Consider the following 53,950-nt stretch of genomic DNA (forward strand, 5'->3'; position numbering starts at 1 on the left):
TCACCCGAGTGCACGAGACGGTAGACGGTCATCTTGGAGACCCGCATCAGCGTGGCCACTTCGGCGACCGTCAGGAACTGGACCTGCCCGACTGCCGGCAGATCCTCCTTCTTGTTCGGCGACATGTTTACCGCGTCCTTCGACACGTGTCGCGCCACGAGGCTTCCCCACCTGTGGTATCGACACGCACGTGCTCTATCGAGAGTAGCGGGACTGGTGGGACTAATGCGACGCCTGTCACCGAGATGGGCCCCTACCAGCGCTAACGCACAGGCACCCACGCGTGCAATACCCGGGGAATCGCCCATTAAGGCGAATTCGGACCCGTCGTACCCGGTTCCAGGGGCAGCCGGAGCGCCCGGACGGTGAACGAAATCGCGTGGTACCAGCCGCAGACGAGCAGCAGGTCGAGCGCACCCTCGTCGCCGATCGCCCCGACGAGGTCCGCCCAGGTCCCGTCGGCCAGGTCGGCGGTCGCGTGCAGTTCGTCGACGGCTTTCAGCACCGCGCGGTCGCCCGCGTCCCAGCACGCGTCGGCCGGGCCACCGGTGGCGAGCGAGCGGACCTGCGTGTCGTCGAGCCCTGCCTTGGCCGCGTAGACGTCGATGTGGACGCCCCACTCGTAGCCGGCGCCGCACAACGCCGTCGTGCGGTCGATAACCAGCTCGCGCTGCCGGACGGTCAGCGCCGAGTCCCGGGAGAAGTAGTAGCGCCCCCAGCCCGCGACACCCTTGGCCAGCGCCGGACGGCGGGCCCACACGCGGAAGAGCCCGATCGGCGGCCCGAGCCGGTCGAGCGCTTCGGCCGTCTCGGCGTCGAACGGCGGCTCGAGCGGCGCGATCCGCGGCTGCTTCGATTTCAGAGGCATGCCCGGCACGCTAACATCGGTGCTTCGGAAAGGAAAGCACGATGACCCCACTCCCGGGCCGCCCCGTCCGCGGCTCGACGACCGGCCGCCCGATCATGGCGCTGCTCGACCTGCTCGGCAGGCGGTGGACGCTGCGGATCCTCTGGGAGCTGCGCGGCGACTCGCCCCTCACGTTCCGCGCGCTCCAGCAGCGCTGCGACGGGGTGTCGTCGAGCGTGCTGGCCACGCGGCTGCGCGAACTGGGCGAAGCGGACCTGGCCGACCACGCCGGCGACGGCTACACCCTCACCGACCAGGGCCGTTCCCTGTTCGGCACGCTCGTCCAGCTGGACGCCTGGGCCACCGGCTGGCGGCCCCGTCAGCCTTCGTGAGCCTTGCCCAGCTCGACCGAGCGGTCCTTCGCGGCTTCGATCGCCGCCAGCATGGCGGCGCGCACGCCGTGCTTCTCCAGCTCGCGGATGGCGTTGATGGTCGTGCCCGCGGGCGACGTCACGGCCTCGCGCAGCAGCACCGGGTGCTCCTCGGACTCGGCGAGCATCTTCGCCGCCCCGACGGCCGACTGGATGATCAGCTGCCCGGCGAGCGCCCGCGGCAGGCCGAGCAGAATCCCGGCGTCGATCATGGCCTCGACCAGGTAGAAGAAGTACGCCGGCCCGGACCCCGACAACGCCGTGACGGCGTCCTGCTGCGCCTCCGGCACCTCGACGACCTGCCCGACGTGGGACAGCAGGTCCCGCACCACGGCGAGGTGCTCGGCGGTGGCGTGCCGGCCGGCGGAGATGGCGCTCATGGCCTCGTTGACCAGCATCGGCGTGTTGGGCATGACCCGCACGACCGGCACGCCCTCGGCCAGCCGCCGCTCGTAGAGCGAGGTCGGCAGCCCGGCGCACAGCGAGACGACGAGCGAGGACGGCCCGAGCAGCGGCGCGAGCTCGTCGAGCACGGGATCGATGTCCTGCGGCTTCACGGCGACGACGAGCACGTCGGCCTGCTTCGCGGCATCCTCGACCTCGACGCCGCGAACGCCGTAGCGGGCGGTGAGCTCTTCGACCCGCGCCGGGTACCGCTCGGTGAAGAGCAGGTCGCCCGGCTCGTGGCCGCCGTGCAGCAGCCCCGAGAGCAACGCCTCGCCGATCTTTCCCGCACCCAGCACCGCGATGACCGTCATGCGCTCAAGCGTGCCAAACGCGGCTCAGGCATCCGGTGCCGGGCTCGCCCTCGGCCGCCCGCCTCCGTCCGCGCCGCGCGGTTCCGAACGTCTTGAATGACTCATTCAGGTCTCCGGAGGTCCTGAATGACTCATTCAAGACACCGGCCGCGGCCGAGCCGGCCGCATCGAACCGCGGTCAGCCGCCCGGGGCCGGAGCCAAGCCGAGCTGGCGGGCCTGGCACACCAGGCGGCCCTGGGAGTCCACCACCGTCGCGTCCGAGTCGAACCACGACTCGTGCACCGACCGCGACTCCACCACCACCCGCAACCACCCCGGCGCCGGCCGCGTGCGCAGCAACGCCGTCAGCTGGACCGTCGGGGCCCAGCCGATGCGGCCCAGGTTCATCACCACCGGCGGGTTCACGTCGGACGCCAGCAGCGTGAAGTACGGGTCGACCAGGCTGTGCCGCGGCCGGACCCACAGCCGCATCCGGGGCGGCTCGCCCGTGCGGCCGGCCAGGTAGCCCGCCGTCGCCGGGTCCAGGCGGACCTCGCAGCCCTTGGCCAGGTTGAACGGGCCCTCCGTGCTCTCCGCCATCGCGAGCGCGCCGGGTGGGGGCTCGGCGGGCATCGCCGGGACGTCGGTCCACTCCGGGCGGCGCATCGGGAGCCGGCCGGTCGTCACGCGCGCCTCGACGCAGCTGCGGCCACGCTGCTCCAGCCGGACCTCGACGACCGTCGCGCGGCGGCCGACCTTGCGGACGTCCGTGCGCAGCAGCACCGGGCCCAGCGCCGGCGCGTGCAGGAACTCCGCGCTGACGACGAGGGGCTCCGCGTGCGGCTCCCCGCGTTCGTGCAACGCGGCGATCGCCGCCTTGGCCAGCAGGGCCAGCAGGAAACCCCCGTGCGGGTGGGAGCCGATGGCCCATTCCGCACGCAGCACCGCGGTGAAGGTGCCGTCCCCCAGCGACCGCGCCGCACTCGCCGTGTCGAAGGACGCGGCGGTGCCGTCCGTTCCGCTCACGAACGCTCCGCGCCGATCGGGGAATCCGGGAAGGGGACGATCAACGCGGGCGACGGGTTCACGGTCCGAACTTTACGGGTTGCACCGGTGGAAATGGAGACGGGCGTAGTCGTGTCCTGTCGGAAAGTGCTCGTTCATTGGCCGAGGTGGAAACGCGCGAACAAAAGCGCCTCCGCGAGATCGCGCACCCGCTGGGCCGCGGTGACGGCGTGCCGGGTGTTGATCTCCAGCACGATCTGACCGGCGAAACCGCTGCTGACCAGCTTCTCCAGGAGTTCGGTGCACGGCTGGCCACCCCGTCCGGGTACCAGGTGTTCGTCCTTCGGGACGCCGGTGCCGTCCGCCAAGTGGACGTGCGTGAGGCCTTCACCCATCCGCTGCGCGAGCGCCAGCGCGTCCATTCCGGCTGCCGCTGTGTGGGACAGGTCGAGCGTGTAGTGCCGGAACCCGACGTCCGTGGGGTCGATCGACGGCCGGAATGCCGACACCCGGGAAGTGCGCGAACCGCCGGGCGGGCGCACCTTGAACATGTTTTCCACGGCGATTTCGACGCCGCTCGACTCTTCCAGCTCGTCGACGAGATCACCGAACGCGTCGCCGTAGCGGCGTTGCCAGCGGAACGGCGGGTGCACGACGACCGTGCGGGCTCCGAGTTCGAGCGCGGCCTCGACCGACATCCGCAGCCGGACGACCGGGTCCGGCGACCAGATCCGCTGCGTGATCAGCAGCGACGGCGAATGGATCGACAGCACGGGCACCCCGGTGCGGCGGGACCAGCGCCGCAGCGCCGAGACGTCCTGGCTGACCGCGTCGGCCCAGACCATCACTTCGACGCCGTCGTAGCCGAGCTCGGCGGCGAGCTCGAAGGCCGCGCCGGCTTTGAGGGGCCACACCGACGCCGTGCTCAGGCCGACCGGCACCGGCTTCTCGTCTGTCACGCGCGCCATCCTGCCTCGTGAGGCGAGGGTGCGCGGAGCCGCCGGGCCGGTAGGGGGACGCGGATCACCGCGTCCCCCGCGGACGTCAGCGGCCGACGAGGAGCAGCGCGGCGGGCGACACCGTCACCACCAGGCCGACCAGCACGGCCAGCACGGTGGTCTGCAGGTCTTCGGCTCGGCGGATCTTCCGCACGATCCAGACCAGCGCGACGACCACCAGCAGCGCCGCGACCAGCGCGGCGGCCGGGATGTTCACCCACAGCCAGTTGAAGCCGAGCCAGACGGCGGCCCCGCCGACCACGCCCATCGCCAGCTGGCCGGCGAGCGCGAGCCACGCCTTCCCGGGCGACGCCGCGGCCGCGGGTTCCGCGGCCGGCTCGGGCACGTCGTCGTACTCGTCGTCTTCGTAGCCTTCGCCCTGCTCGTAGCCGTAGTCGTCCTGCTCGAAGTCCGGGCCGTCGGCCGGGTAGCCGTCGGCGAACTCGCGCTCGTACGGTTCGAGGTCGTCCGGGATCGGCGCGCGCGACGCGCGGTCGCCGGGTGCGAACGGCATCGGCGGCGGGTACGCGCCGGTCGGCGGCCCCGCGTCGTAGGCGGCCTGGTAGCCGCTGCCTTCCGGGGCGAACCCTTCGGGCTCGAAGTCGTCCTCGGGGTAGCCGTCGCCGGGCAGGTCGGTGGGCACCGCCGGCATCACGCCGATCTCGGTGTCCTCCAGCTGCTCCTTCTGCCGGCGCTTGCGCCAGTTCGCGAGGCCGGCCGGCGAGGAGGGCTCGTCACCCTTCTTCGACGGCGCGGGCGGCTCGTCGTCGGGCACCGCCGAGAACTGCTCGGTGTAGGCCTCCGGCGGGGGCTGCGGACGGCGGCTGGGAGCCCGGCGCGGCCGGCCCGGCGCGGCGGGGGGCGTGCTGAACGTGCCGCTGGCCATCGGGCCGGGCGGGACGTCGACGTCGGCGTCCGGGGTGCCGTTGAGCCCGTCCAGCCGCGCCGACAGCGGGCCGCTGGGCGGCGGGGGCGTCGGGAGCTGCTGCGAGGGCTGGGGCGGGGTCGGCAGCTGCTGCGACGGCTGCGGCGGCCCGGGGCGGCGCCGCACCGGCGGGACGGCCCCGCGGGTCTCCTCGGCGGCGGGCGGCGGGACCGGCAGCTGCTGCGACGGCTGCGGCGGCGGGGGAGGCGGCTGGCGCCGGGGCGCGCGCGGCGGCACGGGCAGCTGCGCGGACTCCTGCGGCCGCGGCGGCGCGGGCGGCTCTTGCGGAGCCGGCCGCGTGAACTGCCCGGACTCCTGCGGCGGCCGGGCGAACTGGCCCGGCTCCGGCGGTGCCGGGCGCTGGTACTGGCCGGACTCGGCGCCACCGGGCGCGGGGCGCGCCGGCGGCGGCTGCGGCGGCTGGACGGGCCGGGGCAGCGGCTGGGAGTCCTGCGGGACCGCGCGGGGCGCGGGCGGCGGCGGGGGCGGCGGTTCGGCGCGACGCCGGCCACCGGGGCGGCCGGGCGGCGGCGGTGGGGGCGGGGTGCCCTCCGAGGCGACCCGGTCGATGATCGCCTGCGGGCCGGTGTCGCTCACGCCCGGGCGCCGGTGCGAGCCGGTCGCGCCCGGCGCGGCTTCGGGGGTGCCGGGTTCGTCGTCGTCATCGGCCGCGCGCCGCCGTCGGCGGCGTCCGCCGTCGACCTGGGCGCCGTGCTGGGCGAGCAGCTCAGCCACCGTCTTCTGCGGCTGGTCGCCTCCGGTCTGGTCCGTCATACCTGGTATTCCCCTGCGCGCTCCGGGTCCTCGGCACCTCGCGGGGAGGTACCCGACGGCATCCCGGCGGCGCAGCGCGCGCTGTACGCCGACCTCTGCATGTCCGTCACCTCTCCACCGTGCCCGTTCTCCGTCCGGGAAGTCCAGCCGGGTGCTTTCACCGGTCCTCCTGTGCGGTCAAGCGCCCCGCGAGGGCGGCTCCAGTCTCATCCGCGCCGTTGGAATGGTCCAGCCGCCGCAGGATCACACCCTCTCGCAGAGCCCACGGGCAAATCTCGAGTTCGGGCACACCGAGCGCCCGCATCGTCGCCTGCGCGACGAGCGCGCCCGCCACCAGCTGGTGCGAGCGGCTCGAACTGACCCCCTCGAGCTGGGCCAGATCGGCCGAGGGCATCCGCGAAATGAAGGCCAGGAGCTGGCGCAACGCGGTGTCCGTGAGCGTACGTCGGACGCGCGGGCCCGCCGCCGAGGGGGCGGCGCCGGTCAGCCGCGCGAGCGAGCGGAAGGTCTTCGACGTCGCCACCACGCGATCCGGTTCACCCCATTTGGTGACCTTGCGCGCGAGATCGGTGAGCTGGTCGTCCAGCCACGCCGATGTCGCGACGAGTTCGGAGCGCGTCGGCGGGTCGTGCTTGAAGCGGGTGCGCGTGGTGCGCCCGGCCCCCAGCGGCAGCGATTCGGCCAGCACGGGTTCTTCGTCGCGGCCCATCGCGACTTCCAGCGAGCCGCCGCCGATGTCGAGCACGAGCAGCTGCCCGGCCGACCAGCCGTACCACCGGCGGACGGCGAGGAACGTGTGCCGGGCCTCGTCGACCCCGGAGAGGACCTGCAGCTCGACGCCGGTCTTGTCGGCCACGCGGGCCAGCACCTTGGCGGAGTTCTTCGCTTCGCGGACCGCGGAGGTGGCGAAGGCCATCAGCTCTTCGCAGCCCAGCCGCGCGGCGGCGTCCTTGGCGGATTCGACGGCGGTCACCAGCTCGTCGGCCCCGGCCCTGGCGAGCTCCCCGCCGGGGGTGATCTGCTCGGCCAGCCGGAGCACCGACTTTTCGGAATGCATCGGCGTCGGGTGGGCGCCACGGTGGGCGTCGACCACGAGCAGGTGGACGGTGTTGGAACCGACGTCGAGTACCCCTAGGCGCACGGGGGTCCAGGGTACCGGCCCAGGCGCCAGGTCTCGAACTTGTAACCGAAAACACTCGGTGCGGTACCGCCCCGGCGCGCCTCCCGGCCGCGGCGGTACCGCCCGGAATGCCGCTTACGTCTCGAACTTGTAGCCCAGGCCCCGGACCGTCACCAGGTGCCGCGGCGAGCCCGGGTCCGGTTCGATCTTCGAGCGCAGCCGCTTCACGTGGACGTCGAGCGTCTTCGTGTCGCCGACGTAGTCCGCGCCCCACACCCGGTCGATCAGCTGCCCGCGCGTCAGCACCCGGCCGACGTTGCGGAGCAGGTACTCCAGCAGGTCGAACTCCTTGAGCGGGAGCGAAACCTCGGCGCCGTCCACCGTCACGACGTGCCGCTCGACGTCCATCCGGACCGGGCCGGCCGAGAGCACCAGCGGGGCCAGCTCGCCCTCCGAGCCGGGCTCGCCGCCGCGGCGCAGCACCGCCCGCACCCGCGCGATCAGCTCACGCGCCGAGTACGGCTTGGTGACGTAGTCGTCCGCGCCCAGTTCCAGGCCGACGACCTTGTCGATCTCGCTGTCGCGCGCGGTCACCATGATCACCGGCACGGCCGAGCGCTGGCGCAGCTGCTTGCAGACGTCGGTGCCGCTCATCCCGGGCAGCATCAGGTCGAGCAGCACGATGTCGGCGCCGTTGCGGTCGAACTCCTCCAGCGCGGCCTGGCCGGTGCCGGCGACGGCCGCGGTGAACCCTTCCTTGCGCAGCAGGAAGGCGAGGGGGTCGGCGAACGACTCCTCGTCCTCGACGATGAGAACCCTGGTCACAGGTTTCCTCCATGATCTGGGCTGTCCTGCCCGGTAACCACGAGCCTCGGGGTGCGCTCGGGGGTCTTCTCCTGCCGCGGTGCCGGCGAGGTCTTGGCGCCCTTGGCCGGCTCCGGGGCCGGCTCGGGGCGGACGTGCGCGGGGATGCGCAGGGTGAACGTCGACCCGGTGCCGGGACGGCTCCACAGCCCGACCGAGCCGCCGTGGTTGGCCGCGACGTGCTTGACGATCGCCAGGCCCAGGCCGGTGCCCCCGGTGGCGCGCGAGCGGGCCTTGTCGGCGCGGTAAAAGCGCTCGAAGACCCGCTGCTGCTCCTCTTCGGCGATGCCGATGCCGCGGTCGGTGACGGCGATTTCGACCATCCCGTCGGCCAGCCGCCTGCTGATCGACACCGGGCTGCCGGCCGGCGAGTACGCGACCGCGTTCTCCAGCAGGTTCGACAGCGCGGTGACCAGCAGCGTCCGGTCGCCCTCGATGAGCAGGGAGCTGGGGTTGTCGGTGGTGATCCGGATGTCGGCCGACTCGGCCGAGAGCGTGGTGCGGCCGAGCGCCTCGCGGACGACCGCGTCGACCTCGACGACGTTGAGGTCGGGCAGCCGTTCGGCGCCCTGCAGCCGCGACAGTGCGATCAGCTCGGTGACGAGCTGGCCCAGGCGCGTGGACTCGCGCAGGATCTTGCCGCCGAACCGGCGGACCTCTTCGACGTCTTCGGCGGCGTCAAGCACGGCCTCGGTGAGCAGCGCGATCGCGCCGACCGGGGTCTTGAGCTCGTGGCTGACGTTGGCGACGAAGTCGCGGCGCACGGCCTCCAGGCGGATGGCCTCGGAGTGGTCGACGGCCTCGACGACGGTGAAGCCGTCGCCGAGCGGCCGGACCTGGCCGAGCACCGCCTCCGGCTGGCGGCCGCGCGCCTCCAGCGGCGAAAGGTCGATCTCGATCGGCTCGTCGGTCTCGGAGACCTGCTCGGCGGCCTTGCGGGCCCGCGGGTCGGCCTGGTTGACCTTGACGAGGCCCAGCTCGTAGGCGCGCGGGTTGTGCAGCACCATGTCGCCGAACCGGTTGAGCACGACGATGCCGTTGGCCGAGGAGCGGACCAGCCGTTCGAGGAGTTCCGCGACGGTCGGGCCCGGCGGGCGGGCTTCCTCGCGGCGGGTGCGTGCCCGCGCCAGGAAGTAGCCGACCACCGCACCGGCCACCAGTGCGCCGATGGCCAGTGCGAGTGAAACAGGCGTGGTCACGGGCCGATCGTAAGCTGAGAAGTGGCCCTTCGGCCTAGCGTTGTCCGCCTTGTCGTGAGCACCGCGACACCTGCGGAGCACATGTTCGCCGGGGCTTCAGGCGGCGTTCACCCGATCGATTCCGCGGCGAGACATACCGGGTGAATTCACCCTTCCGCGTCCAACAGCTTCAAATCGTCCTCGGTGAGCTCCAGCGCCGCCGCCGCGACGTTCTGTTCGAGGTGCGCGACGTCGCCGGTGCCGGGGATGGCGAGCACGTGCGGGCCCTGGTGGAGGGTCCACGCGAGCCGCACCTGCGCCGGGGTGGCGTCGTGGCGGCGGGCGACCTCGGCGACGCGCTCGTCCTCGCCCTGCCCGCTGGCGACGGCGAAGAACGGCACGAACGCGATCCCGCGCTCGGCGCACATCCGGACGATCTCGTCGTCCTCCCGGCGGGCGGTGAGGCCGTACTGGTTCTGGACGCAGACGACCGGCGCGATCGCCAGGGCCTCGGTGAGGTGTTCCGGGCCGACGTTGGAGATGCCCAGCTCGCGGATGAGGCCCTGCTCGCGCAGTTCGGCGAGCGCGCCGAACCCGTCGGCGAGCGAGCCCTCGCCGCGGTCGAGCCCTTCGCCGATCCGGTAGTTGGCGACGTCGAGGTGGTCCAGGCCCAGCTCACGAAGGTTCTCCTCGACCTGGGCCCGCAGCTGGTCCGGCCGGGCGGTGTAGAACGCGCCGGTGAAGTCGCGGCCCGGGCCGACCTTGGTGGTGATCGTCAGGCCGTCGTACGGCGCGAGGGCGCGGTTGATCAGCTCGTTCGCCGAGCGCGGGCCGGCGAAGTAGAACACCGCGGTGTCGATGTGGTTCACGCCGAGCTCGACGGCGCGGCGCAGCACGGCGATCGACGTCTCGCGGTCGCGGATGCGGCCGTCCGAAGTGGACATCAGGCGCATCGCGCCGAAGCCGAGCCGGTTGACTTCGAAGGAGCCGAGCTGCCAGGTGCCCGCCGCGGCGGCGGGAAGGGTGGTGTCCGTGGTCATGGCTCCAGCCTTCCGGCGCGGTGCGCGTGACCACCGGGTTTGGCAGTTTGCTGCCACACTGGAATGCGTGGAGAAAGTGACGGACGTCGTCGTGGTGCGGGGCGAGGCCGAGCTGTTCGAGCGGACGGCCCACCTGTTCGCGACCGCGACCGAGATCTCGTGCGCGGCCCGCGACCTGCACACCTGGTCGGTGGCACAGCCGAGCGCGCCGGAACGGGAACAGGCCGTGCGCTCGATGTCCGTGCGCAAGATGTACCTGCCCGGCGTGCTGTTCGACCCGGCGCTGGCGGAGCACCTGCGGTTCATGGCCACGCACGGCGCGCGCATCCGGATCACCGAGCGCGAGGTCAACGAGACGATCCTGCTGGACCGCCGGATCGCCATCGTCGCGGGCGACCAGGTCGGCGGCGTTCGCAGCTACACCGTGGTCAGCAGCCCGGAACTGGTCCAGGGCATCCAGTCGCTGTTCGAAGCGGCCTGGGCCGGCGGCACCGACCTCGAGTCCTACCAGGCCCGGTTCAGCGAGCTGGGCGCGCGCGAAATCCTGGAGCAGCTCGCGTCCGGCTGCAAGGACGAGACGGCGGCCCGCGCGCTGGGCGTCGGCCTGCGGACCTACCGGCGCCGGGTGGCGGAGCTGATGGAGGTCCTCGGCGCGTCTTCGCGGTTCCAGGCCGGGGCGCGGGCTCGCGAAGCCGGGCTCCTGTGAAGCGGTTGCTCCTCGCGCTCGTCCTGACGGCTTCAGCGTGCTCCTCGGCGGTTTCCGGCACGGCGACGGCGCTGACGGGCAACCTCGCGGTGGTCAACGCGCCCGGGACGGCCGGCGCGCTCGCCGCCGTGAAGACCGCGGCCGAAGCGGTGTTCAGCTACGACTCGGCGAACCCGGCGGCGTTCGACCAGGCCGTCGCCGCGAACGTGACCGGGGCGGCGAAGGGCCAGCTCACGGCGTTGTTCGAGCAGGTCAGGAAGAGCCCGCAGCCGGTGCGCCTGACCACGACCGTGGCGCGGGCCGCGGCGCTGGAGCTGTCCGGCGGGAAGGTCCGCGAGCTGGCGGTGCTGGAGCAGGTCAGCGGCACCACGAAGGGCCTCGCGACGGTGGCGTTCACCGCGCTCGAGGACGGCGGGCGCTGGCGGCTCTCGGACATCGCCGTCAACCCGGCGCAGCCGTCCCCGGCCGCGCACCCGGACGACGGGAGCCTGGCGGGCCTGCGCGACTCGGCACTGGCCGGAGCGCGCACGGCCGCGGGCGCGCTGTTCACGACCGACAGCGGCGACCCGGAAGGCAGCTACGCGCGGGCCGAGGCGGTCGCGGCCGAGCCGTTGCTGAGCGACTACCGCGCGAAGAAGGCGACCTACGTCGACGCGATCCGGCGAAGCGGCACGAAGGTGGCGCTCGGCCCGGACCCCCTGAGCGGCGTCACGACGCTGACCGGCGGCCGCGCGACGGTGCTGTTCTTCACCACGCTGCAGGTGACCGGTCCCACCGGCACCACCGACCGCCCGTTCACCACGGAACTCGACCTCACCCGCGAAGGCACCACCTGGAAGGCGACCGCCGTCCGCCCGTTCACCGCGGCTTAAAGGTCGTGAATGCCACATTCACGACCTTTAAGGACGTGAATGTGGCATTCACGGAGTTGGGTCAGCGGCCCTGGTTGGCGACCGCGGCGGCGGCTTCCTTGGCGGCCTCGGGGTCGAGGTACTCACCGCCCGGCTTCAGCGGCTTGAGGTCGTCGCCCAGGTCGTAGCGCAGCGGGATGCCGGTCGGGATGTTCAGGCCGGCGATGTCGGCGTCGGAGATCCCGTCGAGGTGCTTGACGAGCGCGCGCAGCGAGTTGCCGTGCGCGGCGACCAGCACGGTCTTGCCCGCGCGCAGGTCCGGCACGATCGCGGACTCCCAGTACGGCAGCAGCCGCTCGACGACGTCCTTGAGGCACTCGGTCAGCGGCGCGTCGTCGCCGAGGTCCGCGTACCGGGCGTCGCCGGCCTGGCTCCACTCGTCCTTCGGGTCGATCGCGGGCGGCGGGGTGTCGTAGGAGCGGCGCCAGAGCATGAACTGCTCCTCGCCGAACTCCGCGAGGGTCTGCTTCTTGTCCTTGCCCTGCAGGGCGCCGTAGTGGCGCTCGTTGAGCCGCCAGTCGCGCTTCACGGGGATCCAGTGCCGGTCGGCGGCGTCCAGCGCGATGTTCGCGGTGGAGATCGCGCGGCGCAGCAGCGAGGTGTGCACCACGTCCGGCAGCAGGCCGGCGTCGGCCAGCAACTGCCCGCCCTGGCGGGCTTCGCCTTCACCCTGTTCCGAGAGCGGCACGTCCACCCAGCCGGTGAACAGGTTTTCCGCGTTCCACGTGCTCTGCCCGTGGCGGAGCAGCACCAACGTCCCGAGTTCAGCCATACCGTCAGCCTGCCAGAACCGGTCCGTGATTCCACCAGTGACCTCGGCCTACCGAGAGTGTGTTACCCCCGAGTAACACCTCACCCTTCGACAAGTCCGAGCGTCAACAACGCGCAAATTCCGGGCAACAAACTGCACACCGTTATCGCTCGCCGGTAAATTCACTCGAACGGACTAGTGAGTAGTCTTGTGATTACACGTCGAGATCTGACAGGTTGACTACGTCCCGAGCGGCCGGATTCCACGCACTCCCCGGCCGGATTCGGGCTTTGACCGCGGCTCGTCTCCCCCCTGCCGAGCCGCGGCCCGCCCGGCCCCGTTGGCACCCCCCTCGTCACCGGGTCCTGATCGGCGGGAACTTCAGCGGGGCGGCTCGAGATCGCGACTCCCCCCTCCCTCGAGCCGTCCCGCCTGTCCCGTTCACCTCGGCAAAGGTCTTGAATGAGTCATTCAGGACCTCCGAAGACCTGAATGACTCATTCAAGACAGCGCAGCGGCGGGCTTCACACCTCGGTCGGCTCCGGCCGGGCCGCGCGGCGGCGCCGGTTCAGCCACCAGCCACCCCAGGCCAGCGGGCCCACGATCAGCAAGAACGGCGCGATCGCGCCCAGCACGGTCAGCAGCCCCCCGCCGAAGGTCAGGAACGCGTCCCAGCCGCCGGCCAGCCCGCCCAGGAACCCGCTGTGGTCCTCTTCCGCCGGCGGGGGCGCCGCCACGCTGCGGATGCTCATCGCCACCGTTGCCATCGCGACGCTGCCCGCCAGCGAATTCCGCTGCTGCTCCAGCGATTCCAGCGCCGACTCACGGCTGGTCAGCTCGCTCTCGACCGAGGCGATCTCCGACACCGAAGTCGCCTTCGCGAGCAGCGCGCGGATCCGCTCCACCGACGCCCGCTGCGTCTGCAGCCGCGCCTCGACGTCGACGACCTGCTCGGTCACGTCCTGGGTGTTCAGCTCCCGCTTCACCAGGCTCGTGCCCAGGTGCGAGAGCTGGTCGAGCGCGCCGTCGAGCTTGTCCGCCGGCACCGCGAGGCTGAGCGTCGCGTACTCCTCGCCCGTGCTCTCCTGCCCGGTGTAGCCGCCCGCGCCCTGCGCGATCCCGCGGGCCTGCGCGACGACGTCGACGACCTTGGTCGCGGTCAGCTCCAGCCGCGCGCTGCGGGACAGCTTCCGGTCGGTGGCGCCCGCCTGCGGCGGGGTCACCTTCGACTCCGGCTTGCCCGCCGTCCCCTGATTCGGCACGGCGGGCGCGACCCCGGCACTGTCCGCCGTGGACGATGCCCCGTTCTCCCCCGCCGAGCAGCCGGCCAGCGCCAGCGCCGCCGCGGTGATCGCGAGCGCCGCTCTCCATCGAGTCCGCATCCTGCTTCTCCCTCCAGTTTCGACTGGCGGTGAGACGGATGTCCGGATCAGGGCCGTTGCACGGCTTGGGTCACGACTCGGTCAAGCCCGGTTCGTGCGGCCGCTCGGGGGCGACGAGGTGCTTGAACGCCTGGAGGTTGGCCAGCGACTCGCCGCGGGAGACGCGCCAGTCCCACTCGCGCTTGATCGACGTCGCGAAGCCGATCTCCAGCAGCGTGTTGAAGTCGCCGTCGGCGGCTTCGAGGACCTGGCCGAGCACCTTGTCGAGCTCGTCGGCGGACATCGTCTCCTTGCCGAACCGGCCGACCAGGTAGATGTCCCCGAGACTGTCCACTGTGTAGTGCACGCCGTACAGCTTCGCGTTGCGCTGCAACAGGAACCGGTAAACGTCCTCATGGGACTCGTCGGGACGGCGGCAGACGAAGGCCTCGACCGAAAACGCGTGGTCGCCGTCGACCAGCCACGCGTTCGTCTGCAGCTTCTTCGTCCCCGGCAGGGTGACGAAGTACTTGCCGGGACCGCGTTTGTCGTACTTCAGCTCGGCCGAGTCCAAAGTAGACTGGATCAGCTGGTCCAGGCTCACACCGCCACCTCCGCGCGCAGTTCCAGCGCCTGCCGGAACGCGCTGGTGGCCTGAGCATAGATGTCGAGCAGCGCGTCCGTGGTGCGGCGCCAGGAGAACCGCCGCGCGTGCACGACGGCGTTGGCACCGAGTTCGGCGCGCCGGTCCGGGCGCAGCGCGACCGCGGCCAGCGCGTCCGCCCACTCTTCGGCGCCGTGCCCCGGCACCAGCAGGCCGGACACGCCGTGCGGCACCGCCACCGGCAGCCCGCCGACCTCGGCCGCGACCACCGGCGTCCCGCAGGCCTGCGCCTCCAGTGCGACCAGGCCGAACGACTCGTTGTAGCTGGGCACCGCGACGACGTCGGCGGCGCGGAAGACCCGGGCCAGGCGCTCGCCCGGCTGCGGCGGCAGGAACCGCACCTGCGCCTCGATGCCCAGCGAAACCGCCAGCTCCCGCAGCGCCTGCGGCTGCTCCAGCCCGGAGCCGGACGGGCCGCCGACGACCAGCACGACCAGGCGCGAAGCCAGCTCGGGTCGGCGGCGCAGCATCGCGGCCGCGGCGTGCAGCAGCACGTCCGGCGCCTTCAGCGGCTGGATGCGGCCGGCGAAGGCGAGCACGACGTCGTCGTCGGCCAGGCCGAGGGCTTCGCGCGCGGCGTGCTGCGACCCCGGTGTGAAGCGTTCGAGGTCGACGCCCGGCGGCACGGCGTGCACCGCGTGCGGCTCGGCGTCGTAGAGGTCGATGAGCTGGCGCGCCTCGACGGCGGTGTTGGCCACCAGCCGGTCGGCCTCGGCGACCACCTGTTCCTCGCCGATCACGCGGGTGCGCGGTTCGGGCTTGTCGCCCTCGGCGAGCGCGGCGTTCTTCACCTTCGCCAGCGTGTGCGCGGTGTGCACCAGCGGGACGGACCAGCGGTCGCGGGCGAGCCAGCCGACCTGCCCCGAGAGCCAGTAGTGGGAGTGGATGAGGTCGTAGTGCCCTGGCTCGTGGAAGGCCTCGGTCCGCAGCACGCCGGAGGTGAACGCGCACAGCTGCGCCGGCAGCTCGTCGCGGCCCAGCGGCTCGAACGGCCCGGCCTGCACGTGCCGCACGGTCACCCCGGGCGCCAGCTCGGCCACCGGCGGCTGGTCGGACGCGGTCGCGCGGGTGAAGACCTCGACCTCGACGCCGCGGCGGGCCATCTCGGTCGCGGTCTGGCTGACGTAGACGTTCAGCCCGCCCGCGTCGCCGGTACCCGGCTGTTCGAGCGGGGAAGTGTGCACGGACAGCACCGCTATCCGGCGCGGCGCAGCCCGGAACCCCCGGTTGGAGCTGGTCACCTGGTCACGTCTCCTGCGTACTTCAGCATTCCTCGGCGAATTGCCGCAGTACCGCGTCGAACTCGGCCGCGGACTCGGCGAAGGGCGCATGCCCCCCGTCAGCGAACCAACGCCCAACGGCACCCGGAATCTTCCCGAGGGCGTGCTCGGCTACGGACGGTTCGATCACACGGTCGGCCGTTCCGTGCGCGATCAGAGCCGGTTTGTCCACCGTGACCAGCACTTCTTCGCTGCCGATGTCCCGGCGGAAGAGCGCCGAACGAATTGCGGGAGGCACGCTGAGAGACGCACCGAGCATGGCCTGGGCCTGCGCGCCGGGCACCGGCCCGGCGGCCATTCCCCGGCTGAATTCCGTGAGCGCGGGAACCGCTTCATCCCAATTGTCCGAAAGCATCGCCCGCATGTGCTCGCGCATCAGCGGCCCGACGCGCCCGCCCGCCCGGTCGCGGCCGATCTCGGTGATGGCCCCGACCAGCACGATGCCGCCCAGCCGTGCGGTGCCGTGCACCCGGATGTGGTCCATCAGCACCAGGCCGCCGTACGACCAGGCGACGACGATCGCGCCCGGCCCGGCGAAGTCGAGAACCGCGGCGAGGTCGTCGGCCCAGACACGTGGGTCGTCGTAGCCCGCGGCCGGGACGTCGGAGGCGCCGTGCCCCCGAAGATCCATGGCGACCAGGCGGAACCGTTCGGTCAGGGCGGGGTCGGCGAACTGCGCCGCCCAGCAGCCTGCTGACTGCGCCCAGCCGTGCACGAACACGATCGGCCTGCCGTGCTCGGCTCCCCCGACCCGCAGGCCGAGCCGGACCCCGCCGTGCCCGGCGACTTCGGTGCGCACGCTCTACTTCGCTCCCAGCGACTTCCAGGCCGACCAGCTGTAGTTCCAGTCCTTGACGTCCGAGGCCATCGGCGCGCCCAGCTGGGAGCCGGTGATCTCGACCGGGTCGCCGACCAGCGCGGAGTCGAAGAAGTCCTTGGCGTCGGCCTCGAGGAGGTTGACGCAGCCGTGGGAGTTGTTGTTCTTCCCGATGTTGGCCGCGTTGTCCTGGTTCTCGTGGATGTACTCGCCGTGGTTGGAGAACCGGCAGGCCCACTTCTTGTTGACGTTCGTGTAGCCGTAGCGGGCGTTGTCGAAGACGGCCGTCGGCTCCTTGCTCATGATGATGTAGGTGCCGTTGGGGGTGTTGCGGTCGACCTCGGCGTCCAGGCCGTTCGCGCACGGGTAGCTCTTGACCTGCGACCCGCCCCGGTAGACGCGCATCTGGTGGTCCGGGGTGTTGACCTTGACCACCTGGTTGCGGCCGATCTTGAACTTCGTGGTGACGTCGGCCTTGCCGTACGCGCCGCCGCCCAGCTCGACGCCGTAGAGCTTCGCCTCGACGCTCACCGTGATGTTCTGCGGCCAGTACTCCTTCGGCCGGTAGTCGACCTGGCTGTCGGACAGCCAGCCCCAGGCGCCTTCGACGTCCTGGTCCGTCTTCACGGACAGCGCCTTCTCGACGGCCTTGCGGTCCTTGACCGGCGACGCGAACTTGACGCTGATCGGCATGGCCACGCCGACCTGCTGGTTGTCGGCGGGGTTGAGCGTGGCGCGGATCTGCTTGGCCGGGCTGATCGTGGTGAACGTGCCGGTGAGCTCGGCCGGCTTGCCGTCGGAGCCGGTGGCTTTGGCCGCGTAGGTGTAGGTCTTGCCGTAGCCGAGCGGCTCGGAGCTGGTCCAGGTGAGCCCGTCGGGGGCGGTGTCGCCCTTGACGGCCTTGCCGCCGTCCGCGGTCACCTTGCACTCGGTGAGCTTGCCGTCGGCGACCTTGATCACGACGGGCTTGAGGACCGGGACGTCCTTCGCGTTGACCGCCGGCTCCGCCGTGATCTTCGCCACGGGCTGGGCGCTCTCCCCGTCGGCGCCCGCCGCCCCGGTGGGCAGCGCGGTGCCGTCGTTCGTGCTCGAACACGCCGCGGCGACCAGGGCGGCCCCCGCCGCCAGAGCGGCCTTGAAGACCGTACGCCGTTCGATCACCGAAACCTCCCGAGTTCCCCCGCCGACCAGCGGGCCCACGCCCTTAGCGCTGGTCGCCCGCCCGACGTTACCTGTCGAAAGGTAAAGACCATCCGATCAGGTGGCTACGCCTTTGTCGACAAAGACGTCTCATACACGTCCAGGTTGCCCGGTTCGGCTCAAATGACGCAGTTGATCAAGAGCGGTTCCGGGTGCAGGGAGACGCCGAAGCGCTCCCGCACCCCGTCGCGGACCTCCCTGGCCAGCGCCAGCAGGTCTTCGGTCGTCGCGCCGCCGCGGTTGGTCAGCGCGAGCGTGTGCTTCGTCGACAGCGAGACGCGGTTCCCCGGTCCGGGGTACCCCTTGGCGAAGCCGGCGCGCTCGATCAGCCAGGCGGCCGAGAGCTTGATGCCGCCGTCGGCCGGGTACTGCGGGGCCTCCGAGCCGACGGCCGCCGTGATCCGCTCGAGGACGGCCGCCGCCTCGGCGGCCGGGATGATCGGGTTGGTGAAGAACGAGCCCGCGCTCCACGTGTCGTGGTCGGCCGGGTCCAGCACCATGCCCTTGCCGCGACGCAGCTTCAGCACGGCTTCGCGCGCTTCGGCCGCCGGGACACGGGCGCCGATCTCGACGCCGAGCGTGCGCGCCAGTTCGGCGTAGCGGATGGGCGCGGAAAGGCCGTCTTCGCGGACCTCGAAGCGGACCGAGAGGACGACGCCGGTGTCGGTGCCCTTGAGGACGCTGGTGCGGTAGGCGAAGCCGAGCTCGTCGGCCTTGAGCGTGCGCACCTCGCGCGTCACGCGGTCGTAGACGTCGACGCTGACCAGGGACTCCGCGACCTCGCAGCCGTACGCGCCGACGTTCTGGATCGGCGTCGCGCCGACGCTGCCCGGGATGCCCGAGAGACACTCGAGCCCGCCCAGCCCGGCCTCGACCAGCGCGGCGACGAAGGCGTCCCAGTTCTGGCCGGCCTGCACCTCGACGACGTCGCCGTCGCGGCGCCAGCCGGTGTTCGCCACCTCGACGAGGGTGCCGTCGAACCCCGCGTCGGCGACCACCAGGTTGGAGCCGCCGCCGAGCAGCAGCACCGGCTCGCCCGCCGCGTCGGCGTCGCGGACGGCCTCGACGAGTTCTTCGCTGGTCACGGCGCTCACGAACCGGCGGGCGGGGCCGCCGAGGCGCAACGTGGTGTACGCCGAGAGCTGCGGGAGCGCGGGAGTCGGGGCGGTGTTCACCCGTCTGACGGTACTGTCCGGCTCATGGGATCCCGGATCGAGCACCGCGCTGAGTTCGCCGCCGACGTCGCCGCCGTGTACGCCGCGGTGTCCGGCGAGGACGCGTTGCGGGCGCGGCTGGCGGAGCTCGGCGGGCACGACGCGGCGCTGCTGGCGTACGAGGTCTCGGGCACGGACCTGCGGTACCAGCTGCGGCAGGGGATCAGCGCGGACCGGCTCCCGCAGGCGGTCCGGACGCTGCACAAGGGCGACCTGCTGGTGACCCGCACGCAGACCTGGCGCGTCAGCAACGACGGCACCGGGCACCAGGGCCAGGCCGCGGTCGAGGTCGGCGGCGTCCCGGGCGAGATCACCGCGCGGACGGCGGTGCTGGCCAACGGCGCGAAGACGGTCCTGCGGACGAGCGGCGAGGTGACGGTCCGGATCCCGCTGTTCGGCGGGAAGCTGGAGAGCGTGATCGCCGAGCAGGTCACCAAACTGCTGGAGCGCGAAGCCGAATTCACCGCGAAGTGGCTGGCCGGGGCCGCCTGAGCCCGGTCGGCGCGCCGACCCGCGGCACGACCAACCCGAACCGCCTGCGCCGGGTCGACCGGTGGATCGCGGCTTCCCCGCCGACGACCCGGCTGCTGCGCGCGGCCGGCTCCCCGCTGGTCGTCGACCTCGGCTACGGCGCTTCCCCGGTGACGACGGTCGAGCTGGCCCGGTGGCTGCGGCGGGTCCGGCCGGACGTCCGTGTGCTGGGCCTGGAGCTGGATCCCGAGCGGGTCGCCGCCGCGTTGCCCGCCGCGTCGCCGCCGTCGCTGGACTTCCGCCGCGGCGGGTTCGAGCTGGCCGGGACGCGGCCGGTGCTGGTGCGCGCGTTCAACGTGCTGCGGCAGTACGCGGAGGACGAGGTCGCGGGCGCGTGGGGCCTGGTGCTGGACTCGATGGCGCCGGGCGGCCTGCTGGTCGAAGGCACCTGCGACGAGATCGGGCGGCTGTCGACGTGGGTGCTGGTGTCGGCGGCCGGGCCGGTTTCCCTGACGCTGTCGATGCGGCTGGCCGGGCTGGACCGGCCGTCGACGATCGCCGAGCGGCTGCCGAAGGCGCTGATCCACCGGAACGTGCCGGGCGAGCGGGTCCACGCGCTGCTCTCGGCGCTGGACACCTGCTGGGCCACGGCGGCGCCGCACCAGGCGTTCGGCGTCCGCTCGCGCTGGCTGGAAACGGTCCGGCTGCTGATCGCGCGCGGCTGGCCGGTGCTCGGCCCGCCGTCCCGCGTCCGCCTCGGTGAGCTGACCGTCCCCTGGTCCTCAGTCGCGCCCGCCTGAACGTTCACCGGGGCACCCCACCTGAAGCGCCCCAATGTGGCGTTGGTTGCGTCAGACGCACCCAATGTGGCGTTCGGTGCGCTGGATGCACCGAACGCCACATTGGGGCGCTTGTTCACCGGGGCACCCCCGCTGCGTCACCCCGAAGTGACCTGCGGTGATCACCATTGAGCCGTGGAACTCCTGGGGCAGGTCACCGAGCTGCTGCGCGGCGCGCTCGGCTCGCCGTGGCTGTGGGTGGTCGTCTTCGCGGTGTCCGGATTGGACGCCTTGCTGCCGTTCATGCCCAGCGAGACGACGGTCGTCACCGTCGCGGTCCTGCTCGGACCCGATCCCGCGCAGCTGACCCTGCTCGCCACGGTCGCGGCCGGCGGGGCGTGGGCGGGCGACTGCCTCGGGTACGCCGTCGGGCGGTCCGCCGGGCCGCGGGCGATCGCGCGGCTGCAACGCGGGCCCGAGGGGCAGCGGCGCTACGAATGGGCGCGCGACCAGGTGCGGCGCAACGGCGGGCTGCTCATCATCGCCGCCCGTTACCTGCCCGGCGGGCGCGTCGCCAGCTCGCTCGCGAACGGCAGCCTGGGGTACCCGCTGCCGAGGTTCGTCGTGCTCGACCTCGCCGGCGCGGCGATCTGGGCGGTCTACAGCGTGCTGATCGGCCTCGCCGGCGGCGCCGCCTTCGCCGACGAGCCGGGCAAGGGCCTGCTGCTGTCCTTCAGCCTCGGCCTGGGCCTGGTCTTCGCCATCGAAGCCGGCCGGCGGCTACGGTCGGCCCATGCTCGAAGCGATCGACGTCCACGCCGACGCGCTGAAGCGGGCGGCGCTGACAGCCGGCCCGGCGGCCCCGGTGCCGAACTGTCCGAAGTGGACTGTCCATGACCTGGTGACGCACATCGCGTTCGTGCACGGCCTGGTCGTCAGCCTGGCGGTGAACCAGCCGGCGAAACCGGCTCCGCCGCCGGGCTGGGACGACGTCCTCGGCTGGTGGGACGGCCAGCGCCTGGCCCTGCGCGAAGCACTGGGCCGGAACCCGGAAGCCCCCGCGTTTTCGCCGTACCCGGGCTTCGCCTCGACGGTCGGCGACTGGACGCGGCGGATGGCGCACGAGACGGCGATCCACCGCCTCGACGCCGAATCCGCCCTCGCGGCCGCCCCGCAGACCCGCTTCTCCCCCGAGTTCGCGAACGACGGCATCGACGAGTTCCTGACGTACCTCGCTCCGCGCCTCGGCTTCGCCATCGGCGTGCGGGTCACGACACCGGAACGGACGTGGACCGTCGGCGCCCCGGCGACCGAGGTGTCCGGCGCCGCCGACGACGTCTACCGGGCCCTGTACGGCCGCCCCCACCAGGCGGTGCTGCGCGGGGACCGGCTCCCCGCGGTCTGACCGGCCCGGGGGAGAATGCCGTCGTGACCGCTCCCGAACGCCGCTACGTCATCACCTTCGGCTGCCCCGACCGCACCGGCATCATCGCCCGGATCTCCGGGTTCCTCGCCGAGCACGGCGGCTGGATCGTCGAAGCGGCCTACCACACCGACCCGGACACCGGCTGGTTCTTCACCCGCCAGGTCGTCCGGGCCGACTCCCTGCCGTTCGACGCCGACGAGCTGCGCGCCCGCTTCGGCGAGGTGGCCGCGGACCTGTCCGCCGAGTCGAGCTGGCAGGTCAGCGACACCGGTGAGCGGCGCCGCGCGGTGGTGCTCGTCTCGAAGGCCGGGCACTGCCTGTACGACCTGCTCGGCCGGGTCGCGTCCGGCGAGCTCGACGTCGACATCGCGGCGGTGATCGGCAATCACGAGTCGCTCGCCGACATCACCCGCGCGCACGGCATCCCGTTCCACCACGTGCCGTTCCCGGCCGGCGGCAAGGAAGCGGCGTTCGAGCAGGTGCGGAAGCTGGTCGACGAGCACGACCCGCACGCGGTGGTGCTGGCCCGGTTCATGCAGATCCTGCCCGCGGACCTGTGCCGCGACTGGGCCGGCCGCGCGATCAACATCCACCACAGCTTCCTGCCGTCGTTCATCGGCGCGAAGCCGTACCACCAGGCGCACACCCGCGGCGTGAAGCTGGTCGGCGCGACCTGCCACTACGTGACGGCGGACCTCGACGCGGGCCCGATCATCGAGCAGGACGTCATCCGCGTCGACCACGGCGACTCGGTCGAGGACATGGTCCGCAAGGGCCGCGACATCGAGAAGGTGACGCTGGCCCGCGGCCTGCGCTGGCACCTGGAGAACCGGGTGCTGGTGCACGGCAACCGCACCGTGGTGTTCTGACGCGGTTGCCGTGCCCGGGATCAGGCGCCGATCGTCTTGGCGTCGATGACGAACCGGTAGCGCACGTCGGAGTTCTCGACGCGCTCGTAGGCCTCGTTAACCTTGTCCGCCGGGATCGTCTCGATCTCCGCGCCGATGCCGTGCTCCGCGCAGAAGTCCAGCATCTCCTGGGTCTCGGCGATGCCGCCGATCATCGAGCCGGCCAGCACCTTGTTGCCGCCCAGCAGCGAGAAGGCGTTGTAGTTCAGCGGCTCTCCGGGCGCGCCGACGTTCACCATCGCGCCGCCGACCTTCAGCAGGCCGAGGTAGGCGTCGATCGGCAGCTTGGCCGACACGGTGTTGAGGATGACGTCGAACTTGCCCTTGAGCACGTCGAACGTCGCTTCGTCGCTGGTCGCGTAGTAGTCGGTCGCGCCGAGCTTGAGGCCGTCTTCCTGCTTCTTGAGGCTCTGGCTCAGCACGGTGACCTCGGCGCCCATCGCGGCGGCGATCTTGACGCCCATGTGCCCGAGCCCGCCGAGGCCGATCACGGCGACCTTCTTGCCGGGGCCGGCGCCCCAGTGGTTGAGCGGTGAGTAGGTGGTGATGCCCGCGCACAGCAGCGGCGCGGCGACGTCGAGGTCGATGCCCTCCGGGATGCGGCAGACGAAGGCGTCCTTCACGACGATCTGGTTGCTGTAGCCGCCGTAGGTGTTCTCGCCGTCGAAGCCGACGCCGTTGTAGGTCTGGACGTTGCCCTTGACGCAGAACTGCTCGGTGCCCGCCCGGCAGTACTCGCACTCACCGCAGGAGTCGACCATGCACCCGACGCCGACCCGGTCGCCGACCTGGTACTTCGTGACGTCCGATCCGACCGCGGCGACGACGCCGGCGATCTCGTGACCCGGGACCATCGGGAAGATCGCCTGGCCCCAGTCCTCCTTGGCCTGGTGGATGTCGCTGTGGCAGATGCCCGCGTAGGCGATGTCGATCAGGACGTCGTCGGGACGCAGGTCACGGCGCTCGATCGTGGTCGGCGCCAGCGGCGCACCGGGCGCCGGAGCGGCGATGGCGTTCGTGGTCGTGCTCATGGAACCCTCCGTGTTCAAGTACCGTTGGACCTCGTGAGAGGCCTCTTACATGTTCTACGTAAGAGGGGTCTTACATATTTCGAACGAGAGATGTGATCCAGGTCATGGGCGGCAAGTACCACCACGGCGACCTCCGCGGCGAGCTCGTGCGCGTGTCACTGGACCTCATCGCCGAGCAGGGCCTCGCCGGCTTCTCGGTCGCCGAGGTCGCACGGCGGGCGAAGGTCAGCGCCGGCGCGCCCTACCGGCACTTCGCCGACCGCGAGAGCCTGCTGGCCGAGGTCGCGGCGAACATCGCCTGCCAGCTCGCCGAGCGCGTTGCTTCGGCGGCCGCGGAGCACTCGGATCCGGTGGACGCCCTGGCCGCGGCGGCGGGCGCGTACACGCGCTACCTGATCGAGCGCCGGGCGGGGATGAACGTCCTCTACGCCGACGGCCTGCACGGCCCCGAGCACGTCGCGCTGCACGAGCAGACCCGGAAGCTGACCGACGAGTTCCTGATGCGCTGCCTGGTGGTCGCCCCGGACCCCGCGACGGCGCTGGAGCTGATGGAGCAGCTGTTCACCCAGGCACACGGCTACGGCACGTTCCAGCTCGACGGCGTCTTCGTGAAGCACGGGTATTCGGTGGACCTGGTCGTGCAGAAGTCCACTGAGGCCGCTCGGATCGTCATCGCGGGCCGGACTGTCGGTGGTACGCGCTAGCTTGGGCGCATGGGGATCATCGACTCACACGAAGCCCTGCGGGAAGTCGTCGGCGAGGTCGCCGAGCGGACGCAGAAGAAGATCATCGACCGGATCGACGAGCACGCGCGCACCCTGATCGAGCACTCGCCGTTCGTGCTGCTGGCGACGTCGTCCCCGGACGGCCGCTGCGACGTCTCCCCGCGTGGCGACCCGGCGGGCTCGGTCCTGGTGCTCGACGAGAAGACGCTGGTGCTCGCCGACCGCCCGGGCAACAAGCTGGTCGACAGCTTCCGCAACATCGTCGACAACCCGCACGCCGGTCTGCTGTTCCTGGTGCCGGGGATGAACGAGACGCTCCGGGTCAACGGCCGCGCGAAGCTGGTGTCGGACGCACCTTTCTTCGACGACCTCGTCGTGCAGGGGAAGCGGCCGAAGCTCGCGGTGGTCGTCGAGGTCGAAGAGCTGTATATGCACTGCGCGAAGGCGTTCCTGCGGTCGTCGCTGTGGGATCCGGCGACCTGGCCGGAGCGTTCGGCACTGCCTTCGCTCGGCACGATCCTGCGCGATCAGATGGCGCTCCCGATCTCGGCGGACGAGCTGGACGCGGACCTCAACGAACGGGCGCTGACCCAGCAGTACTGATCCCGGCGACGACGTCGAGCAGGCCGGGGAACCGCGCGTCGAACTCGTCCCGGCGCAGCCGCACGAACGTGCCGTTGCCCGCGTCGCGCTGGCGGACCAGGCCGGCTTCGCGCAGCACGCGCCAGTGGTGCGTCCGGGTCGACTTGGCGATCGGCAGCGGGAACGACGAGCACGCGCGCTCGACGCCGTCCCCGGCCACGAGTTCCAGCACCACCGCGCGGCGGTGCGGGTCGGCGAGGGCGGACAGGACCGCGCCGAGGTCGACGTCGGCCATCTCCGGGATCGGCAGTTCACCGGGCATGCTGGACATGGTACGACAGCTGTCGTACCTTCGACGAGGTACGACAACCTTCGAACCTCCGGAGCCCGCATGCTGTGCGTCTTCGACGTCAACGAGACCCTGCTCGACCTGTCGGCGATCGACGCCACCATCGGCGGCCCCGAGCTGCGCCGCGAGTGGTTCGGGCTGGCCATCCACACCGTCCTGACCGTGACGGCGACCGGTGGCTACCAGGACTTCGCGGGCATCGCGGGGGCGGCCGCCGTCGAGGTCGCGGCCCGGCATGGACGCGAAGTGGACCTCGCGAAGGTCGCCGCGGGCCTGCGGTCGCTGCCGGCCCACCCGGACGTCGAGCCCGGCCTGGCGAAGCTGCGCGAAAACGGCCACACGCTCGTCGCCCTGACGAACTCGCCGCTCGCCACCGCCGAGGCGCAGCTGCAGAACGCCGGGCTGGCGCCACTGCTCGACCGGATCTTCTCGGCCGAGCAGGTCGGCAGGCTCAAGCCGGCGCCCGAGCCGTACCGCCAGGTCGTGGCCGCCTACCCCGGGGAACGGGCGCTGATGATCGCGGCGCACGACTGGGACATCGCGGGCGCCCAGGCGGCGGGCCTCGAGACGGCGTTGCTCACCCGTCCCGGCGTCCACCCGCTGCCCGGTTCGCCCGCGCCCACCTACACCGCGTCGACCCTGCCGGAGCTGGCCAAACTGCTCTAGTCGGCGATGCGGACCAGCATCTTGCCGGTGTTGGCCCCGGACAGCAGGCCGAGGAACGCCTCGGGCGCGTTGCGGATGCCGTCCACGAAAGTCTCCGAGTACTTGATCTGCCCGGACTGGACCAGCGGCGCGACCTCGCTGACGAACTGCTGCTGCAGGCCCCAGTGGTCGAGCACCAGCAGGCCGCGGATGGTGATCCGCTTGGCGATGATCTGCGCGAGGTTGCGCGGCGCCGGGGTCGCCTCGGTGGCGTTGTACTGGGAGATCATCCCGCAGACGGCGATCCGGCCGTGCAGGTTGATCGCGTCGATCGCGGCTTCGAGGTGCTCGCCGCCGACGTTGTCGAAGTAGACGTCGATGCCCTCGGGCGCCGCGGCGTGCAGCTGCTCGGCGACCGGGCCGTCCTTGTAGTTGAAGGCCGCGTCGAAGCCGAGGTCGTCGATCAGGTGGCGGACCTTCTCCGCCGAACCCGCCGAGCCGATGACCCGCTTGGCGCCCTTCAGCTTCGCGAGCTGCCCGACGAGCGAGCCGACCGCGCCGGCCGCGCCGGAGACGAACACCGTGTCGCCCGGCTTGAACTCGGCCGACTCCAGCAGGCCCGCGTACGCGGTGAGACCCGGCATGCCGAGCACGCCGAGGTAGGTCGACAGCGGCGCGGCGTCGCCGTCCACCTTGACGAAGCGCTTGGCGTCAAGGACGGCGTGCGTGCGCCAGCCGGCCTGGTGCAGCACGTGGTCACCCGGCTTGACGTCGTCGACGTTCGACTCGACGACCTCGCCGACCGCGCCGCCGGACATGACCTCGCCGACCTCGAACGGCGGCGCGTAGGACTTCACGTCCCGCATGCGGCCGCGCATGGCCGGGTCGACGCTCATGACCAGGTTGCGCACCAGGATCTGACCCTCGCCCGCCGTGGGGATCTCGGTGTCCACGATCTCGAAGTTGTCCTGCGTGGGGACACCGTGCGGGCGGGACGCGAGCCGGATTTCGGTCGCCTGGGTGGGTGCGTTCACCGTCGAACTCCTCAAGTCGGTCGAAGCGGGGCAGGCGCCCCGGATTCCACCCGGATCAACGAGCTAACCGGGGCGAGCATTCCGTCTGTGACTGGTCACACGATCTCGGCAAGCTTTCCCAGCACCCCGTCGTAAATCTTCTTCAGGCCGCCGGGCGCGAAGGTCTTCTCGAAGAAGCCGCCGATACCCCCGGCACCGTCCCACGAAGTCTCGATCCGGACCACGCTGCGCTCACCCGCTTCGGTGACCGTCCAAGTGGTGACCATGCTCGAGTTCGCGTCGGTCTCGACGAGCGTGCCCGGCTTCGGCTCGGTGACCGTGGCCTTGACGTCCCGCACGCGCTTGGACGTCGCCTGCAGCTTCCAGCCGGCCTTGGTCCCGGCACCGACACCGCCTTCGGTGACCTCGTAGTCGCGGTAGTGCTCGGTGAGCAGCTTCGGGCGCGTTTCGGCGTAGTCGGCGACGAGCGCGCGCACCTTGTCGGCCGGAGCGTCGATCGTGCGCTCCGCGGTGGCCGTGACCTTTCCCATTTCACTCCTTAGCCCGAGATATCGATCGTGACCACAGTAGGCTGACCCCCATGAGTGCCACTCCGGACGCCACCGGTCGGCGGCGCGCCACCGTGGCGCTCAAGGAGTCGCTGCGCGAGCTGCGCAACCAGCTTTCCCTGCTGAACCACCAGGTCAGCGCCCACTTGGCACTGAAGGACGTCGACCTGGACTGCCTCGAGCTGATCGCCCGCCACGGCCCGCTGAGCCCGAGCGCGCTGGCTCGCCGGGCGGGGCTGCACCCGGCGACGATGACCGGCATCCTCGACCGCCTGCAGAAGGGCGGCTGGATCGTCCGCGACCGCGACCCGGAGGCGGCCGACCGGCGCGCGGTGGCGGTCCGCGCGATCCGCGGCCGCAACGGCGAGCTGTTCCGGCTCTACGCGGGCATGAACACGGCGATGGACGAGCTGTGCGCGGACTACAGCGAAGAGGAACTGGCGTTGATCGCCGGGTTCCTGCGGCGGGCGACGTCGGCCGGTCACACGGCGACGGGTGATCTCGCTAACGGCTGACCAGCGGTTTTTGTGCTGTACTTCAGCGCATGTGGCAGTCAGGCGACGCGTACGAGGCCTACATCGGACGGTGGAGCCGCCGGATCGCGGAGACGTTCGTCCGGCAGCTCGACGTCCCGGCGAGCCGGCGCTGGCTCGACGTCGGCTGCGGCACCGGCGCCCTGACCTCGGCGGTCCTGACCGCGGCCGACCCGGCGGAGGTCGCGGGAGTCGACCCGTCCGAGGGCTTCCTCAAGACGGCTCGCGAGTCGGTGACGGATCCGCGGGCGTCATTCGAGGTCGCCGACGCCCGCGAGCTCCCGTTCCCCGACGACCGCTTCGACGTGGTCGTGTCGGGGCTGGTCCTGAACTTCGTCCCGGAGCCGGCCCGCGCGGCGGCGGAGATCGCCCGGGTGACGGCGCCGGGCGGGCTGGCGGCGGCGTACCTGTGGGATCTCGCCGAGGGCATGGAGCTGATCCGGCTCTTCTGGGACACCGCGGCCGAACTGGACCCGGCGATCGCCGAGGAGCACGAAGGCCGCCGGTTCCCGCTGTGCCGCCCGGAACCGCTCGGTCGCTTGTGGACGGAAGCGGGCTTCGCGGCGGTGTCCGTGGGAGAGATCAAGATCCCCACGGTGTTCCGGGACTTCGACGACTACTGGCAGCCGTTCCTCGGCGCGCAGGGCCCGGCCCCGGCGTACCTCGCGACACTCCCCGAGGCCCGCCGGGACCAGATCCGTGAACTCCTGCGCAGCCGCCTGCCCACGAACCCGGACGGGTCGATCCCGCTCTCGGCGAGCGCCTGGGTCGTGCGCGGTACCGCTTAGAGACCGGCCTGCGCCAGCCAGTCCTTCGCGACGTCTTCGGCCTTTTCGCCATCGGAGTCGACGCGCTTGTTCAGGTCCCGCATGACGTCGGTGGTCAGCTTCGCGCTCACCGCGTTGACGGCGTTCGCGAAGTCGGCGCCGCGCTCGTCGAGCACCTTCTTGTTCACCGCCGGCACGACGTTCTCGGTCGGGACGATGTTCAGGTCGTCCTTGAGCACCGTGTAGTTCGAGTCGCCGGTCAGCGGGCTGACCGAGTCGACCGGGATGACCGTGACGGCACCGGACTTGAGCTGCTCGACCCGCGGCCCGGCTTCCTGGATGGTCTGGAAGGTCGCGTTCGTGAGCTTGTACGTCTCCTTGAAGCCGAGGAAGCACGGGAGGCGCTTCTCGCACTCCGGCGGGCCCGCCATGACGACCTTGTCGAGCTTCTTCAGGTCGCTGATGGACGCGATGCCCTTTTCCTTGGCCAGGTCCGACTTGACGATGTAGGTGTTCTTGTCCTCGGCGGCGGCGAAGTTCAGCAGCCCGACCCCGCTGGGCTCGAACAGCTTGGCCAGCTGGTCGTGCTCCTCCTGCGCGGTCTTGCCCGCCTCCTTGCCGAAGCCGGTGGTGATCGCCGCGCCCTGGTACTCCGGGACGAACTGGAGTTCGCCGGACTTCAGGGACGGGTAGATCAGCTCCCGCGAGCCCAGGTTCAGCTTCTTCGTCACCGGGTAGCCCTTCGCCTCCAGCGCCTGGGCGTAGATCTCGGCGAGGATCTGGCTGTCGGTGAAGTTGAAGGAGGCGACGACGATCGGCGCCCCGCCCTTGCTCTGCGCGGCGGGCTTGTCACCGCTGTCGCCGCCACCACCACAGGCGGCCAAGCCGAGCGTCGCCGCGACGGCCACCGCCACCACGGACGCGTTCCGGAACCAGCGCACGAATCCCCACTCCCTCGTCACTCGAACAGACGAAAGGACCCTAGCGCCGCCCACCGACAACTATCCACATGTTGGGAGAAGACCGCCCGATTTCCCAGCGTTCGGAATTCGAGCGGCCCGATCGGGGTAAGGTCGCCGGGTGCACTCGAGCGCGGTGACGCCGCTGGCCGCCGACAGCGGACCGCCGATCTTCCAGTGGAAGTGGGTCGACCGCAACGCCGACGACATCGTCCAGCGCCTGGTCGAACACATCTCGCTGACCGGCGTCGCGCTCGGCGCCGGTCTGGTGGTCTCGATCGGGCTGGCCCTGTTGTCCTTGCGCTTCCGCTGGTCCTACGGCTTCATCCTGAGCGCGGCGGGCGCGTTGTACGTGATCCCGAGCCTGGGCGCCTTCGCCGTGCTGGTGCCGTTCTTCGGGCTGTCGTTCGTGTCGGCGGTGATCCCGCTGGCGACGTACACGCTGCTGATCCTCGTCCGCAACATCGTCACCGGCGTCGACCAGGTACCGAACGAAGTCCGCGAAGCCGCGATCGGCATGGGGTACACGCGCGGCAGGCTGCTGTGGCAGATCGAGCTGCCGCTCGCGCTGCCGGTGGTGATCGCCGGCCTGCGGGTCGCGGCGGTGACGACCATCGGCCTGGTCACGGTGACGTCGATGCTCGGCCTCGGCGGCCTGGGCTACTTCATCCGCCACGGCATCCAGACGGCGACGCCCAACCCGACGGAGATCATCGTCGGCGTGGGGCTGTCGGTGGTGCTGGCGGTGGTCGTGGACCTCCTGCTGTGGCTCAGCGAGCGGGTGCTGGCGCCCTGGACCCGGAAGGCGCGATGAGCTTCTTCGACCAGCTGAACGCCTGGCTCGCGGACCCGAACCGCTGGAGCTGGACGGACAAGGCGGGCGTCCCGTACCGGACGGTGGAGCACCTGAGGTTTTCCCTGCTGGCACTGGCGATCGCGGCGCTGCTGACGATCCCGCTGGCGCTGTGGCTGGCCCACTACCGCCGTGGCGCGTTCCTGGCGAGCAGCGCGGTCAACATCGGGCGCGCGATCCCGAGCTTCGGGCTGATCATCCTGTTCTGGTTCCTGGCGAGCCGCTGGGAGCTGGACACGACGTTCTGGCCGCTCCTGCTGGCGCTGGTGGCGCTGGCGATGCCGCCGCTGTTCACCAACACGTACGCGGGCGTGGTGTCCCTGGAGCAGGAGACGGTCGACGCCGCCCGCGGCACGGGCTACCGCGAGTGGCAGATCATGCTCCGCCTGGAGCTCCCCCTGGCGTCCCCGGTGATCCTGGCGGGCGCCCGGGTCTCGTTCCTCCAGCTGATCGCGACGGTGGCGATCGGCGCGATCGTCAACGACGGCGGCGGCCTCGGCCGCTACATCGTCGACGGCTTCGCACTGGGCGCCCAGGGCTACGGCCAGATCTTCGCGGGCGGCCTCGCCGCGGTGCTGCTGGCCCTGCTGTGCGACGGCGCGTTCGCGCTGATCACGCGCCTGGCGACGCCCCGCGGTCTCGCGCTGCAGAACGCCCGCCGCTAGAAGACCCCGGCGAGGATCAGCACCCCGAGCCCGACGAGCACCACGGGCAGCACGACGTGCCCGTAGCGGGCGAGAACCGGCGCGACGGCGGGCCGGGTCGCGAGGAACCGCCCGGCCACGCACCAGACCGCGACACCGGCGAGGAAGACGACGACGTACCCGGCCAGGCTCCCGCTCGCGGCGAAGGCGGGAACGTAGACGCCGACGTTGTCACCGCCGTTCGCGAAGCACACGAGGGCGATCCCGAGCACCCCGGCGGCCGGCGCGGGTTCGTCGTCGTCGGCTTGGAACGCCTGCCAAGCCGCGCGCAGGCCGAGCAGGATCGGGAGCACGCCGAGCCACCGGACGGCACCACCGGGCAGCAGCCCGGCCCCGAGCGCCCCGGCAACCGAGACGGCGAGGATCCCGGCGAACCCGAGGAACTGCCCGGCGACGACCTCGAGCCGGCTCCGGCGTCCGGCGGCTCGGCCGAAGAAGACGGCGAGGAGCACGAGGTCGTCGATGTTGGTGGCGGCGAACATGGCAGCCGCGCTCCCGATCAGGCCGAGGTCCACGCACGTCCTTGCCGGAGTCGCCCTCTCACCACGCCGACCACACTAGCAGCGTCTGTTGCAGCATCGATCAGCGTTTGTAGCACCCGAGGTGCGACATTCGCTGCATCATTGAGCTATGGTTTCCCCATGAAGATGCGACCAGCGCTGGAACTGGTCAGCGGGTTCACCGCCGACCAGTGGGGCATGGTCACGTCTCGCCAGGCCGCCGTCGCCGGGGTGGACCGTTCCACGCTGCACCGGCTGGAAACCGCCGGTTACCTCGACCGGGTCCGCCGCGGCGTCTACGCCGCCACCACCGCGACGGTCACCGCGGCCCGCGACGAGCAAGCCGCGTGGCTCGCCCTCAATCCCGGGGTCGCCGCCTGGGAGCGTCCACCGCTCGACCCCGGCGGAGGCGTGCTGTCCCACCAGTCCGCCGCTCGCCTGCACGGCCTCGGCGAGCTCGTCGACGACCGGATCACCTTCACCACACCCCGGCGCCGCACCAGCCGTGACCCGGACCTGTGGTTCAAGACGGCCGAGCTCGCCGAAGAAGACGTCACCGCCGTCGACGGCCTGCCGGTCACCACCGCGGCGCGGACGATCTGCGATTTGCTCGACCAGCACATCGACGGCAGTCACATCGCCACGATCATCCGCGAAGCCGTCCTGGCCAACCTCGTCCGGCTCGACGCACTGGCCGCACGGATCGGCTCCTACGCCCTGCGTTACGGCGTCCGCAGTCCCGGCGACGGGGAAGCACTGCTCGATCAGCTGCTCGCCGGGATCGGCACGAGCACGCTCGAACTGGCACACCGGCCCGCCCCGCCCCGCGCCGCCGCCAAATTGATCGCGGCGATGGCGAAAGCCCCACCGACCGGTGACGTCCATGGCTGAACCGAAGCGGCCGGCGAGCCCCCGGGCATACATCAGCTCGCAGAAGAGCCGGGCGGACAACGCGGCAAAGCTGACGGGCGGCACGGCGAGCGAGCTGCTGGACCTGCACTTCCACCGCAGGCTGATCGCGAGGGTCTTCGACGGCGACGACGCCGCGAATTGGGTGCTCAAAGGCGGGCAGGCGATGCTAGTGCGCTGGCCGGCCGCGCGGTACTCCACGGACGTCGACCTCTTGAGCACCGAAGACAGCACCGACGCCGCCGTCGAGGCGCTGAAGGCCGCCGCGGCAGACCCACGTCGACCGCCCGACCCGCAAGGTCAAGTTCATGGCGATGTTCGGCAACGCGCCGCTCAGCCGTCGCGTCAGCGTCGACGTCGTGTTGTCCGGGCACCTGCCCCACGGCGGACCCACGTCTTTCCGTTCGAGGACCACGTCGCCGAGAAAATCTGCGCGACGTAGAGCGTTACCGGTCAAGCGGCAACCCGTCGACGCGCTACAAAGACCTCGTCAATCTGATCCTCTTCGCCCTCAAGGTGTCCCTGCCCGGCGTCGAGGTCGCCCGCCGACGGGAGCGCGGCATGGTGCTCGAACTACCCGAGCGCTTCCGGTTGCCGGACGAGAAGACCTGGCCGAGCGGCTACGCGAAGATCGCCGAGAGAGTCGTCGAGCTGCCGGAACAGTTGCGGCACATGAAGGACGCCCGGGGCCTCGCCGACGACTTCCTCACGCCGCTGTTGCACCCCACCCCGCCGGCCGGTCGTTGGCACCCGGACCAGCGCGCCTGGCGCTGACCTCACCCCAGTGCGTCCGGCAGTTCCTCGATCAGCCGCCGAACCTCCGCCCCCAGCGCCCGATCCTCTTCCACCACCGGCACCACCGACCGCACCCACTCGTAAGCCTCACCCAGCCCCGCGACCCCGTCCGCCGCCAGCCACCTCGCCTGCGACGCCGTGACCAGCTCACAAGCCGTGATCGCATAAAGGTGCGAAGCCGCCGACCGCAGTTGCTCCCCCGCCGCCCACGCGAACGCCTGCACGTCCTCCTGCCCGGCCGACGTGTCCACCGAACCGAGCGTCGCCGGTGAAGCCAGCCGCCGCAGCGCGTGCAGTTCTCCCACCGCCCGCTTGTGCAGCGGGACCAGCCCCGCCTGCGGACCCGGATCCGTCGTCAGCTGCGGCGGGAGCCCGCTGAAGCGCTCGTCCAGCAGCCGGTGCTGGCGCTGCACCGAAACCTCGCCGAGGTGGACCAGCGCCGCCGTCACCGCGTCCATCCGCAGGCCCAGGTCCGCCGCGTGGTAACCCGTTCCCGGGATGAAGGAGCCGTCGACGAACGACGGGGAATCCCCCGGCATCGTCGCCCAGCGGCGGAACGCCGACTCCAGCTCGGCGTTGACGCGCGAAGCGTGGGCCAGCGCCCGCGGCGCGACCCGCACCGACAGCGGCGCCTGCACCACCCCCGCGCGCACCGGACCGTCGCCCGCCAGCCCGCCCAGGGAAAGCAGCACGGACCGCAGGTGGTCGTCGCTGCCCGCCATGACCGGGGAGAACACCTCGCGCGGGGCGCCCAGGACGTCGATCGCCATCGCCTCGGTGAGCGTCTGCAGGCGGATGAGCTGCCGCGCGTCGGCCCAGCCGCGCTGCGCGTGCACCACCGCCAGCGGAGAACCCTGAAGCAGCGAAGCACCTTCCTTCGGCCCGAGCACGTACGGCGCAGCACCGCGCGAAGCGAGTGCCACCGCAGCCGGGACCTCGACGCCGTCTTCGAGAACCGTGCCGATGCCGAGGAACGTCTGGAACGCGTGCGCCAGCGGGATGATCTCGCCCGAGCTGCCGAGCCCGGACCGCGGCACGGCGGGCGTGAACCCGTCGTTGAGCCGGTCCACGAGGAACTGCACCAGTTCCGCGCTGACGCCCGACCACGGTTGCAGGAAATCCCGCAGCCGCACCACGAGCAGCGCGCGCACGTCCGCGGGCGGCAGCCACGGCGGGCCGCCGACCGCCCGGCCGATCAGCAGGTTGCGCTGGTGCTCGGCCTGCTGCCGCGCGTCGAGCGCGACACCCGCCAGCCGGCCCATGCCGGTGGTGACGCCGTAGACCGGCGACCCCGTGCGGAGCGCCGTCAAAGCCTCTTCCCGGCGCCGCCGCAGCTCGCTGACCAGCGGTTTGTCCAGAACCAACCGTTCACCGTCGGCGAAACCGCTGTCCGTGATGATCATCGGTACGGCAGCATGGTGCCGACGCCGGAAGCCTCGGCACGGGTGAGGATCAGGTCCGCCACCGCGACGTCCGTTGTGGACAGTCCGCGGTGCCAGAACAGGATCCGCTCGGCGTCGTGCTCGCGGCCCGGCTTCTTCCCGGCCACGACGTCGCCGATCTCGGCGTGGACCCCGTCCGCGGTGAGGAGGCCGGCGTTGAGCTGCGGGCGCAGGGCGCCGAACCGCGGGTTGCCGGACTGCGATTCGCGCCAGTCGTCGACGACGACCTTGTCGATGTCGTCGAGCAGCGTGAGCTCCAGTGCGCTGATCGTGCCGTAGGGCACCAGGAAGGTGCCCGGCCGGAGGAACTCGCGGCGCACCAGCGCTTCGGGCTCGACCAGCCGGGAGGCCTCGACCTGGATGTCCGCGCCGTCCAGGGTCTCCTCGGCCGTGGCGCAGACGCGGACGTCCTTGCCGAGCCGTTCCGACAGCCGGCGGCCGAAGTCCTCACGGGACTCCGGGCGCTTGCTGGTCACGCGGATCTCTGCGAAGTCGAACAACGAGTCGAGGAGGACGACGTTCCACCAGGCGGTACCGCGGGCGCCGATGTGCCCGAGCACCCGGGAATCCGGGCGCGCCAGGTACTTCGCGCCGACGGCGGTCATCGCACCAGTGCGGGCCTCGGTGATCATCGTGCCGTCGACGATGGCCCGCGGCATGCCCGTGTCCGGGTCCAGCAGCAGGATCAACGCCATTTCGGAAGGGAGGCCCCGTTCGAAGTTCCCCACGAAGTCACCGACGACCTTGACGCCGCTGACCTGCTTCGACGACAGGTGGCCGCGGAGGATGTTGAAGTGGCCCTTGCCGCCGTTGTCCGGCACGAGGTGCGTGCGCGGCTCGAAGACGACCTGGCCGCGGCCGTGGTCGGCGAGCACGTCCTCGACCGCGCCGACGATGTCCGCGTCCGTGATGCCGAGCGAGTCGATGTCGGCACCGGTCAGGTACCGGAGCCAGACGGACGTCACTTGGCGAGGTCCTCGATGACCTCGGCCCCGGGCAGCGCGGCCAGCGCGGCGCCGGAGATCAGCAGCTTGCTGCCGCGGATCCCGCTGCCGATGACGAGCTCGGGCGCGTCCGCGACGCGCTGGTCGAGCAGGATCGGCCATTCGGCGGGCAGGCCGACGGGCGTGATGCCGCCGTACTCCATCCCGGTCAGGGCGACGGCTTCGTCCATCGGCGCGAACGACGCCTTGCGGACGTCCAGGCGGCGCTTGATCACGCCGTTGACGTCGGCGCGGGTCGTCGCGAGCACGAGCGCGGCCGCGAACCGGACTTCGCCCGCGCGCTTGCCGGCGACGACGACGCAGTTCGCGGACGCCTCGAGCGGCGAGCCGTAGGCCTCGCAGAAGGCGGCGGTGTCGGCCAGTGCGGGGTCGATCTCCGTGACGCCGACGGCGTCCGGTTCGGCGAGCGCGGCCAGTGCCTTGGCCACGGGCTCGGCGAGCAGGTCGGTACGGGTGGGTGCGGGAACGACGGTGAGGCTCCCGGCGATCGTCCAGGTCACCCCGCCACCCTAGCTACCAGCTCGAGCCACCGCGCTGGACCTCGATCAGCTTCGGGCGGACGTCCACGATGTAGACCAGGACGGCGGCCATCGCGGGCACCCAGAAGATCATGCCCGGGCCCATCACGTCGAACAGCGCCATGGCGAGCGTCGCCGCGCCCGTGATCAGCATCCAGATCGGCTTGGTCTTGCGGTCGGCCGCGGAGTAGGCGTCGGCGCGCTGGAGCAGCGCGTGCACGAAGGCGAAGAGGCCGACCAGCGCGCTGCCCCAGTGGACGACTTGGAGGATCCAGATGGCGACTAGCACAGCCACAGCTTACGGCAAACCGCCCGAACGACCCCGGCCCCGCCACCGGTGGACCGGGGGCGGGGCCGGGTGTTCACGACGTCTTTACTTGTCGGTCTTCGGCGCGGCCGGCTTCTTCGCGGCGGCGCTCGTGGTGGTGCGGCGGGCCGGGGCGGCCGTCTTCGGGGCCGTCTTGTTCGCGACCTTGCGGCTCGCGGAACGGGTCTCGTGGGCGACGTCGTCACCCAGCTCCTCGATGGCGTCGGCGGCCTCGCCGGCGACCTCGGTCACCTTGCGGGCGGTCTTCTCGCCCACCGAGCGGGTGCGCTTGGTGAAGGTGCCCAGCACGCCGTCGACGCGCTCGCGGACCTCGCTGGTGACGCCTTCGACCTGGCCCTGCGCGGTGGCCACGGCCTCCTCGAGCTGCTCGATGGCCTTCTTGACCTGCGGCTGCGCGGCGAACTTGTCCCACGCCTGCTCGCCCGACTCGGCCAGCTTGTTGTACAGCTTGAGCGCGGCCTCGGTGTACTCGTCGATGACCTTGCGCAGCTCGGCCGGGTCCAGCTTCTCGCGGAGGCTCTCGACGTCGGTCGGCAGCTCCTGCAGGTTCTTGCGGGCGGTCTCGCTGCCCTTGGTCACGTTCTCCTTGGCCTTCGCGACGGCGTCGGTGACGGCGTGCGTGGCCAGGTTGCCGGCGCCGAGCGCGGCGAGCAGCGGGGTGCGGACCTGGTCGAGGGCGGTGTTGACGGCCTTCTTGACGTCTTCGGTCTTGGGCGTGGTCATGCTGACTCCTTGGTGTCTGCGGCTGGAGTGATGTCTGGGGTGTCTGTGGTGGGAGCGGACTCGGCGGCCGGCCGTGCCGCGGCGTTCTCCCGGCGGAAGGACTCGTAGACGTCGAGCAGGACCTGCTTCTGCCGTTCGGTCAGCTCGGCGTCGGCGCGAATCGCGTCGCCCACCGGACCACCCGTCGGCAGATCGAGGATCCCGGCCTGCACGTACAGCGCTTCCGCCGAAATGCGCAGGCCCTTGGCGATCTGCTGCAGGATCTCCGCGCTGGGTTTGCGGACCCCGCGCTCGATCTGGCTCAGGTACGGGTTGGACACGCCGGCGAGCTTCGACAGCTGGCGCAACGAAATCTTCGCGGTGTTGCGCTGCTGGCGGATGTACTCGCCGATGTCGGAAGCGATGTCCGCGACCTTCTCCATGGGACTGCCGGATCCGGGCTGGGTCCCACTGGTTTCTGCCATCCGGTCACCTCCTCGCGACACCTTCGACGGTACGCCCGAGTGCTAGCTATTGCAAGCACTCTGCTTGCAACCATCGGGTGTGACGTGCACCGCTACCGTGGTCCCATGACGCGCTCGGCCCGGCTGCGGCGGCGCCTCGTCGAGCACCTGCTCGACGAGGACGTCCTGCACGCCCCGGAGTGGGTCGCCGCCTTCCGCGCGGTGCCCCGCCACGTCTTCCTGCCCCGGTTCTTCGCACCCGCGGGCGGCCTGTGGGCGGCGGTCGACCACACCGACCCAGGCTGGCTGGAGACCGTCTACTCGCGCGACGTGCTGGTCACGCAGCTGGACGACGACCCGGACCACTGGGCCCGTGCCCGCCGCGACGGCCCGGTGGCCGGCACGCCGACGAGCTCGTCGAGCATGCCCTCGATCATGGCGATCATGTTGGAGGAGCTGCGGGTGCGGGACGGCGACCGCGTGCTCGAGATCGGCACCGGCACCGGCTACAACGCGGCGCTGCTGAGCCACCGCTGCGGCGCCGGCCAGGTGTCCACAGTGGACATCGACCCGGTGATCGTCGAGGAAGCGCGCCGCCACCTGGCCGCGGCGGGCTACCACCCGGCGTGCGCGGTGGGCGACGGCGCGCTCGGCTTCCCGGCCGGCGTGCTCTTCGACCGCGTGCTGTGCACGGCGTCGGTGTCCTCGATCCCGCTCCCGTGGCTGGCGCAGACGAAACCGGGCGGCCTGGTCGTGACGACGCTGAACCGCCCGATCGGCGCCGGGCTGATCCGGCTCGTGGCGGGAGAGGACGGCACGGCCCGTGGCCGCGTCCTGGCGCGAGACGGCCGGTTCATGCCGCTGCGCGCGCACCGGCTGCCCCACGCCGATCCGCTCCCGATGCCGTCGCGCGACGACTGGGAGCAGACGCGCCTGCCGATGTCGGCGGTCCTGCAGCCCCGCCGGCAGTTCGAGTTCTTCGCCGGCCTCGCGCTCCCGGGCGTCCGGCCGGTTCGCGACGGCGGCGACGAGGAAGCCCCGAGCGTGGCGTTGGTCCACCCGGACGGCTCGTGGGTCCGCCACCGCAAGCGCGCCGGCGCGGACGAGGTCGCCCAGGGCGGCCCGCGCGCGCTGTGGGAACTCGCCGAGGCGGCCTACGTCGACTGGTGCGAGCTCGACAAGCCCGACCGCGAACGCTTCGGCGTGACGGTGACCGAGGCACGCCAGGAGTTCTGGCTCGACGAACCCGGCGGCCGCACCTGGCCACTCGGCTGACACGCCCCCACCCGTCCCGGGGGGCTGCCCAAGCCCAGTCTACCGGTCCCCACCTGCGAAAACCGGCCGCTCGGCGATCTGTGGACAACTGCCGCCCTGTGGATGGCCGGCTTGACAAATCACGGCAACCGGGCCCGGATCCACTTCTCCACGTGGTCGGCCGCCGCCTCCGCAGAGACCTCCGTCGTGTCGAGGAGCTCCGCCCCCAGCTCCTCCGCCGACTCCTGGAGCCAGGCGGTGAACTCCAGCATCTCCTCGATCCGCGGCTCGTCCCACTCCCGCCACGCCGGGCGCGCCCGCAGCCGGGCCCGCAGCGACGAAGGCGACCCGACCAACGCCAGGTAGTGGATGTCGCTGAAGAACGCGCGCTCCGGCAACGGCTCGAACTCCGGGGGCGCGACGGTGCCGCAGAGCACGACCGGGCGGCCGTTCTGGTGCAGCATCGCCGCCATCCGGAGCCAGGCCGCGCGGAACGCCGGGACGTCGTCACGCAGAGCTCCCGTCCAGAGGACGTCCTGCTCCAGCACGACGACGTCGCCGGCGAACCGGGACGCCAGCAGCGGCCCGAGCGTCGACTTGCCCGCGCCGCTCGGGCCGGTCAGCGCGAACAGCGGCAGTTTCCGGAACGGCCACGTGTGCCCGCAGCGCGCGCACTCCAGCGTCGTGCCGGAGACGACCGGGCGCTCGGCCCGGTCGCCGCACGCCGGGCAGATCCGCAGGTCGAGCCCCACCTCAGTCGAAGAGGTTCTCGAGGAAGCTGCGCTTGCGGTGACCGTGCCCGTACGGGCGCGGCGAGTCCGAGTAACCACCGCGGTGCGGCCGCGGGGAGTCGGAGTAGCCCCCGCGGTGCGGCCGCGGCGAGTCCGAGTAGCCGCCCCGGTACGCCTTGGGCGAATCCGGGTGGCCACCGCGGTACGGGCGCGGCGAGTCGGGACGGCCGTAGTGCGCCGTCGGACCGGACTGGTACTGCGGCGGCTGCTGGCCGTAGAACGAGCTCTCCGCACCGACGATCGCCTCGAGCTCACCGCGGTCCAGGAAGATCCCGCGGCAGCCGTCGCACTGGTCGATGTGGATGCCGTTCTTGTCGACGGTCCGCATCTGGTTCTGACACTTCGGACAAATCACACATCAGAGCCTACGCATGTTCGGCCCCGCTGTCCCTCAGCACGCGCAGAGGCAGAACGGGTGCCCGGCCGGATCGGCGTAGACGCGGAACGTCTTCGGCCCGTCGTCCAGCAGTTTCGCGCCGAGCCCCAGCACGCGCTCGTGCGCGGCTTCCAGGTCGGTGACGTTCAGGTCGAGGTGCAGCTGCTGCGGGTTCTCCGCCGACGGCCACGACGGCGGCCGGTGGTCGGGCACCCGCTGAAACGCGATCCCCGCGCCCCCGAGCGGGTTCGCCAGCGTCACCCAGTGCCCGTCTTCGGCGACTTCGGGCGCGTCCCACTCCAGCACCGATCGGTAGAACTCGGCCAGCGCGACCGGGTCGGGGCAGTCGATGGCCACCACGCCCAGGGTCGGTACCGCACTCATGCGCACTCCCTTCAAGTAACCGTCGTCAGCATTATGTGGGTTATCCGGGGCAGGGGCAACCACCGGCCGCCGTACACTCGGTGCGTGCACACCGACACCTCCCTCGTGGTGGAGTTCCTCAACACGGTCAACGTCGAAGAGGGCACTGACCTGCTCGAAGATCCCGGGCAGTGGCGCGAGTGGGCAGCCGGGCACGCGCTGCGGGCGAACCCGGCCCCCGAGGCGCGCGCGGCACGCGACGCCCTGCGCGCGGCGATCGGCGACCCGCGTCTCCCCGGCGGCGGCCTCGACGTCGGCACGAGGATTTCCCTGACCGACGACGGTCCAGCTCTGGTCGCGGAGGACGCGGTCGGCGCGGTGTTCGCGGCCTGCGCCCGTTTGGTGGTCCGCGGTGATTGGATCCGGCTGAAGATCTGCCCGGCGGACACCTGCTTGTGGGCGTTCTACGACGAGTCGCGCAACCGCTCGCGCACGTGGTGCTCGATGCGGGTGTGCGGGAACCGCGAGAAGGCCCGGGGCTGGCGGGCCCGCACCGCCGCGGCCGGCTGAGCCCGCCCGCCTCGCCCCGCGCTCATCCGGGACGTCAGGGTTCCGGCAGAGTCGTGGCCGTGCGGTCTGCCTGGCGTCGCGGGATGTCATGAAAGGGTCGTTCATGTCGTCTGGCGAGGTGAACGACCCGTTCATGACATCGCCGAGCCGCCTCGCCCGCCCATGCGACTGCCGCTCCGCCGTGCCACATCCGGCACCCCCGCGCGCCGGCCAAACGCCTTGAATGAGTCATTCAGGTCGTCGGAGGTCCTGAATGACTCATTCAAGACCTCCGGCCCAAGCTCTCATCCGAGCGGCGGACCCACAGAAGGCTGTGGACAACTCAGCCCCACGGCACCACATATCCACGCCCCGGCCACCCCAGCCCCCACACGTTGTGGACAGCCATTAGGCCATCACCGTGAAAACCTGTGGATAACCCGGGGGATAACTCAGCTTCCTGTGGACAACTGGTCTGAAGCTCCCCCAGGTGTGGTATAGACCCGCGCCGTCAGAACAGCAGCTCCGCGACGGCGTAGATGACCAGCCCGGCCAGCGCGCCCACCACCGTGCCGTTGATCCGGATGAACTGCAGGTCGCGGCCCACCTGGAGCTCGATCTTGCGCGAAGTCTCCTCGGCGTCCCACCGCTCGACCGTGTCGGTGATGATCGTCGTGATCTCGCGCGAGTAGTTCTTCACCAGGTACGCCGCGGCGCCCTCGACCCAGCCGTCGGCCTTCGCGCGCAGCTGGTCGTCCGAGACCAGGCGGGAACCGAGGGACATCAGGCCGAGGCGGACGCGGCGGCGCAGCTCGCTCGACGGGTCCTCGGCCGCCGTCAGGAGCATCTCCTTCGCCGTGCTCCACGCCGAGCCGATCAGGCGCTGGACCTCCTCGTGGTGCACGATCTGGCCCTTGACCTGCTCGGCGCGCGCCATCACCTCGGGGTCGGTCTGCAGGTCCTGGGCGAACTCGCCGAGGAACTTGTCCAGCGCCAGCCGCATCGGGTGGTTGACGTCGGTCTTCACCGCCCACGCGAACGACAGCACCTCGCCGTAGACCTTGTCCGCGAGCATCTCGTCGACGAACTTCGGCGACCAGCTCGGCGCCCGGTCCGACACCACGCGCAGCATCGTCGTGTGGTTGTCGCGGACCCACTCGTACGCGCGGTCGCACATCAGGTCCACCAGCTTGTGGTGCGCGCCGTCGGCGAAGACGCCCTGGAGGATCTTGCCCAGCGGCGGGCCCCACGGCTTGTCGATGATCCGCCGCGCGACCGCCTGCTCCATGATCGCCTGGACGTCTTCGTCGCGGAGCACGCGGACCGCCGCCCGGACCACCGTGGCCAGCTCGGACGTCACGCGCTCGGCGTTGTCCTCCTGGGCCAGCCAGCCGCCGAGGCGCCGCGCGAGCTCGACGCGCTTGAGCTTGTCGCGCACGACCTCCTCGGACAGGAAGTTCGAGCCGACGAAGTCGCCGAGGCTGTTGCCCAGCGCGTCCTTCTTGTTCGGGATGATCGCCGTGTGCGGGATCTTCAGCCCGAGCGGGTGCCGGAACAGCGCCGTGACGGCGAACCAGTCGGCCAGCGCGCCGACCATGCCGGCTTCGGCGGCCGCGCGCACGTAGCCGACCCAGCCCGGCCAGCCCGCGGACTGCGCCCAGCTGGTCAGCAGGAACACGACGGTGGCGCCGAGCAGGAACGACAGCGCGACCAGCTTCATCTTGCGCAGCGCGCGCCGCTTTTCCTCTTCGCCGGCGGCGCCGCCCGGCGGGTCGGCGGGCGTCACCTTGGCGGGGGTCAGTTGCTCCACATCGCCATTGTCCGTGAGGATGGCTGATCGTGCGCGAACCTGCTCTCGTCCCCCGCCTCCGGCCGTTCACCTCGACCATCTTCGCCGAGATGACCGCGCTGGCCGTCCGGCACGACGCCGTCAACCTCGGCCAGGGTTTCCCGGACACCGACGGCCCCGCCGGCATGCTCGACGCCGCCAAGAACGCGCTGTTCGGCGGCGCGAACCAGTACCCGCCGGGCCCGGGGCGCCCGGAGCTGCGGGCGGCGATCGCGCGGCACCGGCTGCGCTACGGCACCGAGTACGACCCGGACACGGAGATCCTGGTCACCGCGGGCGCGACCGAGGCCATCACGGCGACGCTGCTCGCGCTGACCGAGGCCGGCGACGAGGTCATCGTCATCGAGCCGTACTACGACTCCTACGCCGCCGCGGTCGCGATGGCGGGCGCCGAACGCCGAGTCGTCGGGCTGGTCGAGGGCGAGGACGGCCGCTTCGGCCTCGACGTCGACGGGCTGCGCGCCGCCGTCACGCCGCGGACCAGGGCGGTCCTGGTGAACTCGCCGCACAACCCGACCGGCACGGTGTTCACCCGCGCCGAGCTGGAAGCGCTGGCGGCGGTGTGCGTCGAGCACGACCTGATCGCGATCTGCGACGAGGTCTACGAGCACCTGGTGTTCGACGACGCCGAGCACATCCCGCTGGTCACGCTGCCCGGCATGCGGCCGCGGACGGTGAGCATCTCCAGCGCCGGCAAGACGTTCAACTGCACCGGCTGGAAGATCGGCTGGGTCTGCTCGACCCCGGAGCTGGTCGCGGCGGTGAAGGCGGCGAAGCAGTTCATCACGTTCGTCTCCGGCGGCCCGCTGCAGCCGGCGGTGGCGCACGCGCTCGACCACGAACTCCCCTGGGTCGACGGCCTGCGCGATTCCCTGTCGGAGAAGCGCGACCGGCTGTCGGCGGGCCTCGCGGACGCCGGTTTCGCGGTCCGCCCGACGGCGGGCACGTACTTCGTGTGCGTCGACGTCCGGCCGCTGGGCTTCACCGACGCCGCCGATCTGGCGTGGGAACTGCCGGGCCGTGTCGGCGTCGCCGCCGTCCCCGTGAAGGTGTTCACCGATCACCCGGAAGAGTGGAAACACCTCCTTCGCTTCGCGTTCTGCAAGCGCAACGAAGTCATCGACGAAGCCATCACCCGATTGCGCAAACTGGTCTGACGACTTGAGGTGTGTCCCACATCGCGGAAGACGCCTGGCTCGGGCACGCACCGTTTCCGAAGTGATACCGAAGGCGAGCCCATTCGCGGAAACATCAGGTCAGCGGCCGGACGCGCAAATTGCAGCACTCCTCCGAATGGCCGCACGAGAACACCCGAACGGCACTGAGAGTGATCAACTTGTCGGCCGCAGATACCTTGCCCGGTAGGGCCGTTCCGCCTTACGGGCTGGATCGAACGCGGGAGAGATGAAAGACTCCCGAGCGGTGCTAGAAAGAGTGCAGCCCCGGGGGAACTGCGACCTGGCCGGAGAAAGACCCCAGCGAGAACAGACTTCAGGCGCGGACGGTGGTGGTGGCGGTGAGCAGCACGGCGAACTCGCGCCGCAGCGCCCCGGGCCAAGCCGCGTTCACAGCGGGTGAAGAGCGCCGGGCCGGCCTCGCGGGAGCCACGCTCATCGCGGGCCGCACGGAATCCCCTCGCGCGCGCGGGCGTGCGCCGCGGCCGTGGACGGCTTCACTGCAGCGGCCCGCCGCCAAGATCCTCGTCGCCGGGGGCCTGACGCTCGCCGGGTGGCTGCTCACCGCGGCTCTCTCCGGGAGCACCGCCGGCGCCGCCGAGCAAGTGACCTGCCCGCAGGCTCCCGTCGCTTCCACTGTGGACCACCCCGGCAAGTCCTTCCTGCACGGCAAGCACCACCGCAAGAGCCACCGCGAAACCGGCGCCGCCACCTGCGCGCAGCAGACCGGCGAAACCCCGGCCGCCGACACGCAGCCCGGCAGCGAACCGACCGAGACCACCCCGGTCGACGCCACCGCAGCCGAGACCACGCCGACCGACACCGCGGCAAGCGAGCCAAAGCCGACCGAGACAAAGCCGGTCGAGACCGAGCCCGCCGCGAAGACCCAGCCGGCCGAAGAGACCACCGCCGCCGAGCAGCCCGCGGCGGAAACCCAGAACACCCTGAGCACCCAGACCACCGAAAAGCCCCAAGCCGGCCTCCTCGGCGGCCTGGTCGGCGGCGTCCTCAACGTGGTCGGCGGCACCCTCACCACGGTCACGAGCACGGTCGGCGTCGTCACGGACACGCTCTCCCACACCGTCCTCGCCCCGCTCACCCAGCCGCCCGCGAACCACCCCGACGCGCCCGTCCTGCTGCCGCTCGACGACGTTCTCGGCCCGATCCTCAACGGCGGTTCGAACTCGGGCGGCGTGACCGCCACCGTCCCGGCGGGCACCACCGTCGTCGCGACGGTGACGTCCGAGGTACCGGCCGCCACCGTCGTCGAGGCCGCTCCCGCCGAGGCCGCTCCGCAGAGCGCCGGCCGTGGTGCGGCGCACTTCGTCGTCGTCCGGCACGAGCTGCCGCAGCAGGTCAAGCAGGAGCAGCCGCGCGACTCCGGCGTGCACGCCCGTGACGGTGGCGGCGACACCACCCCCGGCCTGCCCGGCGGCACCACCGCCCCGAGCGCGCCGGCTCCGACCGCGACGCCCGGCCACGACGGTCCTGGTGGGGCGCGCCACGCGTTCGCCGTCCACACCGACGACGTCACCACCACCCAGCTGAAGCTCATCGGCACCAGCCGCGACCACGACGTCGACGGCGCGGGCAGGGAAGCCGCCCTGCCCACCACCTCCCCCGACTGACCCCGCACCGGGCAGCCGGGGACACCTGCGTCCAGATCAAGATCAACTCGACGCACGTCCACGCCGTTGACGCGTGACGAATCCCCTGCTCCAGTACGCAATCCGTGACTCTTTCACGTCTCGCGGCGCGCACTCGCGCCCGACGTACCCCAGGGGCACAAAACGATGCGAAACCACAGTCTTTCCGACCGGCCGACCGCGCCCGGCCGGGTCGGATCCCGGTCCCGGCGCCGCGCTGCCCCCGCGGCGCCGGGACCCACACCGGACGCGCTCCGGGAGCCCTTGCTCACCGCGCCGAGCGAGGACTCGCAGTACCGAGAGCACGTCTGAGCCGCGGGCTTCCCGGCACGTCGAGGGGCTGTGCCGGGAAGCCAGCGGTTACCCGCGAGCGGGGTCACGTCCGCGAGCGGGGGTGTGAAACCGCGAACCGGTGCGCTGGATGCACATGAACGCCGCCCATCCCTGGGAGCAGGCTCGCATCCAGCGCACCGGTTCGTCGTTTCAGGCGATCGGCGCGGCCAGCGACTCCGGAGTGCCGCGAACCGATGCTTCGGCCGTGCGCAGGCGGCGGACGGCCTGCTCCATCGTTTCCGGCGGCAGGGAGAACGGCAGCCGGATCCAGCGCTCCAGGCCACCGTGGACCCCGAAGCGCGAGCCGGGCGCCACCTGGACGCCGTGGCTCGCCGCCGCGACCGCGAGGCGCGAGCTCACTGGCTCCGGCATCCGGCACCACAGCGACAAACCGCCCTTCGGCAGCGCGAACGTCCAGTCCGGGAGGTGCTCGCGCACCGCGCCGGCCAGCGCGTCGCGGTAGCCGCGCAGTTCCTCGCGGCGGCGGGTCAGCGCGCTCTCGTCGTCGAGCAGCTCGGTCAGCACGAGCTGCTCGAACACCGGTGAGCCCAGGTCGACCGCGTAGCGCGCGGAAACCAGCCGGCCGAGCAGGTCCTCCGACGCGCGGATCCAGCCGAGCCGCAGCCCGCCCCAGTGCGTCTTCGACGCCGACCCCACGCAGATCGCCAGGTCACCGGCGAACGCGGCCAGCGGCGGCGGCCCCTCCAGCGGATCCCCTTCGAGGTCCAGCTCGACGAGCGTTTCGTCCACGACGACGGGCGTCCGCGCGCGGCTCAGCACCGCGCCGAGCCGTTCGCGGCCGCCGGTGTCCAGGCGCAGGCCGGTCGGGTTCTGGAAGTCGACGACGAGGTAGGCGAACCGCGGCGATGCCTGCCGCAGCGCCGCGTCGACGCCGGCGATGTCCCAGCCGCGCTCGCCGCTCGGGTCGAGCGCGACCGGCACCGGGATGGCGTGCGCGGCGCGGATCGCCTCCAGGGCGTTCGGGTACGTCGGCTGCTCCACCAGCACCCGGTCGCCCGGGCCCGCGAGCATGCGCAGGACCAGCACGAACGCATGGTGCGCGCCGTTGGTGACCATGACCTGCGCGGGGGTCGTCGGCAGCCCGCGTTCGGTGTAGCGGCGGGCGATCCGCTCCCGCAGGCCGAGCAGGCCGCGCTCCTGGTAGCCGTGGTCACCGAGGTGGTCGGCGAGCCGGACGCGGGCGGCGTCGACCGCCGCGGCCGTGCCCGCGATGGCCGGCGAGGACGCGTGGGTGAAGTCGATCGAGCCGCCGCCGGCCGGCGCGAGCGGGCCGCGACGCCGCCGCCCCGGCGCGGCGACCCACGACCCCGCGCCGCGCCGGCTCGCGACGAACCCGTTCTCCCGCAACCGGTCCAGTGCCGCGCCGATCAGCGTCCGGCTGGCGCCGAGCGCGTCGGCGAGCTCCCGTTCGGCGGGCAGCCGGGTGCCGAGCGGGAGCTGACCGTCGAGCACCTGCAGCTCGATGGCCGCGGCCAGGTCGGCCGCGCCCTGCCGGGAGCCCTGCCGCCAGGAGCCCAGCATGACGGCCAATCGCGGCCCGGAGATGCGTCCACCCAGTGGGACTGCGGCTTCCATAAGGCCAATATCCTGGAATTGGCTATGGTTTACAAGACCACTTGCGGCGGATAGTGCGGGTGTGGCTCAGATCGACCTCCGGCCCGTCCGGATCACCCGTGACCCCGCCCGCCGCAGCGTGCAGCTGCTCGCGGGCCTCGCCCTCTACGGCACCAGCGTCGCCCTCGTCACCCGGGCCGGCCTCGGCCTCGAGCCGTGGAGCGTGCTGGCCGAAGGCGTCCTGAAGCACACCGGCCTGAGTTTCGGCACGGTGACCGGCCTGATCTCGGTGGTCGTGCTCCTGCTGTGGATCCCGCTGCGCCAGCGGCCCGGCATCGGCACCATCGCGAACGTCGTCGTCATCTCGGTGATGGTCGACGCCGTCCGCGCGGTGGTCCCCGACCAGCACGACCTGGCCTGGCAGATCGCGCTGCTGGCCGGCGGCATCGCGCTGAACGGCGTCGCGACCGCCACCTACGTCGGAGCCCGGCTCGGCCCCGGCCCCCGCGACGGCCTGATGACCGGCCTCGCGGGCCGCACCGGCTGGTCGGTCCGGCTGGTGCGCACCGGCATCGAGGTCACCGTGGTCGTCGTCGGCTTCTTCCTCGGCGGGACGGTCGGGGTCGGCACCGTGCTCTACGCGCTGGCGATCGGCCCGCTCACCCAGGCGCTGCTGCCGTACGTGGTGTGGCGCGAGCGCGCCGCCTAACCGGCCTTGCGCTGTTCGACGACCCGGCGCAGCGTCGCGTAGTCGGCGCCGCGCCGGGCGAGGACGTCGTCGGTGCCGCGCTGCTGGGCCAGCGCGAGCAGGATGTGCTCCTGCCCCAGGTGCTTGTCGCCCAGCCGGACGGCTTCCTTGACGCTCAGCTCGAGCGTCTTCTTCGACTGTGCGGTGAAGGGGATGTGCCCGCGCTTCGCCGGGCCCAGCCGGCCGGCCAGCGCCCCCTCGCCGTGGGTCTGCTCGACGCGCTCGACGATCTGCTCGACGTCGATGCCGAACTCGGTGAGGGCCTCGGCGTCGGCGTCGCTGACCCCGCCCCGGCGCCGGGTCCGCGCCAGCTCCTCGACGATGTCGTCGGTGGCGACCCCCAGCTCGGCGAGCAGCGGGACCTCGCCCTTGACCAGCCCGGCGAGCAGGTGCGCGGGCCCGATCTCCACCGAACCGGACTGGCGCGCCACGATCTGCGCTTCGACCACCGCCTGGCGGGCGTCGGCCGTGAACCGTTCGAACATCAGTGCCTCCCGTACTTCTTGTGCACGGCCTGCCGGCTGACCCCCAGCTCGGCGGCGATTTCCTGCCACGACCAGCCGTGCACCCGCGCGCTGCGCACCTGCACGGCCTCCAGTTGTTCCAGCAGCCGCCGGAGCGCGGCGACCGCGCGCAGCCCCACCCGGGGATCGCGATCACCGGCCCTGGCCGCCAAATCCGTCGCTTCCGTCATGCTGTCAACCTACGTTGACATCGGCGCCCTGTCAACCGAAGTTGACACTCTCATCGCGAACCCCGTGCGGGCCCGACGTAGAGTCGGGTGATGCCCGAGATCGCGATCGCCGAGCGGGCCGGGGTGGGCGCCGACGGCCACCCACGCCCCACCGAGGACCACGTCGTCGTCCTGGACAACGCGGTGCTGGTCCTCGACGGCGCCACTTCGTCGGACCCGTCCCAGCCGCCCGGCGGCTGGTACGCCGAGCGCCTCGCGCGGCACCTCGGCGACGCACTCCGCGCCGCGCCCGAAGCCGATCTGGCCGAAGCGCTCACCGGCGCGATCGGCGAGGTCAGTGCGGAAAACCGGCTGCGACCCCGGCAGTCGCCGTCCAGCACGGTCGCGGCCGTGCGCTGGCTCGGCGACCGGGTCGACGCGCTGGTGCTGGCCGACAGCCCGGTGGTCGGGTTCGGCGGCTTCGGCGTCGACGTCGTCTCCGACGACCGCCTCGCCCGGCTGCGGCGGCGCGGGCTGCTCCAGACCGGCGCCGACGTCCGCCGCCGCCGCAACGCCCACGACGGGTTCTGGGTGGCCGAAGCCGAACCGGGCGCCGCCGCGCACGCCGTCCGCCGCAGCTGGCCGCGGGCCGACGTCGAAGCCGTGCTGCTGGCCAGCGACGGCGTGTCCATCGGCGTCGACCAGTACGAACTGTTCGACTGGCGCGAGGTCCTCGCGATCACCCGCACCGACGGTCCGGACGCCGTCATCGACGCCGTCCGGACCGCGGAGAAGCAGGATCCGGACGGCGAGCGCTGGCCGCGCCCGAAGCGCCACGACGACCAGGCGCTCGTCCTGGTCGACTTCACCTCCGGGGGAATTCAGGGTCTTCCCTGATCACGCGCGGTGCCGTTCTCCGAGAACCTGGACGGCATGGGGACGGAACAGGGGAAACGCACCAGACCGTGGCGGCTCGTCGCCCTGGGCGCGATCGGGTGGGGGCTCTTCACCGCCGTGGTGCTGCACATCATCAGCTCGCACGACCCGGTGTACGACACGCTCTCGAGCTACACGGTGACCGACCGCGGGGAGGGCATGCTCGCCGCGAGCGTGCTGTCGCTGGCCATCGGGTCGCTCGCGGTGCTCGGCGCGCTGCAGGTCGCCGGGGTTCCGCTGTCGCGGACGACCCGGCTGCTGCTCGCGTTGTGGGCGCTGGGCATGGCCGCGGCCGCGATCTTCCCGGCCAGCTACCCCGAAGCGCCGGACCCGGTGAGCGGTGAAATCCACCTGTACGCGTGCCTGGTCGCGTTCTGCAGCCTGCCGGGCGCCGCGATTTCGCTGCTGGAACCGCTGAAGGGCCACCCGGAACGCGCCGCGCTGGTCCGGGCGATCCGGGTGACCGCCGCGGCCTTCGCGCTCTTCGCGCTGAGCTTCGTCTTCGTGCGGCTGAGCGAGGCCGGCGTCGAGCCGTTCGGCGTGGTCTCCGACGTCCTCCCGATCGGCGTCACGCAGCGGTTGCTGCTGCTCGCCGACGTCGCCCTGCTGCTGACGCTGCTGCGGCTGGCGACCCGGCTCGAATCAGCCTTCGACGACCGCGGCGAATTCGGGCGCGTAGCCGTACAGGCCGGGCATGCCGCCGGTGTGCAGGAACACCACGTGGTCGTCCGGGGCGAAGTGGCCCGCCCATTCGACCAGCGCGGCGGCCACCTTGCCGGTGTAGACCGGATCGAGCACGACCCCCTCGGTGCGGCCGAACAGCCGTAGCGCGTCCCAGACGGCGTCGGTCGGGATGCCGTAGCCGGGGCCGAGCGTGGTGTCGCCCAGCCGGACGTGGTCGAGCGACGGCGGTTCGACGCCGAGCAGCCCGGCCGCGCCGGCGGTGAGTTCGCGCAGGTTCTCGGTGGCCTCGTCGAGCGGGTGGCTGACGCAGGCGGCGCCGACGCCGAGGTGGCCCAGCAGCGCGGCGCCGAGCGCGACCCCGGCCGCGGTGCCGCCGCTGGCGTGCGGGACGACGAGGTGGGCGCGGTCGATCCCGCGGTCCGCCAGCTGGTGGGCCAGTTCGAGGGTGGCGCGGACGTAGCCGAGCGCGCCGAGGTCGTTGGAGCCGCCGACCGGGATCGTGGCGACCTTCCGGCCCTCGGCGGCGGCTTCGGCGACCAGGCGGTCGTAGACGCGGCCGGTTTCCTCGCCGTCGGCGCAGACGTGGACGGTCGCGCCGAAGAGCTTGTCGAGCGGGAGGTTGCCGCCGCGTTCGTAGGCGTCGCCGTCGCGCGGGACCTTCGCGGTGAGCACGAGTTCGCAGCGCAGCCCGAGCTTCGCGCACGCGGCCGCGGTCTGACGGCCGTGATTGGTCTGCAGCGCGCCGAACGTGATCACGGTGTCCGCGCCCGCCTCGCGCGCGGCGCCGAGGTGGTATTCGAGCTTGCGGAGCTTGTTGCCGCCGGCGCCGAGCGGGTGGACGTCGTCGCGCTTGAGCCAGAGGTTCCGCAGGCCGAGGGCTTCGCCCAGCCGGGGTGCTTCGTGCAGCGGCGTCGGCCAGCCCCCGAGGTCGACCCGCGGGATCGCGTCGAGTGCGGCGGCGGGGAATCCGGCGAAGTCGAAGGTCATCTGCCCACCCTAAAGCGGGAGTAGCCGGAAACCGCCGGTATCCGGTAACGTTCGTTCGAACGAACGAGAGCGCCCGGGAGGTGCCATGACCGCGATGAGCCTGGACTTCACGGGTCTCGCCGCGCAGGCCGCGCGGCTCGCCACCGGGGACGTCACCTCGGCCGAACTGACCGCGACCGCGCTCGGGCGCGCGCACGCCAGCCAGCCGACGCTCAACGCCTTCCGGCACCTGCGCGACGACGAAGCCCACGCCGAAGCCGCCGAGGCGGACCGGCGCTTGCGGGCCGGCGACCGCGCGCCGCTGCTCGGCGTGCCGATCGCGATCAAGGACGACGTCGACCTCACCGGCCTGCCCACGTCGTTCGGCTGCGCCGGCGAATTCCCGTGCGCCACCACCGACGCGCCCGCCGTCGCACTGCTGCGCGAGGCCGGCGCCGTCATCATCGGCAAGACCAACACCCCCGAGCTGGGCCAGTGGCCGTTCACCGAGGGCCCGGCCTTCGGCGCGACGCGCAACCCGTGGCACCCCGGCCACACCCCAGGGGGTTCTTCAGGCGGGAGCGCGGCCGCGGTGGCGTCGGGGGCCATCGCGGCCGCGCTCGGTTCCGACGGCGCCGGGTCGGTGCGCATCCCGGCCGCGTGGACCGGGCTCGTCGGCATCAAGACCCAGCGCGGCCGGATCCCGACCGACGGCGAGCTGTTCCACGGCCTGACCGTGCTCGGCCCGCTCGCCCGGACCGTCGAGGACGCCGCCCTGCTCCTGGACGCGGCGGCCGGCACCGGCACCACCTTCCGGACCGCCGCGGCCCGCGAACCCGGCCGGCTGCGGATCGGGCTGTCGACGCGGATCCCGTTCACCGCCACCAAGACCCGGCTCGACCCGGTCGTCGAGGCCGCGGTCCGGCGGCTGGCCGAGTCGCTGGCCGGGCTGGGCCACGAGATCGTCGAGGTCGAACCGGACTACGGGCTCATCGGCCTGACGTTCCTCCCCCGCTCGCTCACCGGCGTCCGCGACTGGACGTTGCGGGTGCCCGACCGCGCCGGGCTCGACCCGCGCACCCGCAGCAACGCCGGGCACGGCCGGCTGCTGGCCGGCCCCGCGCTGCGGCTCGCCCGCGCGCTCGAGCCGGGGCTGCACCGCCGGATCGGCTCGGTGTTCGGCCGCGTCGACGTGCTGCTGACGCCGACGACCGCGACCCCGCCGCCGCCGATCGGGACGTTCGACGGGCTGTCCGGCTGGGAGACCGACCAGGCCATGATCGCCGCCTGCCCGTACGCTTGGCCGTGGAACGTGCTGGGCTGGCCGGGGGTCAACGTCCCGGCCGGGCTGACGGACGGCGGACTGCCGCTGGGCGCGCAGCTGCTCGGCCCCTCGCACGCCGAGGAGCGGCTGATCTCGCTCGCCGCGCAACTGGAAGAGGTCGAACGGTGGCCGGAGCGGCATCCCGAGACAAGCTGGTAAGCACCCGGGAAGCCATCCTGCGCGGCGCGCTGACGGTCGTCGGCGAGTACGGGGTCGGCGGGCTGACGAACCGCCGGATCGTGGCCGCCGCCGGCGTCTCGCTCGGCACGCTCACCTACCACTTCCCGAGCCAGACGGCGTTGCTGCGCGAGGCGATGCTGCTGTTCGTCGAGGAAGAGACGGCGAAGCTCGGCGCGATCGTCGACGGCTACCGCGCGGCCGGGCTGAGCGTGGAGCAGGCGGCGTCGGTGGTCGAGCACGTGATCGCGCAGCTGCCGTTCGGCACCGACGAACTCGGCGCGCACGAGCTGTACCTCCAGTCCGCCCGCGATCCCGGCCTGCACGAAGCCTCTTCGCGCTGCTTCGCGGCGTACGACGAACTGGCCGTGACGATCCTGGAGGCACTGGGCGTGCCGGATCCGCGCCGGCTGGCCGGTCCGGTGGTGGCGCTGATCGCCGGGCTCCAGCTGCGCCGCCTGGCGACGGGCGAGACGGACACCCCGGTTGCCGAACCCTTGATGATGCTGCTCCGCGGCGCTTGATGGCTCCCCCGATCGTCCGCGGCACGGCGGCGTGGAAGTACTTCGGCGACTTCCGCGACGCGCTCCTGGCGGGTCAGGTGCTGGTGCTGCAGGTGGCACACCCGGTCGTCGCGGCGGGGGTGCGCGACCACTCGGACTACACGTCGGACCCGTGGACACGGCTGATGCGGACGGGGGCGTCGCTGTCGATTTACGTCTACGGCGGGG

64 protein-coding genes and 1 pseudogene (2 of these 65 cut by a window edge) are annotated in these 53,950 nt (G+C 71.9%); 28 read left to right on the forward strand and 37 right to left on the reverse strand.

The window, feature by feature from the left end:
* Window positions 1-125, reverse strand: the 5' portion of a protein-coding gene (locus H4696_RS31185; RefSeq protein ID WP_013222402.1) for a helix-turn-helix domain-containing protein. Its footprint begins 91 nt before the window's first position; only the first 125 of its 216 coding nucleotides appear in the window; the start codon lies at window positions 123-125; its stop codon lies beyond the left edge, outside the window.
* Window positions 126-307: 182 nt separating this feature from the next.
* A complete protein-coding gene (locus H4696_RS31190; RefSeq protein ID WP_086863652.1) occupies window positions 308-868 on the reverse strand; it encodes a carboxymuconolactone decarboxylase family protein in 561 nt (186 codons plus the stop codon).
* Between the two features lie 41 nt (window positions 869-909).
* Here H4696_RS31190 and H4696_RS31195 point away from each other — a divergent pair, with 41 nt between their 5' ends.
* Window positions 910-1,239, forward strand: coding sequence for a winged helix-turn-helix transcriptional regulator (locus H4696_RS31195; RefSeq protein WP_225955850.1), 330 nt, complete (start codon window positions 910-912; stop codon window positions 1,237-1,239).
* Here H4696_RS31195 and proC read toward each other — a convergent pair.
* The 8 genes from proC to H4696_RS31235 all read right to left on the reverse strand — a co-directional run bounded on the left by proC (window position 1,227) and on the right by H4696_RS31235 (window position 9,920).
* Entirely contained in the window at window positions 1,227-2,036 is an 810-nt protein-coding gene (proC, locus tag H4696_RS31200) for a pyrroline-5-carboxylate reductase (RefSeq protein ID WP_086863651.1), read from the reverse strand. The genes H4696_RS31195 and proC overlap by 13 nt on opposite strands.
* A gap of 178 nt (window positions 2,037-2,214) precedes the next feature.
* The gene (locus H4696_RS31205; protein WP_086863650.1) at window positions 2,215-3,042 is read right to left on the reverse strand and encodes a thioesterase family protein; all 828 of its coding nucleotides are present in this window, start codon (window positions 3,040-3,042) and stop codon (window positions 2,215-2,217) included.
* A gap of 134 nt (window positions 3,043-3,176) precedes the next feature.
* A complete protein-coding gene (locus tag H4696_RS31210; protein WP_192782636.1) occupies window positions 3,177-3,989 on the reverse strand; it encodes a sugar phosphate isomerase/epimerase family protein in 813 nt (270 codons plus the stop codon).
* Window positions 3,990-4,065: 76 nt separating this feature from the next.
* Window positions 4,066-5,718 (reverse strand): hypothetical protein, encoded by a 1,653-nt coding sequence (locus H4696_RS31215; RefSeq protein ID WP_192782637.1) that lies wholly within the window; start codon window positions 5,716-5,718, stop codon window positions 4,066-4,068.
* A gap of 157 nt (window positions 5,719-5,875) precedes the next feature.
* Window positions 5,876-6,859, reverse strand: coding sequence for a Ppx/GppA phosphatase family protein (locus H4696_RS31220; protein ID WP_086865342.1), 984 nt, complete (start codon window positions 6,857-6,859; stop codon window positions 5,876-5,878).
* Window positions 6,860-6,973: 114 nt separating this feature from the next.
* Window positions 6,974-7,663, reverse strand: a complete 690-nt coding sequence (locus tag H4696_RS31225; RefSeq protein WP_003062718.1) for a response regulator transcription factor — start codon at window positions 7,661-7,663, stop codon at window positions 6,974-6,976.
* Window positions 7,660-8,901 carry a sensor histidine kinase gene (locus H4696_RS31230; RefSeq protein WP_169735230.1) on the reverse strand — a complete coding sequence of 414 codons (1,242 nt, stop codon included), beginning with the start codon at window positions 8,899-8,901 and terminating at the stop codon, window positions 7,660-7,662. The genes H4696_RS31225 and H4696_RS31230 overlap by 4 nt, the downstream gene beginning before the upstream one ends.
* Window positions 8,902-9,047: 146 nt before the next feature.
* Entirely contained in the window at window positions 9,048-9,920 is an 873-nt protein-coding gene (locus tag H4696_RS31235) for an oxidoreductase (protein WP_086865343.1), read from the reverse strand.
* Between the two features lie 67 nt (window positions 9,921-9,987).
* On the opposite strand from H4696_RS31235, the gene H4696_RS31240 reads away from it, so the two are divergent.
* Window positions 9,988-10,626, forward strand: a complete 639-nt coding sequence (locus H4696_RS31240; RefSeq protein ID WP_086861933.1) for a helix-turn-helix domain-containing protein — start codon at window positions 9,988-9,990, stop codon at window positions 10,624-10,626.
* The gene (locus H4696_RS31245) at window positions 10,623-11,498 is read left to right on the forward strand and encodes a hypothetical protein (protein WP_086861934.1); all 876 of its coding nucleotides are present in this window, start codon (window positions 10,623-10,625) and stop codon (window positions 11,496-11,498) included. Before H4696_RS31240 ends, H4696_RS31245 begins: the two co-directional genes overlap by 4 nt.
* A gap of 61 nt (window positions 11,499-11,559) precedes the next feature.
* Here the strand turns inward: H4696_RS31245 and H4696_RS31250 are convergent, their stop codons facing one another.
* From H4696_RS31250 to H4696_RS31280, 7 genes are all read right to left on the reverse strand, one after another.
* A complete protein-coding gene (locus H4696_RS31250; protein WP_086861935.1) occupies window positions 11,560-12,309 on the reverse strand; it encodes a phosphoglyceromutase in 750 nt (249 codons plus the stop codon).
* A gap of 503 nt (window positions 12,310-12,812) precedes the next feature.
* Window positions 12,813-13,670, reverse strand: a complete 858-nt coding sequence (locus tag H4696_RS31255; protein WP_086858974.1) for a DUF4349 domain-containing protein — start codon at window positions 13,668-13,670, stop codon at window positions 12,813-12,815.
* A gap of 70 nt (window positions 13,671-13,740) precedes the next feature.
* A complete protein-coding gene (locus H4696_RS31260; protein WP_086858975.1) occupies window positions 13,741-14,253 on the reverse strand; it encodes a type III secretion system chaperone family protein in 513 nt (170 codons plus the stop codon).
* Window positions 14,250-15,497 carry a D-inositol-3-phosphate glycosyltransferase gene (mshA, locus tag H4696_RS31265; protein WP_420831519.1) on the reverse strand — a complete coding sequence of 416 codons (1,248 nt, stop codon included), beginning with the start codon at window positions 15,495-15,497 and terminating at the stop codon, window positions 14,250-14,252. The genes H4696_RS31260 and mshA overlap by 4 nt, the downstream gene beginning before the upstream one ends.
* 79 nt (window positions 15,498-15,576) lie before the next feature.
* A complete protein-coding gene (locus H4696_RS31270) occupies window positions 15,577-16,392 on the reverse strand; it encodes an alpha/beta fold hydrolase (protein WP_086858977.1) in 816 nt (271 codons plus the stop codon).
* Between the two features lie 3 nt (window positions 16,393-16,395).
* Window positions 16,396-17,571, reverse strand: coding sequence for a L,D-transpeptidase (locus H4696_RS31275; protein ID WP_086858978.1), 1,176 nt, complete (start codon window positions 17,569-17,571; stop codon window positions 16,396-16,398).
* A 158-nt stretch (window positions 17,572-17,729) separates the two neighbouring features.
* Window positions 17,730-18,785 carry a UDP-N-acetylmuramate dehydrogenase gene (locus tag H4696_RS31280; protein WP_086858979.1) on the reverse strand — a complete coding sequence of 352 codons (1,056 nt, stop codon included), beginning with the start codon at window positions 18,783-18,785 and terminating at the stop codon, window positions 17,730-17,732.
* A gap of 24 nt (window positions 18,786-18,809) precedes the next feature.
* Between H4696_RS31280 and H4696_RS31285 the strand changes: the two genes are divergently transcribed.
* The 5 genes from H4696_RS31285 to purU all read left to right on the forward strand — a co-directional run bounded on the left by H4696_RS31285 (window position 18,810) and on the right by purU (window position 22,369).
* A complete protein-coding gene (locus tag H4696_RS31285; protein WP_086858980.1) occupies window positions 18,810-19,316 on the forward strand; it encodes a DUF2505 domain-containing protein in 507 nt (168 codons plus the stop codon).
* The gene (locus H4696_RS31290) at window positions 19,295-20,095 is read left to right on the forward strand and encodes an SAM-dependent methyltransferase (protein ID WP_086858981.1); all 801 of its coding nucleotides are present in this window, start codon (window positions 19,295-19,297) and stop codon (window positions 20,093-20,095) included. Before H4696_RS31285 ends, H4696_RS31290 begins: the two co-directional genes overlap by 22 nt.
* Window positions 20,096-20,269: 174 nt before the next feature.
* Window positions 20,270-20,971, forward strand: coding sequence for a DedA family protein (locus tag H4696_RS31295; protein WP_086859010.1), 702 nt, complete (start codon window positions 20,270-20,272; stop codon window positions 20,969-20,971).
* Entirely contained in the window at window positions 20,868-21,479 is a 612-nt protein-coding gene (locus H4696_RS31300) for a maleylpyruvate isomerase family mycothiol-dependent enzyme (protein WP_086858982.1), read from the forward strand. Before H4696_RS31295 ends, H4696_RS31300 begins: the two co-directional genes overlap by 104 nt.
* Before the next feature lie 23 nt (window positions 21,480-21,502).
* Window positions 21,503-22,369 (forward strand): formyltetrahydrofolate deformylase, encoded by an 867-nt coding sequence (gene purU, locus H4696_RS31305; RefSeq protein WP_086858983.1) that lies wholly within the window; start codon window positions 21,503-21,505, stop codon window positions 22,367-22,369.
* A gap of 20 nt (window positions 22,370-22,389) precedes the next feature.
* On the opposite strand, the gene H4696_RS31310 is transcribed toward purU, so the two are convergent.
* Entirely contained in the window at window positions 22,390-23,439 is a 1,050-nt protein-coding gene (locus tag H4696_RS31310; protein ID WP_086858984.1) for an NAD(P)-dependent alcohol dehydrogenase, read from the reverse strand.
* Window positions 23,440-23,531: 92 nt separating this feature from the next.
* Here H4696_RS31310 and H4696_RS31315 point away from each other — a divergent pair, with 92 nt between their 5' ends.
* Window positions 23,532-24,143 carry a TetR/AcrR family transcriptional regulator gene (locus H4696_RS31315; protein WP_086858985.1) on the forward strand — a complete coding sequence of 204 codons (612 nt, stop codon included), beginning with the start codon at window positions 23,532-23,534 and terminating at the stop codon, window positions 24,141-24,143.
* Window positions 24,144-24,152: 9 nt separating this feature from the next.
* Window positions 24,153-24,767, forward strand: a complete 615-nt coding sequence (locus tag H4696_RS31320; RefSeq protein WP_086858986.1) for a pyridoxamine 5'-phosphate oxidase family protein — start codon at window positions 24,153-24,155, stop codon at window positions 24,765-24,767.
* Here the strand turns inward: H4696_RS31320 and H4696_RS51320 are convergent.
* Window positions 24,736-25,068, reverse strand: coding sequence for an ArsR/SmtB family transcription factor (locus H4696_RS51320; protein WP_169734951.1), 333 nt, complete (start codon window positions 25,066-25,068; stop codon window positions 24,736-24,738). The two genes, H4696_RS31320 and H4696_RS51320, sit on opposite strands and share 32 nt — an antisense overlap.
* A gap of 69 nt (window positions 25,069-25,137) precedes the next feature.
* Between H4696_RS51320 and H4696_RS31330 the strand changes: the two genes are divergently transcribed.
* The gene (locus H4696_RS31330) at window positions 25,138-25,761 is read left to right on the forward strand and encodes a haloacid dehalogenase type II (RefSeq protein WP_338064905.1); all 624 of its coding nucleotides are present in this window, start codon (window positions 25,138-25,140) and stop codon (window positions 25,759-25,761) included.
* On the opposite strand, the gene H4696_RS31335 is transcribed toward H4696_RS31330, so the two are convergent.
* On the reverse strand, window positions 25,758-26,774 hold the full coding sequence (locus H4696_RS31335; RefSeq protein WP_086858989.1) for an NADP-dependent oxidoreductase: 1,017 nt from the start codon (window positions 26,772-26,774) through the stop codon (window positions 25,758-25,760). The genes H4696_RS31330 and H4696_RS31335 overlap by 4 nt on opposite strands.
* Before the next feature lie 95 nt (window positions 26,775-26,869).
* Window positions 26,870-27,304: an SRPBCC family protein gene (locus H4696_RS31340; RefSeq protein WP_086858990.1), complete on the reverse strand. Its 435-nt coding sequence runs from the start codon at window positions 27,302-27,304 to the stop codon at window positions 26,870-26,872.
* 50 nt (window positions 27,305-27,354) lie between these two features.
* On the opposite strand from H4696_RS31340, the gene H4696_RS31345 reads away from it, so the two are divergent.
* Together H4696_RS31345 and H4696_RS31350 are read left to right on the forward strand one after the other, a co-directional pair.
* Window positions 27,355-27,837: a MarR family transcriptional regulator gene (locus H4696_RS31345; RefSeq protein WP_086858991.1), complete on the forward strand. Its 483-nt coding sequence runs from the start codon at window positions 27,355-27,357 to the stop codon at window positions 27,835-27,837.
* A gap of 29 nt (window positions 27,838-27,866) precedes the next feature.
* Entirely contained in the window at window positions 27,867-28,643 is a 777-nt protein-coding gene (locus H4696_RS31350; protein ID WP_086858992.1) for a class I SAM-dependent methyltransferase, read from the forward strand.
* Here H4696_RS31350 and H4696_RS31355 read toward each other — a convergent pair.
* A complete protein-coding gene (locus H4696_RS31355; protein WP_086858993.1) occupies window positions 28,640-29,563 on the reverse strand; it encodes an ABC transporter substrate-binding protein in 924 nt (307 codons plus the stop codon). The genes H4696_RS31350 and H4696_RS31355 overlap by 4 nt on opposite strands.
* Window positions 29,564-29,702: 139 nt before the next feature.
* On the opposite strand from H4696_RS31355, the gene H4696_RS31360 reads away from it, so the two are divergent.
* Together H4696_RS31360 and H4696_RS31365 are read left to right on the forward strand one after the other, a co-directional pair.
* The gene (locus tag H4696_RS31360; protein ID WP_086858994.1) at window positions 29,703-30,395 is read left to right on the forward strand and encodes an ABC transporter permease; all 693 of its coding nucleotides are present in this window, start codon (window positions 29,703-29,705) and stop codon (window positions 30,393-30,395) included.
* The gene (locus tag H4696_RS31365; RefSeq protein ID WP_086858995.1) at window positions 30,392-31,099 is read left to right on the forward strand and encodes an ABC transporter permease; all 708 of its coding nucleotides are present in this window, start codon (window positions 30,392-30,394) and stop codon (window positions 31,097-31,099) included. The genes H4696_RS31360 and H4696_RS31365 overlap by 4 nt, the downstream gene beginning before the upstream one ends.
* Here the strand turns inward: H4696_RS31365 and H4696_RS31370 are convergent.
* On the reverse strand, window positions 31,096-31,653 hold the full coding sequence (locus H4696_RS31370; protein WP_086858996.1) for a cadmium resistance transporter: 558 nt from the start codon (window positions 31,651-31,653) through the stop codon (window positions 31,096-31,098). The two genes, H4696_RS31365 and H4696_RS31370, sit on opposite strands and share 4 nt — an antisense overlap.
* A 126-nt stretch (window positions 31,654-31,779) precedes the next feature.
* Between H4696_RS31370 and H4696_RS31375 the strand changes: the two genes are divergently transcribed.
* The 3 genes from H4696_RS31375 to H4696_RS50360 all read left to right on the forward strand — a co-directional run bounded on the left by H4696_RS31375 (window position 31,780) and on the right by H4696_RS50360 (window position 33,321).
* Complete coding sequence (locus H4696_RS31375; RefSeq protein WP_086858997.1) at window positions 31,780-32,529, forward strand: type IV toxin-antitoxin system AbiEi family antitoxin domain-containing protein; 750 nt, start codon at window positions 31,780-31,782, stop codon at window positions 32,527-32,529.
* Window positions 32,522-32,989, forward strand: a complete 468-nt coding sequence (locus tag H4696_RS50355; RefSeq protein ID WP_086859011.1) for a nucleotidyl transferase AbiEii/AbiGii toxin family protein — start codon at window positions 32,522-32,524, stop codon at window positions 32,987-32,989. The genes H4696_RS31375 and H4696_RS50355 overlap by 8 nt, the downstream gene beginning before the upstream one ends.
* Window positions 32,990-33,063: 74 nt before the next feature.
* Window positions 33,064-33,321 carry a hypothetical protein gene (locus H4696_RS50360; protein ID WP_225955851.1) on the forward strand — a complete coding sequence of 86 codons (258 nt, stop codon included), beginning with the start codon at window positions 33,064-33,066 and terminating at the stop codon, window positions 33,319-33,321.
* Window positions 33,322-33,323: 2 nt separating this feature from the next.
* On the opposite strand, the gene H4696_RS31385 is transcribed toward H4696_RS50360, so the two are convergent.
* The 6 genes from H4696_RS31385 to H4696_RS31410 all read right to left on the reverse strand — a co-directional run bounded on the left by H4696_RS31385 (window position 33,324) and on the right by H4696_RS31410 (window position 37,779).
* Window positions 33,324-34,745, reverse strand: coding sequence for an aromatic amino acid lyase (locus H4696_RS31385; protein WP_086858999.1), 1,422 nt, complete (start codon window positions 34,743-34,745; stop codon window positions 33,324-33,326).
* Window positions 34,742-35,749 carry an ornithine cyclodeaminase family protein gene (locus H4696_RS31390; RefSeq protein WP_086859000.1) on the reverse strand — a complete coding sequence of 336 codons (1,008 nt, stop codon included), beginning with the start codon at window positions 35,747-35,749 and terminating at the stop codon, window positions 34,742-34,744. The genes H4696_RS31385 and H4696_RS31390 overlap by 4 nt, the downstream gene beginning before the upstream one ends.
* Window positions 35,746-36,288, reverse strand: a complete 543-nt coding sequence (locus tag H4696_RS31395; RefSeq protein ID WP_086859001.1) for a YbaK/EbsC family protein — start codon at window positions 36,286-36,288, stop codon at window positions 35,746-35,748. The genes H4696_RS31390 and H4696_RS31395 overlap by 4 nt, the downstream gene beginning before the upstream one ends.
* Window positions 36,289-36,301: 13 nt before the next feature.
* Window positions 36,302-36,595: a DUF2516 family protein gene (locus tag H4696_RS31400; protein ID WP_086859002.1), complete on the reverse strand. Its 294-nt coding sequence runs from the start codon at window positions 36,593-36,595 to the stop codon at window positions 36,302-36,304.
* Window positions 36,596-36,679: 84 nt separating this feature from the next.
* Window positions 36,680-37,357: a hypothetical protein gene (locus H4696_RS31405; RefSeq protein ID WP_086859003.1), complete on the reverse strand. Its 678-nt coding sequence runs from the start codon at window positions 37,355-37,357 to the stop codon at window positions 36,680-36,682.
* Window positions 37,354-37,779 (reverse strand): helix-turn-helix domain-containing protein, encoded by a 426-nt coding sequence (locus H4696_RS31410; protein WP_086859004.1) that lies wholly within the window; start codon window positions 37,777-37,779, stop codon window positions 37,354-37,356. Before H4696_RS31410 ends, H4696_RS31405 begins: the two co-directional genes overlap by 4 nt.
* 147 nt (window positions 37,780-37,926) lie before the next feature.
* Here H4696_RS31410 and H4696_RS31415 point away from each other — a divergent pair, with 147 nt between their 5' ends.
* Window positions 37,927-39,075, forward strand: a complete 1,149-nt coding sequence (locus tag H4696_RS31415) for a methyltransferase domain-containing protein (protein ID WP_086859005.1) — start codon at window positions 37,927-37,929, stop codon at window positions 39,073-39,075.
* 119 nt (window positions 39,076-39,194) lie between these two features.
* Here the strand turns inward: H4696_RS31415 and H4696_RS31420 are convergent, their stop codons facing one another.
* Genes H4696_RS31420 through H4696_RS31430 form a run of 3 tightly spaced genes read right to left on the reverse strand, consistent with a single transcriptional unit; the run spans window position 39,195 to window position 40,605 of the window.
* On the reverse strand, window positions 39,195-39,806 hold the full coding sequence (locus tag H4696_RS31420; protein WP_086859006.1) for an AAA family ATPase: 612 nt from the start codon (window positions 39,804-39,806) through the stop codon (window positions 39,195-39,197).
* 1 nt (window position 39,807) lies between these two features.
* A complete protein-coding gene (locus H4696_RS31425) occupies window positions 39,808-40,197 on the reverse strand; it encodes a TFIIB-type zinc ribbon-containing protein (RefSeq protein WP_276328922.1) in 390 nt (129 codons plus the stop codon).
* Window positions 40,198-40,236: 39 nt separating this feature from the next.
* Entirely contained in the window at window positions 40,237-40,605 is a 369-nt protein-coding gene (locus H4696_RS31430; protein ID WP_086859008.1) for a VOC family protein, read from the reverse strand.
* 84 nt (window positions 40,606-40,689) lie between these two features.
* On the opposite strand from H4696_RS31430, the gene H4696_RS31435 reads away from it, so the two are divergent.
* The gene (locus H4696_RS31435) at window positions 40,690-41,154 is read left to right on the forward strand and encodes a CGNR zinc finger domain-containing protein (RefSeq protein ID WP_086859009.1); all 465 of its coding nucleotides are present in this window, start codon (window positions 40,690-40,692) and stop codon (window positions 41,152-41,154) included.
* A 490-nt stretch (window positions 41,155-41,644) separates the two neighbouring features.
* On the opposite strand, the gene H4696_RS31440 is transcribed toward H4696_RS31435, so the two are convergent.
* Window positions 41,645-42,943: a DUF445 family protein gene (locus tag H4696_RS31440; RefSeq protein ID WP_192782639.1), complete on the reverse strand. Its 1,299-nt coding sequence runs from the start codon at window positions 42,941-42,943 to the stop codon at window positions 41,645-41,647.
* A gap of 29 nt (window positions 42,944-42,972) precedes the next feature.
* Between H4696_RS31440 and H4696_RS31445 the strand changes: the two genes are divergently transcribed.
* Both H4696_RS31445 and H4696_RS31450 read left to right on the forward strand, forming a co-directional pair.
* Entirely contained in the window at window positions 42,973-44,139 is a 1,167-nt protein-coding gene (locus tag H4696_RS31445) for a pyridoxal phosphate-dependent aminotransferase (protein ID WP_086861365.1), read from the forward strand.
* A 359-nt stretch (window positions 44,140-44,498) separates the two neighbouring features.
* Window positions 44,499-45,785 (forward strand): hypothetical protein, encoded by a 1,287-nt coding sequence (locus H4696_RS31450; protein ID WP_225955852.1) that lies wholly within the window; start codon window positions 44,499-44,501, stop codon window positions 45,783-45,785.
* A 501-nt stretch (window positions 45,786-46,286) separates the two neighbouring features.
* Here the strand turns inward: H4696_RS31450 and yczR are convergent.
* On the reverse strand, window positions 46,287-47,732 hold the full coding sequence (gene yczR / locus H4696_RS31455) for a MocR-like transcription factor YczR (protein ID WP_169735014.1): 1,446 nt from the start codon (window positions 47,730-47,732) through the stop codon (window positions 46,287-46,289).
* A gap of 61 nt (window positions 47,733-47,793) precedes the next feature.
* On the opposite strand from yczR, the gene yczE reads away from it, so the two are divergent.
* Window positions 47,794-48,420 carry a membrane protein YczE gene (gene yczE / locus H4696_RS31460; protein WP_086861362.1) on the forward strand — a complete coding sequence of 209 codons (627 nt, stop codon included), beginning with the start codon at window positions 47,794-47,796 and terminating at the stop codon, window positions 48,418-48,420.
* Here yczE and H4696_RS31465 read toward each other — a convergent pair.
* Together H4696_RS31465 and H4696_RS31470 are read right to left on the reverse strand one after the other, a co-directional pair.
* A complete protein-coding gene (locus H4696_RS31465) occupies window positions 48,417-48,944 on the reverse strand; it encodes a Clp protease N-terminal domain-containing protein (protein WP_086861361.1) in 528 nt (175 codons plus the stop codon). The two genes, yczE and H4696_RS31465, sit on opposite strands and share 4 nt — an antisense overlap.
* Entirely contained in the window at window positions 48,944-49,153 is a 210-nt protein-coding gene (locus H4696_RS31470) for a sigma factor-like helix-turn-helix DNA-binding protein (RefSeq protein ID WP_004559389.1), read from the reverse strand. Before H4696_RS31470 ends, H4696_RS31465 begins: the two co-directional genes overlap by 1 nt.
* A gap of 90 nt (window positions 49,154-49,243) precedes the next feature.
* Here H4696_RS31470 and H4696_RS31475 point away from each other — a divergent pair, with 90 nt between their 5' ends.
* A complete protein-coding gene (locus tag H4696_RS31475; RefSeq protein WP_169735013.1) occupies window positions 49,244-50,029 on the forward strand; it encodes a protein phosphatase 2C domain-containing protein in 786 nt (261 codons plus the stop codon).
* A gap of 36 nt (window positions 50,030-50,065) precedes the next feature.
* Window positions 50,066-50,629: pseudogene (locus H4696_RS31480) on the forward strand (DUF998 domain-containing protein); the annotation flags it as partial.
* A gap of 81 nt (window positions 50,630-50,710) precedes the next feature.
* On the opposite strand, the gene H4696_RS31485 reads toward H4696_RS31480, so the two are convergent.
* Entirely contained in the window at window positions 50,711-51,739 is a 1,029-nt protein-coding gene (locus H4696_RS31485; RefSeq protein ID WP_086861358.1) for a D-cysteine desulfhydrase family protein, read from the reverse strand.
* A gap of 85 nt (window positions 51,740-51,824) precedes the next feature.
* Here H4696_RS31485 and H4696_RS31490 point away from each other — a divergent pair, with 85 nt between their 5' ends.
* The 3 genes in view from H4696_RS31490 to H4696_RS31500 are tightly spaced (each overlapping or abutting the next) and all read left to right on the forward strand, a layout consistent with a single transcriptional unit that may run on beyond the window.
* Window positions 51,825-53,201, forward strand: coding sequence for an amidase (locus tag H4696_RS31490; RefSeq protein WP_086861356.1), 1,377 nt, complete (start codon window positions 51,825-51,827; stop codon window positions 53,199-53,201).
* Window positions 53,168-53,743 (forward strand): TetR/AcrR family transcriptional regulator, encoded by a 576-nt coding sequence (locus H4696_RS31495; protein ID WP_086861354.1) that lies wholly within the window; start codon window positions 53,168-53,170, stop codon window positions 53,741-53,743. The genes H4696_RS31490 and H4696_RS31495 overlap by 34 nt, the downstream gene beginning before the upstream one ends.
* Window positions 53,743-53,950 carry the beginning of an oxygenase MpaB family protein gene (locus tag H4696_RS31500; RefSeq protein ID WP_086861352.1) on the forward strand. It continues 668 nt past the right edge of the window, so 208 of the gene's 876 nt are visible here — the first part of the coding sequence; the start codon lies at window positions 53,743-53,745; its stop codon lies beyond the right edge, outside the window. Before H4696_RS31495 ends, H4696_RS31500 begins: the two co-directional genes overlap by 1 nt.

Origin of the sequence: Amycolatopsis lexingtonensis (assembly GCF_014873755.1) — a bacterium.
Lineage (GTDB): Bacteria > Actinomycetota > Actinomycetes > Mycobacteriales > Pseudonocardiaceae > Amycolatopsis > Amycolatopsis lexingtonensis.

What these genes read in the sequence shown, in the direction of transcription:
- H4696_RS31345 (WP_086858991.1), top strand. Translation starts at nt 27,355, where the DNA reads ATGAGTGCCACTCCGGACGCCACCGGTCGGCGGCGCGCCACCGTGGCG.
- H4696_RS31300 (WP_086858982.1), top strand. Translation starts at nt 20,868, where the DNA reads ATGCTCGAAGCGATCGACGTCCACGCCGACGCGCTGAAGCGGGCGGCG.
- proC (WP_086863651.1), bottom strand. Translation starts at nt 2,036, where the DNA reads ATGACGGTCATCGCGGTGCTGGGTGCGGGAAAGATCGGCGAGGCGTTG.
- H4696_RS31375 (WP_086858997.1), top strand. Translation starts at nt 31,780, where the DNA reads ATGAAGATGCGACCAGCGCTGGAACTGGTCAGCGGGTTCACCGCCGAC.
- H4696_RS50355 (WP_086859011.1), top strand. Translation starts at nt 32,522, where the DNA reads ATGGCTGAACCGAAGCGGCCGGCGAGCCCCCGGGCATACATCAGCTCG.
- H4696_RS31490 (WP_086861356.1), top strand. Translation starts at nt 51,825, where the DNA reads ATGACCGCGATGAGCCTGGACTTCACGGGTCTCGCCGCGCAGGCCGCG.
- H4696_RS31475 (WP_169735013.1), top strand. Translation starts at nt 49,244, where the DNA reads ATGCCCGAGATCGCGATCGCCGAGCGGGCCGGGGTGGGCGCCGACGGC.
- H4696_RS31330 (WP_338064905.1), top strand. Translation starts at nt 25,138, where the DNA reads ATGCTGTGCGTCTTCGACGTCAACGAGACCCTGCTCGACCTGTCGGCG.
- H4696_RS31415 (WP_086859005.1), top strand. Translation starts at nt 37,927, where the DNA reads ATGACGCGCTCGGCCCGGCTGCGGCGGCGCCTCGTCGAGCACCTGCTC.
- H4696_RS31190 (WP_086863652.1), bottom strand. Translation starts at nt 868, where the DNA reads ATGCCTCTGAAATCGAAGCAGCCGCGGATCGCGCCGCTCGAGCCGCCG.
- H4696_RS31215 (WP_192782637.1), bottom strand. Translation starts at nt 5,718, where the DNA reads ATGACGGACCAGACCGGAGGCGACCAGCCGCAGAAGACGGTGGCTGAG.
- H4696_RS31255 (WP_086858974.1), bottom strand. Translation starts at nt 13,670, where the DNA reads ATGCGGACTCGATGGAGAGCGGCGCTCGCGATCACCGCGGCGGCGCTG.
- H4696_RS31340 (WP_086858990.1), bottom strand. Translation starts at nt 27,304, where the DNA reads ATGGGAAAGGTCACGGCCACCGCGGAGCGCACGATCGACGCTCCGGCC.
- H4696_RS31285 (WP_086858980.1), top strand. Translation starts at nt 18,810, where the DNA reads ATGGGATCCCGGATCGAGCACCGCGCTGAGTTCGCCGCCGACGTCGCC.
- H4696_RS31365 (WP_086858995.1), top strand. Translation starts at nt 30,392, where the DNA reads ATGAGCTTCTTCGACCAGCTGAACGCCTGGCTCGCGGACCCGAACCGC.
- H4696_RS31485 (WP_086861358.1), bottom strand. Translation starts at nt 51,739, where the DNA reads ATGACCTTCGACTTCGCCGGATTCCCCGCCGCCGCACTCGACGCGATC.
- H4696_RS31430 (WP_086859008.1), bottom strand. Translation starts at nt 40,605, where the DNA reads ATGAGTGCGGTACCGACCCTGGGCGTGGTGGCCATCGACTGCCCCGAC.
- H4696_RS31410 (WP_086859004.1), bottom strand. Translation starts at nt 37,779, where the DNA reads ATGGAGAAGGTCGCGGACATCGCTTCCGACATCGGCGAGTACATCCGC.
- H4696_RS31210 (WP_192782636.1), bottom strand. Translation starts at nt 3,989, where the DNA reads ATGGCGCGCGTGACAGACGAGAAGCCGGTGCCGGTCGGCCTGAGCACG.
- H4696_RS31385 (WP_086858999.1), bottom strand. Translation starts at nt 34,745, where the DNA reads ATGATCATCACGGACAGCGGTTTCGCCGACGGTGAACGGTTGGTTCTG.
- H4696_RS31235 (WP_086865343.1), bottom strand. Translation starts at nt 9,920, where the DNA reads ATGACCACGGACACCACCCTTCCCGCCGCCGCGGCGGGCACCTGGCAG.
- H4696_RS31470 (WP_004559389.1), bottom strand. Translation starts at nt 49,153, where the DNA reads ATGACGGAAGCGACGGATTTGGCGGCCAGGGCCGGTGATCGCGATCCC.
- H4696_RS31310 (WP_086858984.1), bottom strand. Translation starts at nt 23,439, where the DNA reads ATGAGCACGACCACGAACGCCATCGCCGCTCCGGCGCCCGGTGCGCCG.
- H4696_RS31405 (WP_086859003.1), bottom strand. Translation starts at nt 37,357, where the DNA reads ATGACCACGCCCAAGACCGAAGACGTCAAGAAGGCCGTCAACACCGCC.
- H4696_RS51320 (WP_169734951.1), bottom strand. Translation starts at nt 25,068, where the DNA reads ATGCCCGGTGAACTGCCGATCCCGGAGATGGCCGACGTCGACCTCGGC.
- yczR (WP_169735014.1), bottom strand. Translation starts at nt 47,732, where the DNA reads ATGGAAGCCGCAGTCCCACTGGGTGGACGCATCTCCGGGCCGCGATTG.
- H4696_RS31250 (WP_086861935.1), bottom strand. Translation starts at nt 12,309, where the DNA reads ATGGCTGAACTCGGGACGTTGGTGCTGCTCCGCCACGGGCAGAGCACG.
- H4696_RS31320 (WP_086858986.1), top strand. Translation starts at nt 24,153, where the DNA reads ATGGGGATCATCGACTCACACGAAGCCCTGCGGGAAGTCGTCGGCGAG.
- H4696_RS31465 (WP_086861361.1), bottom strand. Translation starts at nt 48,944, where the DNA reads ATGTTCGAACGGTTCACGGCCGACGCCCGCCAGGCGGTGGTCGAAGCG.
- H4696_RS31350 (WP_086858992.1), top strand. Translation starts at nt 27,867, where the DNA reads ATGTGGCAGTCAGGCGACGCGTACGAGGCCTACATCGGACGGTGGAGC.
- H4696_RS31195 (WP_225955850.1), top strand. Translation starts at nt 910, where the DNA reads ATGACCCCACTCCCGGGCCGCCCCGTCCGCGGCTCGACGACCGGCCGC.